We start from the raw sequence: 57,671 nt of genomic DNA, 5'->3' as shown, positions 1-57,671 counted from the left end.
CGCAGACCCAGGTCGCCCGGTTCGCCGGCCGGACCGTCGGCGACGTGCTCGCCGACTGGCACACCCACGGCGTCGGCGCCCGCCCGGTGGTCGGCACCGCCGAGGAGATCGCCGACGAGATCTGCGCCCTGGCGCAGGGCGCCGACCTGGACGGCTTCCTGCTCTCGCCGACCGTCCAGCCGGCCTCCACCACGGAGTTCGTCGAGTCGGTGCTGCCGATCCTGCGCGCCCGCGGCGTCTTCCGCGGCGAGTACGCGGACGGCGAGTCGCTGCGCGAGCGGCTCACCGGCGCGTCCGACCGGGCCCTGCCGGCCAGCCACCCGGCCGCACAGTACCGGCACTGAACCACACTCGCGACGAGAGGACGGCGACGACCATGGTCACTCCCGCCCACCACCCGAACCCGCCCGCCGCCGCGTCCGCGCAGCCGCCGACCGCGGGGCGGCCGCACACGGAGCAGCCGACCGGGGCGGAGCCCGACGCCGCGGCGCTGCGCCAGGCGTTCGGGGCCTACCCGACCGGAGTGGTCGCGCTCGGCGCGCTGCGCGACGGCGAACCGGTCGGGCTCGCGGTGAGCTCCTTCGTGTCGATCTCGCTGGAGCCGCCGATGGTCGCGGTCAGCGTGGCCCGCACCTCGACCACCTGGCCCAGGCTGACACAGGCACCGGAGCTCGGGCTGAGCGTGCTCAGCCACGGTCAGGGTGCGCTCTGCCGGCGGCTCGCCTCCCGCGAGGGCGACCGCTTCGACGGCACCGGGTGGCAGGCCACGCCGGAGGGCGCGGTGCTGATCCACGACGCGGCGCTGTGGCTGACCGCCCGGGTGAGCGCGGTGTACGACGGCGGCGACCACGAGATCGTCCTGATGGAGCTGCTCACCGTCGAACTGTTCCCCGGGGTGGAGCCGCTGGTCTTCCACACCAGCCAGTTCCGAGAGCTCACCCCCCATGGCTGACGCTCCGACGACCCCCCTGTCCGGCACCGTGGTGCACGGTGCCGGCCGGGGGCGGGGGCTGGGCTTCCCCACCGCCAACATCGCCGCCGAGCCCGGCACACCCGTCCCTCCGCCGGCTATCTACAGCGGCTGGCTGGCCCGCCGCGCGACCGGCACCGTGCACCGCGCGACGATCAGCATCGGCACCAACCCCACCTTCTGCGACACCTCCGAGATCCACACCGAGGTGTACTGCCACGACGCCCCGGGCGACCTGTACGGCGAGCGCGTCGACCTGTGGTTCGTCGCCCGCATCCGGGACACCGAGAGGTTCGCCTCCGTCGACGAGCTGCTGCTCGCCGCCCGGGAGGACGTCCGCCGCTCCGAGGCCCTGCTGGACTCCGCGCACGGACGGCACGTCCTGGCCGGCCTCTCCTGACCCACCGGCACGGCCGTTCCCCCTTCCCGATCCACCGGCATCACGCTTCCCCCTCCCGATCCACCGGCACCGCCCTCACCCGCCGGCGCGCACACCCGCTCCCCACGCGGCCGCGCGCCCTGCGCCCCGAGCCCGGTCGGCCCCGCACCCCCCGCTTCGGCGGGGCCGACCGCCCCTTCCCCCACCTCGCTCCGCACGAACAAAGGTGTGAGTCATGAGCGCGTTCCACTGGTTGAACGAGCAGTTCGACTTCTTCGGTCTCCCCGTCTACTGGTCCGACTTCCTGGGCAACATCCTGGCGCTCGCCACCGTCTGGCTGGCCCTGCGGCGGTCCCTGGTGGCCTGGCCGGTGCAGATCCTCGGCTCGGTGCTGCTGCTGATCGCCAGCCTGAACGTGCACCTCGGCGGCAACGCCGCCCGACAGATCGTGATCATCGTCTCGGCGTCCTGGGGCTGGGCGACCTGGAAGCGCAGCCGCGAGCAGGAAGGCACCATCAACGTCCGCTGGGCGTCGGGGCGGGAACGCGCCGTGCTGATCGCCGCGATGGTGGCGGGGACGGCCGCGTTCGGCGCGGTGCTGAAGGGGACGGACGCCTCGTTCTACCCCGGAGCGCCGTGGTGGATGGTCCTCGCGGACGCCTGGATCTTCGTCGGCTCGATCCTCGCCATGTACAGCCAGGCCCGCCGCTACGTGGAGTTCTGGTTCGTCTGGCTGGCCGTCGACCTGGTGGGCGTGCCGCTCGCCGTCCACTCCGAGCTGTACTTCTCCGGCATCGTCTACGGGATCTTCTTCGTGATGGTGCTGCTCGGCATCCGCGACTGGGCGTCCCGCAGCAAGCCGCAGGAGATCGCCTCGCCGCTGGAGCCCGCCGTCCTGGTGGAGAGCAGGGTCGAGGGCCGGGACGACGCCCGCCCGGGCGGCTCCGCCCCGCGGGTCGGGGCCGCCGACTGACCGTCGGACCACCGCACCACACCGCACCGCGCCGCACCCCGCCCCGTCCGCGGGCCGGCCCCACCCCGGGGCCGGCCCGCGCCGGCTTCCGGAGGCCGGCACGCCGCCCGTGGCCGGAGGCCGGAGCCGCGGCGGTGCGCGGGGCGGGAATCGCCCCGCCGAACGGAAGGCGCGGGCCGCCGGGTTCAGACCGGGCGCGGGCGGATCGAACCCCGGAGGGTGCGCCGTCCGTGCTACCGGTGAGGACGGTCGGCAGCCGGCCCGGAGCACGGACGAGGGAGGACAGCGATGGCCTGGTACCAGGGGTCGAGCCGGATCACGGTGACGGCGGTGGAGGGAAGGTTTCCGCAGCGGGCGGTGGTGACCGTCCGGGGCGTCGCTCCGGTGGAGATCCCCTGCGAGGTCGGCGCCGTCCACCACGTCGAGGCGGAGCGCTGGCAGCTCGACCTGGAGCACCGGGACCAGGGCGAGTGGTGCCCCAACATCCGTGCGGTGCAAGGGCGGTGGCAGGAGATCCGGGGCGTGCTGACGCAGGTCGTGCACAGCCGCAACCGCGACCTGGCCGGCGACCGGCAGGACCGCAACCTGGTGCTGCGGATCGAGCGGGTCGCGCCGGCCGGTGACGACCCGTCGGTCGCCCCCGCCGCCCCGGCCGCGCGCCGCACCACCGCGGCGCACCTCGCTCCGGCGGTCCCGGCCGGCTCGGCGCCGCGCACCTCGGCCGGACCGGCGAGCGGCACCACGAGCACCACCGGCGACTCGTCGCCGGGCGTGCGGACGACCACCTCGGGCGCCGGGGCGGACTTCCTGCGGCCCGCCGCCGCCCCGGGCGGCCGGGTCACCGGCACGGGAGGCGCGAGCCGGACGACCGGCACCTCCGGGACGACGACCACGGCGGGCTCCTGGAACGGCTGACCGGGCCGGTCACGGCCGCAGGGACAGGTCCGCTCGATTCTCCGAGTGGTCAGGGACGTTCCCGATGGTGCGTCAGCCGGTTCACTCGCCCTCGGTGAACGCCTCGCGCAGCCGGGCCTCCTCGTCCGCGGAGAGGTTGGTCTCCAGGAGCTCGGCGTGCAGGCCCTCGAACGCCGACCTGACCGGGTCGAGCACGGCGTCGGAGCTGAGCACGAACAGGGCCGAGGTGCCGGGGGTGACCTTCTCCCGCAGCCGTTTGACGAAGTCCTCGTCGATGCCGACGTGGGCGAGGTGGCCTCCCAGCGCGCCGCCGGCCGCGCCCAGGGCCGCGCCGAGCACGGGCACGAAGAACACCATTCCGAGGAGGAAGCCCCAGAAGGCGCCGCCCACGGCGCCCATGCCGGTCATGTCGCTCAGATGGCGGGTCTTCGGCTTCCTGGCCCCTTCCGGCCAGGTGACCACCGCTCCGTCCTGGACCTTGATCAGCTCCTGGCGCCCCAGCCTCCTCAGTGTGGCGAGCGCATCGTCGGCTCCGTTCGCGGTGGGAAAGCGCCATACCGTCAGGGTCGCCATCACGGCCTCCGATCGCGGGGGTACTGCACCGGCAGCCCCATCGTCGGCACGGGCCGCGGGCGCTGCCACACGCGGACGCCGGACGGGCGAACCGGCCGCGAGCGTCCCGGCCGGCCGCCCCGGTCGGCCGGCGCGGGTGGGCCCGCCCCGGAAGGGCACCGTCGGATTGACACGGCCGACCGGCGGCCACAGCGTGGCAGGTAGCACTCTTCCGTGCTGGTCGGTCCCGGTCCGCGCCGCGTCGAGGACGCCTGCGCGGACGGGACGCACGGCAGGCCTCCTGATGCCCGCCGGACCCGAGAGGAGCTGGTACAGGCGATGTCGGACGGACGGACGGCCAGGCGCGTTGCGAAGTTCATCAAGCCGCTGCGGGTGAAACCGGGGTCGCGGGTGGACCTCGCGGAGGACTTCGACCCCCGGTACAAGGCGGGCATGAAGAAGCGCGAGGGCGTCGAACTGCTGCGCACCGGCGTGTCGCTGCTCTCGGAGTACCAGGCCCGGCTGGCGGCCCAGGACACCTACGGCGTGCTGCTCTGCCTCCAGGCGCTCGACGCCGGCGGCAAGGACGGAACGATCCGTCACGTCATGAGCGGGGTGAACCCGCAGGGCGTCCACGTGAGCAGCTTCAAGGTGCCCTCCACGGAGGAGCTCGACCACGACTTCCTGTGGCGGTACGCGCAGCGGCTCCCGGCGCGCGGGGACATCGGGATCTTCAACCGTTCGCACTACGAGGAGGTCCTCGTGGTGCGCGTCCACCCGGAGAACCTCGACCGGCAGAAGCTGCCGGAGGAGGCGAAGGGCCCCGGGGTCTGGCACCGCCGGTACCGGGAGATCAACGACTGGGAGCGCTACCTCACCGACAACGGGTTCAAGGTGGTGAAGATCTTCCTGAACCTCTCCAAGGAGGAGCAGCGCAAGCGCTTCCTGGCGCGGATCGACCTGCCCGAGAAGAACTGGAAGTTCTCCGAGGCGGACATCCGCGAGCGCGAGCGCTGGGACGACTACCAGGAGGCGTTCTCCGACATGCTGTCGGCCACGAGCACGCCGTGGGCGCCCTGGTACGTCGTACCGGCCGACCGCAAGTGGTTCGCGCGCATCTGCGCGGCGGCGGTGCTCGCGCACACGTTGATCGGGATCGATCCGCAGTTCCCCACGGTCGACGAGCGGATCCGCAAGGACCTGCGCACGGCCAAGCGCCTGCTGGAGGCGGAGGCCCCCCGGGGCGGCCGCACGTGATCCGGCGGTGCGCGTGATCCGTTCGCGCGTGGCCCGTCCGTGTCGACGTGTCGGACCGACCGACGTCCAAGGGGGGACGTTCCCGGATCCCGAGGAGTGAGGAATGGCGGAGCAGGCTGGGCCGTCCGGCCCGCAGGAGTCCCCGGACCCGTGGTACGCGCGACCTCCCCACGAGGTCGCGTCCTCGCTCGGGGTGGACCCGGCGACCGGGCTCAGCGCCGCCCGGGCGGCCGAACTGCTCGCCGCGAACGGGCCGAACGCGTTGCCCGAGGAGAAGTCGAGGCCCGACTGGCTGCGCTTCCTCGACCAGTACTGCAGCTACATGCAGATCATCCTGCTGGCGGCGGCGGTGGTCTCCCTGGCGATCAAGGAGTGGACCACCGGGATCCTGCTGATCGTCCTGACGCTGCTCAACGCCGTGGTCGGCCTGCGGCAGGAGGGCAAGGCCGAGAGCGCGATGAACGCGCTGAGGTCGATGATGAAGGCCACCGCGCGGGTGCGGCGGGACGGGACGGAGGCGCAGATCCCGGCCGAACAGCTGGTCGTGGGCGACGTGGTGCTCGTCAGGGCGGGCGACGAGGTCCCGGCGGACGGACGGATCGTCGAGGCCAGCGCGCTGCAGATCGACGAGTCGGCGCTGACCGGCGAGAGCGTTCCCGCCGCCAAGGACACCGGCACCCTGCCGGCCGGGGCGCTGGGCCCGGGCGACCAGACCAACATGGCGTTCATGGACACCCCGGTCACCCACGGCAGCGGACTGCTCGTCATCACCGCGACGGGCTCCGGCACCGAACTGGGCAAGATCTCCGGAATGCTGTCGGCCACCGAGAAGGAGCAGTCGCCGCTCACCAGGGAGCTGAACACACTGACGCTCTGGATCGCGGCGGCGGCCGGCCTGACCATGGTCGTGATGTTCGCGCTCGGCCGCAGCCGCGACCAGGCGTGGGACGCCCTCTTCGTCAGCGCGGTCTCGCTGGCCATCGCGGCGATCCCGGAGGCGCTGCCGACGGTCAGCCAGGTCATCCTCTCCGTCGGCAGCCTCAACCTGGCCAAGCGGCACGCGATCGTCAAGGAACTGCCGTCCGTCGAGACCCTCGGTTTCCCTCGGCCATCAACTCCGACAAGACCGGCACCCTCACGATGAACCAGATGACGGTCGTCGAGGTGCTCACCCCCGCCGACCGCTACACCGTCTCCGGCACCGGCTACCGCCTCGACGGGCGGATCCACCACGCCGCGGGCTCCGCCCCGAGCATCGAGGACGCCGTCCTGCCCCACCTGGTCGCCAACGACGCGAAACTGGTCGACGGCCAGGTCGTCGGCGACCCGACCGAGGGCGCGCTGCTCGTCCTCTGCCACAAGGCCGGGCTGGACATCGAGGCCACCCGGGAGCGCTTCCCCCGGCTCGCCACACTGCCGTTCGACCCCACCTACAAGCTGATGGCCAGCTTCAACGAGGCGAAGGACGCGGACGGCCGGGCGGTGGTGCGGTGCTTCGTCAAGGGCGCGGCCCCCGCCGTCATGGCCCGGGCCTCCTCGGCCGACTCGAACGGCGTGGTCGTCCCCTGGGACGCGGAGCTCGGCGGACGCGCCCGGGCGCAGACCGAGCGGATGGGCGGCGAAGGGCTGCGGGTGATGGCCGGGGCCGTCCGCGACCTGGACCCGGCGGACTTCGACCCGGACGGCGACCTGCTGGCGTTCGTCGAGGACCTGCGGATGACCAGCCTGGTGGCCATGGTCGACCCGCCGCGCGAGGAGTCACGGGCCGCGATCGCCAGCGCGCAGGCCGCCCACATCCGGGTCCGCATGGTGACGGGCGACGACGTCACCACCGGAGCGGCCATCGCCCGTCAACTCGGCATCGACGGGGAGGCCGTCCTCGGCGCCGACTTCGCCGCCCTGCCGGAGCACGAGCGGCTGTCCCGGATCGACGGCATCGGCGTCCTCGGCCGGGTCGCACCCGAGCACAAGGTGCTGCTCGCCGCCACGCTCAAGCGGAAGGGCGACGTGGTCGCCATGACCGGCGACGGCGTCAACGACGCGCCGGCGATCAAGGCCGCCGACATCGGCATCGCCATGGGCAGCGGCACCGACGCGGCGAAGAACGCGAGCCGCATGGTCCTCGCCGACGACAACTTCGCCACCATCGTGTACGCCGTCGAGGAGGGCCGGAAGCTCTACGACAACCTCACCAAGTACATCCGGTTCGTCCTGGTGCTGCTGGTGACGTTCGTGCTGACCTTCCTCGGCGCCGCGCTCCTGAACATCGCCGCCGGCGAGCCGTTCACCCCGGCGCAGGTCCTGTGGGTCCACTTCGTGGTCAACGCCCCCTTCGGCTTCGCCCTGGGCTTCGACCAGGAGAGCCCCGGCCTGATGCGGCGCACCCCGCGCCCGCGCGGCGAGACGGTGCTGACCGGGCCCGTGATGATCACCGTCGGGCTCGCCGGGCTGGCCGTCACGGTCGCCCTGCTCGGGCTGACCAAGCTGGGCGAGGCCCACTACCACAGCGCGCGGACCGGCAACTCGATCGCGTTCACCGCCTTCGCGCTCTGCCTGATCGTGGCGGCCTACGAATGCCGCAGCGAGCGCGGCTCCGCACTGACCGTCAGCACCTTCGACAGCAAGCAGATGAACAGGGCGGCCCTCGGCGAGTTCGCCCTGGCGGTGCTGGTCACCCAGATGGACGCGTTCCACCGCCTCCTCGGAACCACCGACATCACCGCCCGGCAGTTCGGCTGGGCCCTGCTGGCCGCCCTCGCGCTCCTGCTGCTGTGGGAACTGGGCAAGTTCGTCGCCCGCAGCGTGTCCGGCGCCGGCGGCGGGGCAGCCGCCCGCGGCGCCGCGACGGCCGGCTCCCGTCCGTGACGGCGTTCCGGAGCCCCTGAGGAGATCCATGGCCGCCGGTACTCCCCCCGGGCGACGACGGCACCGCGTCGTGCCGGCCCTGCCGGGACTCACGGTGCTCCGCTCCTACCGGCGCGACTGGCTGCGCGGCGACCTGGTGGCCGGTGCCACGGTGGTGGCCTACCTGGTGCCCCAGGTCATGGCGTACGGGAGCGTGGCGGGGCTGCCGCCGGTCACCGGGCTGTGGGCGATCCTGCCCGCGATCGTGCTGTACGCCCTGGTCGGCTCGTCCCGGCTGCTGTCGGTCGGGCCCGAGTCGACCACGGCGCTGATGACCGCCACCGTGATCGGCCCGCTGGCCGGCGGCGACACCGCCCGCTACGCCGTCCTGGCCGCGAGCCTGGCCGTGGTGGTCGGCCTGCTGTGCGTGCTGGCCTGGCTGGCCAGGCTCGGCTTCGTCGCCGACCTGCTCTCCCGACCGGTGCTGATCGGCTACCTCGCGGGCGTGGCACTGATCATGATCGTGGACCAGCTGTCCAAACTCACCGGGATCGACGTGCGGGGAGAGGGGTTCTTCCCGCAGCTGACGTCGTTCGCCTCGAACCTCACCGAGGCCCACCTGCCGACGGTCGCCTTCAGCGCCGCCACCCTGCTCTTCCTCCTCCTGGCGGCCCGCTTCCTCCCGCGCCTGCCCGGCCCGCTGCTGGCCGTCGTGCTCGGCACCGCGGTCTCGGCCGCGTTCTCGCTCAAGGACCACGGCCTCGCCGTGATCGGCGAGATCCCGGCCGGGCTGCCCCGTCCCGTGCTGCCGGACCTCACCGAGCTGAACCGGCTGCTGCTGCCGGCACTGGGGATCCTCCTGGTCGGCTACACCGACTTCATCCTCACCGCGCGCGCCTTCGAAGGATCGGGGCAGGAGCGGCGGCTGGACGCCAACCAGGAACTGCTGGGCCTCGGCGCGGTCAACCTCGGCGCGGGCTTCTTCCAGGGCTTCCCGGTGAGCAGCAGCGCCAGCCGTACCGCGCTCGCCGAGTCGGCCGGAGGACGCACCCAGCTGTACGCGCTCACGGCCGGCCTCGGCGTGGTCGCCGTGCTGCTGTTCCTCAGCCCGTTGCTGCACGACACCCCGGACGCCGTACTCGGGGCCCTGGTCGTGTTCGCCGCACTCCGGATGATCGACCTCGCCGGTTTCCGCCGGCTGGCCTCCTTCCGGAGCCGTGAACTGCTGCTGGCGCTCGGATGCATGGCCGGCGTGCTGAGCCTGGACATCCTCTACGGCGTCCTGGTCGCGGTGGGACTGTCGGTGATCGAGCTGCTCAGCCGGGTCGCGCGGCCGCACGACGCGGTGCTCGGCCTGGTGCCGGGCGTGGCCGGGATGCACGACGTCGACGACTACCCCGAGGCGCGGACCGTCCCCGGCCTGCTCGTCTACCGCTACGACTCCCCGCTGTTCTTCGCCAACGCGGAGAACCTGCGGCGCCGGGCGCTCGCCGCCCTGGCCGAACAGCCGGAGACGGTGCGGTGGTTCGTCCTCAACACCGAGGCGAACGTCGAGGTGGACATCACCGCGCTGGACTCGCTGGACGCCCTGCGCCTCGAACTCGAAGCCCGCGGCATCGTGTTCGCCCTGGCCCGGGTCAAGCAGGACCTGCGCGACGAACTCGACGCCTACGGCCTGAGCACCTCCGTCGGCGCCGACCGGATCTTCCCCACCCTGCCCACGGCGGTGGCCGCCTACCGCACCTGGGCCCGGGGCGACGGCTGATCGGCCGGCGCCGTCCGCCCCGTCCGCCCCGTCGCGCCCGGAGCGGCGCCCGGAAAGCGCCGTCGGTCGCGGCCGAACTTCGCCTCCCCGTACGTCGTCGTGGTGGCCGCCGGGAGACACGGGCTCGGCGTGCGCAGTGACCGGGACTCCGAATTCGCTACGGTGAACACCGTTGCCGCGTCACCGGGTTACCGCGTGACGGAGTGGCCACGTCACCGACCGCAGGGGTTGCAAGGTGCATGAACTGATCCTCCGTCACGCAGCGGAACGCGGGGCCAGGACCGCCTTCGCCGATGCCGACGGCACGGTGGACTACGGCGAACTCGCCCGCCGCACCGCCCGGGTGGCGGGCAACCTGCGGGTCGGGCGCGGCGGCCGGGTGGCGCTGTGCCTGGCCGGCGGGGTGCCCGCCGTCACGGCCACCCTCGGGGTCGCCCGCGCGGCCGCGGTCGGCGTTCTGCTCGACCCGCGAAGCGGCGAGGACGACCTCCGGTTCCGGGTGGCGGACAGCGGCGCCGAGCTGGTGGTCACCGACCGCGCGCACCTGGCGCGGGTCCGGCGGGTGGCCGGCGCCCGCGTGGTGACCGTCGACGAGCTGCTCGGGGCCACCCGTACGCCGCCGCGGGACGACCTCGGACCGGACGAGCCCGCCTGGCTGCACTACACGTCGGGGACCGGCGGGGACCCGAAGGGCGTGCTGTCGGCGCAGCGGGCCTGGCTGCGGTCGGCCGATCTCGCCTACCGGGGACTGCTGGGCATGTCCGGCGACGACCACCTGCTCTGGCCGCTGCCGCTGTTCCACGCGTTCGGGCACTCGATGTGCGTGGTGGGCGTGCTGGCCCTGGGCGCGAGTGCCTACGTGATGGACCGTTTCACCGCGGACCTGGCGGCCGCCCTGCTGCGCCGGACGCCGTTCACGGCCCTGGGCGGCGTCCCGACGGTCTTCACCCAGCTCCTGGACGCCGGGGCGCCGCTGCCGCCGCGCTGCCTGTCCGCCGGCGCCCCGCTGCCGGAGGAGCTGCGGGCCCGGTTCCGCCGTACGTTCGGGCGCGAGCTGCACGACGGCTACGGCAGCACGGAGGCGTCCGGGAAGATCGCCGTCGACGGCGTCGTGCTGCCCGGGATCGACACCCGGTTCGTCGACGGCGAGCTCCGGTTGCGGATGCCCGGCGCCGACGGGTGGCACGCGACCGGGGACCTCGGCCACGAGGAGGGCGGCCGACTGGTGGTGACCGGGCGGGCGAGCGACGTGATCATCCGGGGCGGCGAGAACGTCCACCCGGCCGAGATCGAGCAGATCGTGGCCCGCTGCCCCGGCATCCGGGAGGTGGCCGTGGCGGGAGAGCCCGACGCGGTGCTCGGCGAGGTGCCGGTCGCCTACGTGGTGGGCGACGCGGATCCGGCGGCGCTCCTGGCCTTCTGCCGCGGCCTGCTGCCACCGCACCGGGTGCCGCAGGAGATCCGCCCCGTCAGCCGGATCCCGCAGACCTCCTCGGGCAAACCGGCGCGGCGGCGGCTGCGCCACCAGTACCTGCTCGACGTGGTCCGGCGGGCGACCGCGGGGATCACCGGCCGGTCGCCCGGGGCGGACCAGCCGTTCGCCGAAGCCGGCCTGGACTCGCTCGGCACCGTACGGCTGCGGGACCGGCTGGGCGCGGACCTGGGCGTCGCCCTGCCGCCGTCCCTGGTGTTCGACCACCCCACGCCCCGCGCGGTGGCCGACTACCTCACGGGCGCGGCCGCCGGCCCGCCACCGCCCGCCCGCGGGGCCACGGCCACCGAGCCGGTCGCGATCGTGGGCATGGCCTGCCGCTACCCCGGCGGGATCAGCAGCCCCGAGGACCTCTGGCGCGTGGTCGCCGCCGGCCAGGACACGATCACGGAGTTCCCCACCGACCGGGGCTGGCCCCTGGACGACCTGTTCCACCCCGACCCCGACCACATCGGCACCAGCTACGTCACCCGCGGCGGCTTCCTCAAGGACGCGGCCGACTTCGACGCGGCGTTCTTCCGCATGTCGCCGCGCGAGGCCCTGGCCACCGACCCGCAGCAGCGACTGCTGCTGGAGACGGCCTGGGAGGCGTTCGAACGGACGGGCATCGCGCCCGAATCGCTGCGCGGCAGCAACACCGGCGTCTTCGTCGGCCTGATGTACAACGACTACGCCGGCCGCTTCCGGGGCAGCGCCCACCAGCTCCAGGCGCAGCTCGCCCTGGGCGCGGCGGGCAGCGTGGCCTCGGGGCGGATCGCCTACAACCTGGGGCTGCACGGCCCGGCGCTCACCCTGGACACCGCCTGCTCCTCCTCGCTGGTCGCCATGCACCTCGCGGCGGACGCCCTGCGCGACGGCCGGTGCGACCTGGCCCTGGCGGGCGGCGCGACCGTCATGGCCACGCCGGACAGCTTCGTCGTGTTCAGCCGGCAGCGCGGCCTGGCCCCGGACGGACGGGTCAAGCCGTTCTCCGCCGCCGCCGACGGCACCGCCTGGTCGGAGGGGGTGGGACTGCTGGTCCTGGAGCGGGTGTCCGACGCGCTGCGCAACGGTCACCCGATCCTGGCCCTGCTGCGCGGCTCCGCGGTCAACCAGGACGGGGCGTCGAACGGCCTCACGGCGCCCAGCGGCCCCGCCCAGGCGGCCGTGATCCAGCAGGCGCTGGCCGATGCCGGGTTGACCGGCGCCGACGTGGACGTGGTCGAGGCCCACGGAACCGGCACCGCCCTGGGCGACCCGATCGAGGCGGCCGCGCTGCTCGCCACCTACGGCCAGGACCGGGACCGGTCGGCGCCGCTCCTGGTCGGTACGGTCAAGTCCAACCTCGGGCACACCCAGGCGGCCGCCGGGGTCGCCGGCGTGATCAAGACCGTGATGGCGATGCGGCACCGCACCGTGCCCGCCACGCTGCACGTCGACGAGCCCAGCCCGCACGTCGACTGGTCCGCCGGGGCCGTCCGCCTGGTCACCGGGCCGACGCCCTGGCCGACGGGCCGGCCGGCGTCCCGGCCGACGCGGAACCGTCCGCGCCGGGCCGCGGTGTCGGCCTTCGGGATCTCGGGGACCAACGCGCATGTGATCGTCGAGGAGTACGAGCAGCTGCGCGTGGCGTTCCTGTTCCCCGGGCAGGGGGCGCAGCAGCGCGGGACGACCCGGGACCTGGCGGCCGAGTACCCGGTGTTCGCCGCCGCGTTCGAGGAGGTGCGCGCCCAGCTGGATCCGGTGCTGAACACGGCACCGGACCCGGCGCACCGGACGGACCTCGCCCGGGCGGCCCTGTTCGCCCACGAGGTGGCGCTGTTCCGCCTGTTGGAGTCCTGGGGGTACCGCCCGGACGCGCTGATCGGGCACGGCGCCGGGCAGATCGCGGCGGCTCACGTGGCCGGAGTCCTGTCCCTGCCCGATGCGGCGAGGCTGCTCACCGCCGGTGGGCCGGAGGAGTTCGCGGAGACGGCACGGAGCCTGACGTACCGCCCGCCGCTCATTCCGGTCATCGGCGCCCGCCCGGACGATCCGGAGCACTGGGTGCGGCGCCGGCACGAGACGGTCGGCCTCGCCGAGCAGGTGGCCGCGGTCGACGGCGTCACCCTCGTCGACCTGGGCCCGGGCGTCGGGGACTTGGAGGGCGTGGAGGGCATCGAGGGCGTCATCCCCACCACCGACCCCGAGCGGACGGCGGCCCGGCTGCGGGGCACCCGCGCCTTCCAGCGCCGGCGCTACTGGCTCGACCGCGCCGCCGAGCACCCCCTGATCGAGTCGACCGTCGTCGTGCCCGGTTCCGGGGAGGTGGTGTGCACCGCCGACCTCACCCCCGTGTGGCTGCTCGACCACGTCGTCGACGGAACGGCGGTCGTGCCCGCCACGGCGATCCTGGAACTGGTGCTGTACGCGGGGGAACGGGCCGGCTGCGGCACCGTCGACGACCTGGTCCTGCACACGGTGATGCGCCTGCCGGAGACCCGGCGCGCCGAGATCGTCGTACGTCCCGGGACCGGCGGCGTACGGCCGTTCGAGGTGCACGCCAACGGCGTCCTCTGCGCCAGCGGCCGGCTGGACTCCCGCCCCGCGCCGCCGGTGGACATCGGCCCGTGGCCCCCGCCGGACGCCGAGGAGCTCGACGTCGACCACGCCGAGTACGGACCGGCGTTCCGCGGGCTGTCCAGGGTGTGGCGCCGCGGCGACGACCTCTTCGGCGAGGTGCGCGGGGACTTCCCGGACGCGGGGCGCTTCGCGCTCCACCCCGCCCTGCTCGACGCGGCGCTGCACCCGGCGCGGCTGCTCGGCGGGGGAGTGCCGTTCGCCCTGTGCGGGGTGCACCTGCTGGCGCGGGGGGCCACGGGGCTGCGGGTCCGCATCCGCGACGGGCGGATCGCCGTCGCCGACCACGAGGGCCGGCCGGTGGCCTGCGTCGAATCAATCACCGTGCGCGCGCTCGGACCCCGTTCGACGAGCACCCCTGCGGCCGACACCGGTCCGCTCGGTACCCGCTCGACCGGACCGCGTCCGACCGGCCACCCCGTGCCGGGGGCCGGCCGGGGCGCGCTGTTCCGCCCGGAGTGGCAGCGGACTCCGGGCCGGCCGCGCGGTCGGGTCCACGAGGTGCGGCCCGGCGACGCCCCCGCCGCCCTGGCGCTCGCACTGCGGGAACTGCAGGCCGACCACGAGCACCTCACCGTCCTGGTACGGCCGGGAGATCCGGCGGGAGCGGCGGTGGCCGGCCTGGTGCGGGTCGCGCAGACGGAGCACCCGGGCCGGTTCACCCTGGCCGAACTCGGCGACGGGCAGACCGACACGGTGGCCGAACGCGCGAACCTGGTCCCCGTGCCGGGCGGCACCTTCACCTGGCGCGGCACCGTCCTGGTCACCGGCGGCGGCGCACTGGGCCGGGAGGTCGCCGAGCACCTGCGGGGCAGGGGAGTGCGCGTCGTCGTCGCCGGCCGCAGCGGCGAGACGCGCCTGGACGTCACCGACCGGGCGGCGCTGGCCGCACTGGTCGACTCCATCGAGGACCTGCGGGCCGTCGTGCACACCGCCGGAGTGCTCGACGACGGCATCCTGACGTCGATGACCCCGGCCCGCCTGGCGACGGTGTGGCGCCCCAAGGCCGAAGCCGCCTGGCAGCTGCACGAGTTGACCGCGCACCGGGACCTGGACGCCTTCGTGCTGTTCTCCTCGGCGTCCGGTGTGCTCGGCCACGCCGGGCAGGCCAACTACGCGGCGGCCAACAGCTCTCTCGACGAACTCGCCCGACACCGGCGGCGGTTGGGACTCCCCGCGCTCTCCCTGGCCTGGGGGCCCTGGACGATCGGCATGATGGCCGACCGGACGGCCGCCGGCCTGCTGCCCCTCGCGCCCGCCGAGGGCCTGGCACTCCTGGAGGCGGCACTGGGCACCGACGAACCCGTCCTGGTACCGATCGCCTTCGACCACCCGAACCGTCCGACCGAGCCCGCCTACCCCAACCAGCCCCACCACCCGCACCGTCCGGAACCGCGGAGCACACCGGAACCGACCCCGCCGGCCGGCACGCTGGAGATGGTGCGCGCCGAGGTCGCCGCCGTCCTCAGCTACCCGGACGTGGACCCGGACACCCCGATCCCCGACCTCGGCTTCGACTCGCTGACCTCCATCGAACTGCGCAACCGACTGGAGGCACGGACCGGCCTGCGCCTTCCCGCCACGGTGGTGTTCGACGCCGCCACCCCAAGGGCCCTCGCCGAGCAGCTGCGCCCACCGCCGGCCCCGGGGACGCTCACCTTCCTGTACCGCAAACTGTGCGAGCTGGGCCGGCCCCGGGAGGCCATGCACCTGCTCGTCTCCGCCTCCTGGGCGCTGCCGTCGGCGGCGACCCTCCCGTCCGTCGCCCCGCAGCGGCTCAGCGCCGGCGAAGGCCCGGCCGTCGTCTGCTTCCCCGCCCTCACCTCTCCCCCCGGGGAGTACGCCCTCCTCGCCCGGCACCTGCCCGGCCTGTGGCTGCTCCCGCACCCGGGGTACGACGGCGGTCCCGTCCCCGAGGACGTGGAGAGCCTCGTCCGGACCCACGCCGCCTCGATCGGGCGACTCGACCGCCCGGTCGTGCTCCTGGGCCGCTCCTCCGGCGGGCTGGTCGCCCAGGCCGTCGCGGAACGCGTCGGCGCCGAGGCGGTGGTCCTGCTCGACACCCTCCCCGTCCGCGACGAGGGCCGACTCGCCGAACTGGCCGTCCGCAGCGCGACCAGGCTCGACGAGCCCGCCCTCGCCGCCATGGGCGCCTACGCCCGCATCTTCCTCGACCGCCAGGAGCCGGAGCCGACCGTCCCGACCCTGCACCTGCGCGCCGGCGACGTGCCGGGCGACCACTACTCCATCCTCGACGAACACGTGGGCACGACGGCGAAGGCCGTCCGGGAGTGGCTCGCCCGGACCCTGCCGACCGAGCCGGAATGACCGGACGCCGGTCGGCGTGCAGCCCCGGACCGAGCCGACCCGAGCAGAACCGGACCGGACCGACCCGGACCCGGCCCGGACCGGCCCGGCCCGCCGGCCGGCGCACCGCCGTGAAAAACCGGATGCCCGGGCCGCGCCCGTCGGGCACAATCGGCGCCGATGCCTCACCTGACTGCCGACCGGCTGCTCGCCGCCGTCGAACCACTGCCCCATCCGCTCCGGCTGCGCGAGGTGGCCCGTACCGCCGCCGCCCTCGCCCCCTCCGACCTGACGGCCCTGCTCGCCGAGCTGGACGGCCGCGGCCCGTACGAACGCCGACTCGCCGCGCTGGCCGCCCTCGCCGGACGGCGGGCGCACCATCTGATCGACCGGATCGACGACCCCGACCCCGTCGTGCGGCGCTACGCGCACCGGGCGATCGGCGAGCTGCCGTTCCCGGACGGCGACCTTGAGGCCGCGATGCTCACCGCCCCGAAGGCGGTCCGCGACGAGCTGGCCCGCGCCGTCCTGCGGGCCGGGCGCACAGCGGTGGCCGAGCGGCTGGTGCCGGTCGTCCGCGAGCGCTGGGGCGCCGCCGAGGCGGCCCGGCTGCTGCCGGTCTGCTCGGCCGAGGCCGTCGCCGCCGAACTGCCCGCGCTGGCCCACGCGATCGCCTTCTCCACCTCGCTCGGACACCGCCACCCGGGCGCGGTGCTGGACGAGGCCGAGCGTCAACTCGACGACCTGCCGTACGGCTTGAGGCGCACCTTCTGGCAGCGGCACGCCCTCGGCCTGGCCGCCGCCGCCGGCCGCGAACCGGCCCGGATGCTGGAGCTGCTGGAGCGCCACCCCGTGGCCGGCCTGCCCGGCCCGCTGCGCGACCGGCTCGCCGGCCTCGCCGCCGTCTCCGCCGAGCGGACCGTCCGCCTGCTGCTCGCGATCGACCGGCACCGCCATGAGCCGCCGCTGCGCGCCGGCGTGGCCCGTCGGCTGGCCGCGGCCCGGCCGGACGGACTCGCCGCGCTCGCGCACCGCCACCACGGGAGCCACCTCGCGCTGTTGCGGCAGCTGCCCCCGGCCCGGCGGGCCGCCTTCTACGACGAGGTGGCGGCGCAGCCCGGGCCGTACCACTCCTGGTACTCCGTCGACGTCCTCGCCGTGCTGCCCGCGAAGGAGCGGCACGTGCGGGCGCGGGCCCGGTTGGCGGCGGACAGCGAGGACGTCGTCCCGCTCGTCCTGCTGCCGGTCGCCGAGGCCCGGCCGAGGCTGCTGGCCGAGACCCGCGTGGCCGACGCCTGGGACCGGGGCTGGGCCTGGGCACAACTGGTCCGGCAGGCCGCACTCTGCGGCGAACCGGGCGCCCTGCCCGAGGCGCTCGAACTGCTCACCCGACTGCGCAACGAGCAGGACCCGGTCCGCGGCACGGCGCTGGAGGAGGTCGCGGACGTGCCGCCGCGGCTCTTCGACGACGCCACCGCCGGCCCGCTGGAGCGGCTCACCGACGACGCCCTGGCCGCCCGGGACTGTTCGGCGCGCACGCGTACCGCACTCGGCCGCCTCGCCGGCGCCGTCCTCGGCGAGCACGTGGGCGGGCCGGCCCGCGAACTGCTCGCCTGGGCCGTCCGCACCCTCGAACGGACCGACGGCGTCGGCCTCACCGTCCCGCCCCGGCGCGAGGCGGCGGTGGTCGACGCACTGTGGGCCGCCCTGGACCGCTCGGCCCGATCCCGCGACGCCGCACTGCTGCTCGCGCTGGCCGGGACGCTCGGCGACCGGGCACGACGTGCTCCCGCCCTCGCCGAACTCCTGGAGCGCGTCCTGCACTCGGGCGGCGACCGTGCCGTCGAACGGGCCGCCGCACCGCTGCTGCGCGACCCCGCCACCGGCGGCGAACGCGTGGCCCGGCTGCTCGCGCTCAGGCCGTCGGCCGTCACCCTGGCCCCGGTGCGGGCCGTCCTGACCCGGATCCGCACCGATCTGCTCGGGCCCCTGCTCGACACCCCCCTGACGGCGACCGACCTGGTCGACGCGGACCGCTGGCTCCCCGCACAGCAGCACGCGGCCGCCGAACAGCTCGCCCGCACGGTCGGCGACCCCACCCGGGCCCTGGCCGAGCGCGCCGCCGCCCTGCGCGCCGCGGCACGGATCCCCGTCCACGGCGAGGCCCTGCTGCGCCGGTACGCGGACTCCGCCGACACCGTCCTCGCCGAGGCCGCGCTCGCCGCGCTGCCCTGGACCGAGCGCCCCGCCGGGGCGCTGCCCGAACTGCTCTCCCACGCCGCCGACGACCGCGCCCGGGTCGCCCTCCACGCGGCCGGCCGCGCCGCCCGGTTCGCGCGGAGCTCCGAACTGGGCCCCGCGCTGCGGCGGATCGCGCTCGATCCGGCGGCGAAGGTGACCAGCCGCAAGCAGGCCGTCCGGCTCGCCGCCGCGCACCTGGTCCTGGACGAGGCGGCCGCCCTGCTGCGCGAGGTGTACACCGCGCCGGGGCAGCACCACGACGTCCGCGCCGCGGTGCTGGCGACGGTCGGTGACCGGATCGCCGACCTGCCGCTGTGGGACGTGCTCACCGAAGCGGCCGACGGGCCGGAGGGACTGCGGAAGGCACTGGTCCTGCACCTGAGCGGGGAACGGACGGCCGCGGAGCACCGCCCGGCGTTCGCCGGCCTGATGGCCCGGCTGGCGGTCGACGCCGACCTCCTCACCGCCTCACCCGCGCAAGGGCAGCTCGTCTCCTGGGGCCGGTACGCGCCGGAGGCGGTGCGGGCACTCGTCCCGCTGGTGACCGACCTCGCCGAGCAGGACCGCTGCCGGGGAGCGGCCCGCGCGCTGACCGGGATGGCCCTGTCGGACGCCCCGCACCCGCTGGGCGGCTGCGCGACGGGCAGCGTCCTGGCGGACGCCCTGACCGCCCTGATCGAGACCCTGCGCGCCGGGGAACCGGAGCTTCCCGGCCGCGACCAGCCGGCCCGGCGGCGGATCGACGCGCTCACCGGCTGGATGTGGAGCCCGAACGCCACCGCGCGGGCCGTCCGTGCCACCCGGCGGGAGGTCGCCGCGATTCTGCTCACCGAACCCGCGCTGCTGCCCGAGGCCACCCGCCGACTGGTCGAGGCGCTCGACCTCGACGCACCGGACCTGGGCGAGCGCGTCGCCGAGCTGGCCGTCCTGGTCGCCGACCGTCCGGTGCTGGCGGTGGCCGCCGCCGACGCACTGAACCGCCAGGGCAACGGACGACGGGAGGCAGCGGAGCACGCGCTGGCGGCCGCCCGCCGACTGGCCGCCGACGACGGACTCGCGCCCGGCCTGTTCGCCGTCGCACTGACGAACACGGGGGCGCAGCTCGGCTGGCCCGCCGAGTGGCGGGAGGTGCTGCACGCGCTGCGCCGCCACCCGCGGCCGGACGTCCGGGACGCCGCGCTCGCGGTGTTCACCGACCCTGCGTGAGCGGACCCGGAGTCTGAGGCCCTGCGTGAGCGGACCCCTGCGTTCGGGGCACCCTGCGGGTCGGCCCGTGGCCGTTCCCGCCCCCGATACGCAGGGTGACCCGGAACAAGGTCCGCGACGACGGTGTTCCACCGTCAACGGGCACGGCTCTGCCCGGCGTCCACGCCGCGGCGGTAGGGAGGCCGTTATGGCACTGCAGGGCACCGGATTCGGGTCGGCGGACGGCTCGCGTTATCTGCCGATCGCCGAGCACGGCCTGATCGGCGATCTCCGGTCCGCCGCGCTGGTGGGGACCGACGGCACGATCGACTGGTACTGCTGCCCGCGTTTCGACGCCCCGAGCGTCTTCGCGTCCATCCTCGACGCCGACCGGGGCGGGTCCTTCGAGCTGGCCGCCGATGTGCCGACGCGCACCCGGCAGTTCTACTTCCCCGACACCAACGTCCTGATCACCCGGTTCTTCGCCACCGACGGGGTGGCGGAGATCCAGGACTTCATGCCGGTCGTGGACGAGTCGCGCGAGGCCGGTCGGCACCGGCTGATCCGGCGGGTGGTCTGTGCCCGGGGAACGCTTCCGTTCCGGGCGCGGGTGGCTCCCCGCTTCGACTACGGGTCCGAACCGCACACCGTGAGTGTCCGGGCCCACGAGGCCGTCTTCGAGTCCCCCTCGATGGCGCTCGCGCTGACGGCCACCGTGCCGCTCGAACGCGAGGGCGTGGACGTGGGGTCGCACTTCAAGCTCCTCGAAGGCGAGTCGGCGGTGTTCGCCCTCGACCGGGTCGGCGGCGACCTGGCCCCGCGGGCGTGTCCCCGGGCCGAGGCGGAGGAGCAGTTCGAGGCGACGGTGCGGTTCTGGCGCCGCTGGCTGGCCGGGTCCCGCTACCACGGGCGGTGGCGCGAGATGGTGCACCGCTCCGCGCTGGTGCTGAAACTGCTCACCTACGCGCCGACCGGTGCGATCGTGGCCGCGCCGACGACGAGCCTGCCCGAGCGGATCGGCGGCGAGCGAAACTGGGACTACCGGTACGTGTGGGTCCGGGACGCGGCCTTCTGCGTCTACGCCATGCTCCGGCTGGGCTTCACCGCGGAGGCCGAGGCCTTCATGGGCTTCCTCTCCGACCGGGGCATCCTGCGAGGCGGCGCCGGCGCCACGGGACCGCTGCAGATCATGTACGGGATCGACGGGCGCAGCGACCTGCCCGAGCGCGAGCTCTCCCACCTGGAGGGATACCTGGGCTCCGCCCCGGTGCGGGTGGGGAACGCGGCCACCGGCCAGCTCCAGCTGGACATCTACGGAGCCCTGATCGACTCCGTCTACCTGTACGACAAGTGGGGACAGCCGATCAGCAGCGACCACTGGGACGAGGTCGGTGCCGTGGTGGACTGGCTCTGCGACCACTGGGACCAGCCCGACGAAGGCGTCTGGGAGACCAGGGGCGGCCGCAAGGACTTCCTGTACTCACGGCTGATGTGCTGGGTGGCGATCGAGCGGGCCATCCGGTTGGCGAACCGGCGCGGGCTGCCGGCGGACCTCCCGCGCTGGCAGCGGAGCCGGGACGCGATCTACCGGCAGATCATGCGACGCGGCTGGTCGGCCGACCGCAGGGCGTTCGCCCAGACCCTGGACGGCGACGTCCTCGACGCCTCCGTGCTGATGATGCCGCTGGCCAAGTTCATCTCGCCGAGCGATCCCAAGTGGCTGGCGACCCTGGACGCGCTGAGCGCGGAACTCGTCTCCGACTCGCTGGTCTACCGCTACGACCCGGAGGCCAGCCCGGACGGTCTGCGCGGGGCCGAGGGCACCTTCTCGATCTGCTCGTTCTGGTACGTCGAGGCCCTCGCCCGCGCCGGACGCGTGGAGGAGGCCCGGCTGGCCTTCGAGAAGATGCTCACCTATGCCAACCACCTCGGCCTGTACGCCGAGGAGATCGGGCCGACCGGTGAGCAGCTCGGCAACTTCCCGCAGGCCTTCACCCATCTCGCGCTGATCAGCGCCGCGTTCAACCTGGACCGCACGCTCGGTTGACGAAATGCCGCGCCCCGTCCGGAACTGCGGACATTCGGCGCGGCCGGGAAGCCCGGAATTCGGAGGAATGATTCGATCCACTTGTCGGCATTGCCGACGGGTGAGGTGGGCGAGTGCGCAGTCCTCCGAGGTCGTACAGTCGTTCAGGAATCAACACTTCCGGAAATCCCCGATTGCCCGTCACGTGCCCGCCGTCCCGTGCTGTGACCTTTGCCACAGCTTTATGCGGAGTCATGGCTTCCTTGACGGGATTCTTATGGCCGGATCGATGCATGATGGCCAGATGTCGCATGATCATTCGTCAAACGTTCATACCGAATGGCAGTGTGGGCGTGGTCGTACCCGACTCTTCTGCAACAGGTGTGCACGGATCGTGTACACGATGACGAATGGCTGAACTCTGTGCGCATGACCCGTTCGGATCGCAACGACGCGACCACGCGGCCCCGCTTCTTAGACGAAAAGCTCACCCTTGAGGAGTTCTCCGAGCTCGCCGGCCAGGTCGGCGGCTATCCCTATGTGAAGATCGTGCTCGACTGCGACGAGTCGGTGCTTCACTTCATCGACAGTGCCGACGGCACTCTCCATGTCCGCTACATCGCGTGCGAGATCCTCGGCATGTCGATCGACGAACTCGCCGGCAGGCTCGATTCGTTCAACGACGACGTCTACCGGAATCCCGACCGCCGCTTCTATCTCGGCACGCTCGCCCGCCATACCGGCCGCGCCGGCCGGTCCACGGAAAGCGGCCACGAGGCCGAGGATTTCCTGTCCCTGGAAACGGTCGACGTCGACACCATGTCCCAGGACATGCTGCGCTTCTTCTATCACCGGGTGCGCGAGCACGTCGATCCTTCGCTGCGGCTGGTCCTGAAGCCGGCCGGCCACCAGCAGGAGGGCTACCTCGCCGGAATTCCGGAGAGCGAGATTCCGCGCGTCCTGTCCCATGAGCTCTATTCCGTGGCCTCGTTCGTGCCGCTGAACCCCGGGGAGGCCCACGGGCGGCTGCGGGTGTTCCGCTCGGAGGAGGAGTACCGGGCCGAGGCCGAACCGCTGGAGTGGCACGACATCGTGGTGATGCCCCGGGTGCCGGAGGACATTCCCCGGGTGTCCGGCATCATCCACACCGAGCACACCACGCCGCTCTCCCACATCAACGTGATGGCCGCCGGGTGGCGGATCCCCAACGCCGTCGGCATCGGCGCCGTCGAACGGATCGACCGCGCCGGGCTGGACGGCCGGTGGGTGCGCTACCGGGTCGAGGCCGAGGGCGGGGACCTCCTCCTCGAAGCCGCCCAGCCGGGGGACCGCGGTGGCGACGGCAGCCGCGAGGGCCACGAGGGCCACGGGGGAGTCCGGCCGACTCCGCCGGCCGATCACATCGTCGTCGACCGGCCCGACCTCACGCCCACGCCGATCACCCCGCTGTCCGAACTGCGCGCGGGGGACCACGTCCGGTTCGGCACCAAGGCAGCCAACCTCGGTGAACTCACCCACCTGCTGCAGCACGGCTCTGCCCGCTGGCTCGGCTTCTACCAGGTGCCCCGGCCGCCCCGGGCCGACCTGCTGCGCTACCTGGCCCGGCAGCTCGGCCTCCCGGAGGACGCGGACGGGGCCGAGCTGAACGCCGCCGCGCAGCTCCTGGTGAAGGAGTACGCCGAGGTGCCGCGCGGGATCGTGCTGCCGTTCTCCCTCCAGCAGCGCTTCCTCGACTCCTCGGCGGAGCTCCGGGACGCCGTCGACCGGCTGGACTCCCTTCTCCAGGAGGGGACTTCGCACCGGGCGTCGCTCCACGCGGAGACGTCGCGGATCGAGGAACTCTGCCTCGACGTGCAGCGGCTGATCCGCGGCACCCCGCTGCCCGACCCGATCCGCGACGAGGTCGACCGGGCGATCGACCGCCACCTGTACGGCGCCACCGTCCAGGTCGTCCGCAGCTCCTCCAACGCCGAGGACCTGTCCGGCTTCTCCGCCGCCGGACTCTACGAATCGGTGGCGCACGTCAGCGGCACGGACGCGGTCCTCGACGCCGTCCGGGAGGTCTGGGCCTCGCTGTTCTCGCCGCGCGCGGTGCTGCTGCGGCGCCAGGCGGGCATCGCCCTGGACCACTGCCGGATGGGCGTGGTCGTCCAGGAGCAGGTCGGATCCACCGTCGGCGGCGTCCTGGTCACCTGCAATCCGCTGAGCCCGCAGGACTTCCGCGACGTCTACCTCAACATCTCGCCGCGCTCGGTGGCCGACGTGGTGACCGGCCGGGGCGCCCCGCTCCAGTACCTGTGCAACACCATGGAGGGCGGAAGCCGGACGGTCTCACTGGGCACCGCCGCCACCGACCTGGATGCCGCGACCAAGGACCTCGTGCGCCGACTGGCCCTGATCAGCAGGCTGTTGCAGTCGCACTTCTCGCCCGACGAGACGTACGGGGCCCCTGTCGACATCGAGTGGGCGATCGAGGGCGACCGGATCAGCCTGCTGCAGCTGCGCCCCTTCCGCACCGCCGGCTGACGCTGCCGGAGCGCCGCACCGGCCCGGCGTGCCGCGGCCCGGCGTGTCATGAGTCGACGCGCCGCGGGCCGACGCGCCGCCGCGAGCCGACACGCCGCGGGCAGACCTGCCGCGGGCCGGTGCGGCGTGGCTCCGGCACGCCCGCGAACGATTGAACTTCCTTCAGGAGTAAGTACGTTGAACAAGATCTTGTACGTCTACGTCAAGGGCGGCGCCCCGCTGGAGTACGCCTTCCCGCGGATCGCCGCCTGCGGCGAGCTGCACGTCCTCGCGCTGGCGCCGCTGCCCACGTCCGGGGAGGACGTGTGGCGGCCCAGCTGTACCAGCATCGAGCTGGTGCCCGAGGCGCCGCGCGGCGACGAACTGGTCGAGCTGATCGTGGAGTACGCGAAGGCCATCGGGGCCGACGCGCTGCTGACCCTCTCGGAGTTCGCGGTCCTGGCCGTCGCGCACGCCGCGAGCCGTCTCCACCTGGCCGGTCCGGGGGAGGGGATCGTCCGCGCCAGGGACAAGCGGCTGATGCGGGAGGCCTGGGCCGCCGCCGGGGTGCCGATACCCGCGTTCCGCCGGGTCGACAGCCTCGGGGACCTGACCTCCGCACTGGCCGAACTCGAAGCCCCGCTGCTGCTCAAGCCGGCCTGGGGCGCCGGGTCGGTCGCCCAGATCGTGCTGGACTCGGTCGAGGAGGCCGCCCCGGCCTGGGCCGGGATCGAGAGCGGACTGCGGGCGGGCAGCCAGGTCGGCATGAACGAGCTGTACGCCGAGGACACCGACCGGGACCGCCTGGTCGAGACGATCGCCCAGGGATCCACCGAGGGCTGGTACCAGGAGCCCGGCTACGGCGACTACGTGAGCGTGGAGGGGATCGTCGCGGACGGCGTCTACCGTCCGCTGGCCATGACCGCCAAGCTGCCGACCGTGCCGTCCTTCGTCGAGGTGGCCAGCACCTCGCCCTCCGTCCTGCCGGTGCCGCTGCAACGCCGGATCGAGGAGGTGTCGCGGCAGGCCGTCGACGCGCTCGGGCTGGAGAACTGCGGCACCCACACCGAGCTGAAGCTGATGAAGGACGGCGAGCTGGTGGTCATCGAGACCGCGGCCAGGTTCGGCGGCCTGCTGACGACCAGGCAGGTCCACGAGGTCTTCGGGCTCGACCCGATCGGCATGCTGGTCCGGCAGCTGCTCGGCGAGCGGGTGGACTACCCGGCGGCCATGCTCACCGACGGGGTCAGGGCCGCCGCGTCGCTGGCCGTCGTCCCGGCCGACGCGTCGGGAGTGCCCTGGCGGAGCAGCCCGGTCTGGAACCCGCAGGCCGTGGACTGGCAGAGCCTGCTCTCCCCGGGCAGCACCATCGAGGCCGTACCCGCCTTCGCGATGCCCGCGGGCCGGACGGTCCCCGCCTTCGACCCGTCCGCGGGGTCGCGCAACTGGCTCGGGGTCTACCTGCTGAGCGCCGTCGACGCGGCCACCCTGCAGCGCGACTGCAACGCCGTGCTGAACGGCATGGAAGCCGCCCTGCACCGGGCCGCCTCCTGAACCCCGCCAACCCCCTCGTCCCCAACTCCCATCCCTCCGAGCGAGGTTCCTCCATGCGTGTACTGTTCGCCGGCGTACCCGGCATCGGCCACCTCTTCCCGCTGGTCCCGCTGGCCAGGGCGATGCACGAGCTCGGCCACGAGGTCGCGACGGCCTCGATGGACGGTGGCGAAGACGTCGCCGGGGCCGGTCTGCCGTACCTGCCCATCGCGCCGGGGCTCGACTGGCGCAAGGTCATCAGGGAGGCCGGCCGCACCCAGCGGCCCGACCTGATGCAGCGGGTGGTCGAGAGCAATTCGGCCGATCGCGAGGCGTTCGTCCCACTGGCCGCCCTCGTCAACAACCGGGTGGCCGACGACGTGGTCGAACTCGCCGAGCGGTGGCGGCCGGACCTGGTGGTGTACGACTACCAGTTCCCGGTGGCCCTGCTCGCGGCGACCCGCCTCGGCGTGCCTGCGGTCCAGCACGACCTCGGGTTCGTCCGCACCCCGAAGCTGCGCGCGCTGATGCTCGCGGAGATGGCGGACACCTTCGCCCGGCACGGAATCGACCGGCTGCCCGAGCCGGCGGAGGTCATCGACCTCGCGCCACCGAGCATGGCCGGGGACGAGCGGTACGGCTGCTCGATGCGGCCCGTCGCCTACAACGGCGAAGGCGATCTGCCCGCCGACCTGGCCGTGCCCGCCCACCGCCCGCGCGTGGCGGTGACGCTGGGCACCGTTCCGCCCAAGACGGACGGCCTGACCAGGATCGAGAGGGTGATCGAGGCGGCCGCCGACATCGACGCGGAGTTCGTGCTGGCGACCGGGGACCTCGACCTCAGCACGCTCGACACCCTGCCGGACAACGTCCGCGCCTACGGCTGGGTCCCGTGGCGGGCGCTGCTGGAGACCTGCGCGGCCGCCATCCACCACGGCGGCAGCAGCACCGCCCTCGGCGCACTGGACGCGGGCATCCCGCAACTCGTCCTCCCCGACGGCTCCGACCGCTTCATCAACGCGGACGCGGTACGGGACCGGGGCGCCGGCCTCCGTGCCGCCGCCGAGGACATCGGCCCCGCCCTGCTCACCCGGCTGCTCACCGACACCGAGCTCACCCGGGCCGCGCGAGAGGTCAGCGCCGAGATCGCGGCCATGCCGAGCCCGCGGACAGTCGCGGAACGCCTCACCGGTCTCGCCGGCACCGCGAGCCTCACCGGCACCCCGAGTCTCGCCGGCACCGCGGGCTGAGGCAGCCGCCGGCCCGTACGGGATCCACCGTGGAAAGGAAGGAGCCCCGCAGGATCTTCCGGCGGGGCTCCTCGGCAGGGGCCGCACCGGTGCATGCGTCATCGCGGTGACCGGTCCCCTCACCGGTCGTGTCCTCATCGACCCGAAGGCGCGGGGGAGCTACGACGGAACGGAGCTCAGCGCGGTGACGAGTTCCCGTCTGCCGGAGATGGAGAGCTTCCGGTACACGCTGGACAGGTGGAACTCGACGGTCCGGACCGTCAGGCACGTCATGTGCGCGATGTGCCGGTTGCTGTGTCCGGCGCGGGCCAGGTAGGCGATCTTCTCCTCCTGCCGGGTGAGCTTCAAGGTGTTGGCAGGCGCCTGGAGGCGCTCCAGGGCGAAGCGGATGCGCTCCTGCCAGAAGCCGTTGCGACACTCGTACGCCACCATGGCCGCCTCGACGAGCCGCCTGCGTCCCTCCGTCACGTCCTGCCGCCGGATCTGCATCGTGCCGAGGTCGTAGAGGGCCTGCATGTACTCGGTGCGCGCGTGCCCCTGGGCCAGCAGTGCCACGGCCTCCTCCAGCACGGCGACCGAGGTGTGGTCCCGGCGTGCCACGCCCACGGCATGCAGGGCGATGCCGATGCCGCGCGGCGATCCCCAGGTCCTCGCCGCGATGAGCTCCTCCTCGGCGAGGGCGAGCGCCAGGTCGTACCGGCGGATGCCCAGCGCTGCGAACACGGCCCTCGAACGCCACGGGATCACTGCCGGATTGACCACGAAGCAGGTGTCGAGGACCCAACCGCAGGCCATGTAGTCGTCGATGGCGTGCCGGAACTGCCCGCTGGCCACGTGGAGGGCCCCACGGGCGGCCAGGATGTGCGCACGGTCCGGCAGGTCGGGGTCCAGCGGGCCGGCCAGCTTGCTGTCGAGCAGCACCTGGTGCGCTCGGTCGAGTTCGCCGAGGTGGACCAGCGCCTCGATCAGCCAGGCGACCGCGAGGCAGGCCGACTGCGTCGACGTACCGCGATCGAGCATGCTCTGGAGCATGTCAGCGGCCCGGCCGGCCCTTCCCGCGAGCAGGCTGCTCCGGGCCTGCAGCAGCGTGAGCAGTTCCTGACGCGGGGCCGAGCCCGCCCACGCGGGATCGTCCCGGAGCCGCCGGCACTGCGCGTCGGCGGAGTCGAGGTCTCCGGCGTAGAGCAGGGCCAGGATCGCGAGCCATGTGCGGTGCGGGTTTCGGTGCGGCTCCGCCGCGTCGAGCAGCCATTTGGCCTGCTCGTTGACCATCACGCGGTCGACTCCGCGGTTCGCGAACTCGATGGTGCTCAGGGCGAGACTCAACTCGTCGGGCGGCAGGAGTGCGCGGTCCTCGGTGAGGGAGATTCCCGGCACGTAGGGGTTCGCCGCGTTCCCGGCCGTCAGGAACGCGGGGACCTTGTCGGTTCTCGTGCCGGTCTTTGTGGTTGGGCACTGACTATCGTCTCCGGCCACTTTGCTACCCCCATAGCTGACGAATGGTGCCACTTCACAACACGACACGGACAGGGCCGCGTCGGACGGAACGAAGGCTTCCGACCTCGTCGGGTGAGACGGCCGCACGGCGGCGAAGGTGCGGTCGCTCCGCACGGTCACGACGGGCATCGCCATTGATGACCGTCGGTGGAGGTCGGGCTGGGAACTGCCCGGCGAAACGGGGAAGTCACGACCTGAGTCCGTAACTCCCGGTGCCGGGAGGAGACTTGACAGTGGAGTCGATCAACGGTGTCGCGAGGCTGTCGCCCCGCCCTGCAGATCCTGGACCGATCGGTCCACATCACACTGTTGGGATCATGTCACAAGCCCAAGCTCCTGTCAAAGACGAAAGAAGGAGCAAGGCGTCGGGCGAACCCGACCCCCGCGGGACGCCCGCGGGAGGTGCGGGGGAATCTGGTGGAGACCCGTAGCGACAACACGGCGGGTCCGGGTCCAAGGTCACGTGACGGGCCGACCCCGGACGCCCGGGACCAGGGAGGAAACGTGGAGCAGTCACAGCGGGTGGTGCTGATCAGCGGCGCGAGTCGCGGGATCGGAGCGGCTACCGCGCGGGAGATGGGCAGGCGCGGCTACCACGTGGTCGTGAACTACCGTCAGAACAGCGACGCGGCGGCGGAGGTGGTGAGCTCGATCGAGGCCGCGGGCGGATCGGCCCAGGCCGTCCGGGCCGATGTCTGCGACCCCGGGCAGGTGTCCGGGATGCTCGACCGCATCCGCGCCGACCGCGGCCGCATCGACGCCCTGGTCTGCAACGCCAACACGGTGAATCCGCCGTTCCAGCCTCTGCTCACGCTCTCCTGGGACGACTTCATCGGGAAGGTGCAGGGGGAGTTGGCGGGAGCGTACTTCCTCACCCAGGGCGTGCTGCGCGGCATGACGGAGGAACGGAAGGGCCGGATCGTCTACGTGTCGAGCACCGCGGCGGATTCGATCGGCACCGTCGCGGCCCACTCCACGGCCAAGGCCGCGCTCAACACCTTCAGCCGGCACGTCGCGGGAGTCGCCGCACAGTACGGGGTCGTCGTCAACACGGTCGCGCTCGGCGCGGTGCGGACCGACGCCACCGCGGGTGTCATGACGGACGACCTCCGCACGTTCATGGAGAGCCGATCGACGTCCGGCCGGCTGCTGGAGCCCGACGAGGCGGCCCGCAGCATCGCGATGCTGGCCGACGAGGACTTCACCGCGTCGGTGGGCCAAGTGCTGCGCGTGGACGGCGGGTTCGAGGTTCTGGACCGGCAACTCAACCCGATGGTGAGGCACTTCGAGTAGACCGGCGGGCGCCCGCTCGCACCGGGCGTCCCGTGGGCCGGCTGCCGACGGCCCGCCCTTCGGGACGCCCTCAGCGGAGACTTTGCGCCAGCGGATGCAACTGCTGGTCGAGGACCTCGAATCCGCCGTCGACCCGGATCACCTGGCCGGAGGTGAAGCCGAAGCCGTCGTCGGCGACGAGGGCCACGGCGCGCGCGGCGTCCGCCGGTTCCACCCTGCGCGCCGCCACCGAGCGGGCGGTGGTGTACTTCCAGAACTCCTCGCTGAACTCCGATGTGGCGTCGGTGTGCACGGCGCCGAGGGCGACGGTGTTCACGGTCACCCCGTGCTCGGCGGCGATGCCGGCGATGTGGCGGCCGAACGTGTTCAGCGCCGCCTTGGCGACGGAATGGGGCAGGGCCATGCCGATGGTGTCCGACGCCGTGCTGGAGATGTAGATGATCCTGCCCGACCGCTGTTCGCGCATGACGGCGAGCGTGCGCTGGGTGAGGAAGAAGGAGCCGGCGAGTTCCCCGTTGATCTTTGCGGCGAACGCGTCCCAGTCCAGCTCGGCGAAGGACGCGAAGGGCGGTGTCACGGTGTTCGCGTTGCAGATCAGCAGGTCGATGCGCCCGTGGTCGGCCCGAACCCGCTCGACGAGGGCGCCGACCTGGCCGGCGTCGCAGACGTCGGCCTGCGCCGCCTCGGCCGTGCCGCCGCGCGACTCGATCTCGGTGACCACGTCCGCCGCCGCGTCGGCGTCGCTCCGGTAGTTCACGATCACGTGGTAGCCGCGGCCGGCCAGCTCCTTGGCCGTCGCGGCGCCGATGTTGCGGCCCGCACCACTGATCAGGGCGATGCGCTTCGACTGGTTCACGGTGTCTCCCGTTGGGTGTCGCCGGCGTTCCTGCGGCTCGACCCTAAGCGCCCGAGGGAGTTCGAGGATTGCGGGCCGACCACAGGAAAGGCGCGCGGGCCTTGTGGCTCGTGTCGTGCGGCTGCGACTCTCGGTCCGGTTTCGGCACGAGGCGGAACGGGATCCGGTGGCGCAGGAGAGGATGCACGATGGCGGACGAGGTTGACCTGGCGGCCCGGATCGACGAACTGTCGGCCAGAGTGCGGGAACTCGAAGCGATCCGTGAGCTCACGAGGCTGCGCAACGCCTTCCACCACTGCCTCAACGCGCAGGACTGGGAGGGCCTCGGCGCCCTGTTCACCAGGGATGCGCACCTGGCCTACGGAAGTTTCGGCGATGCCCGTGGGCGTGCGGCGATCCGGGAGTACTACAGTGCGCTGCTGCCGAAGATGGTCGAGCTCCAGGGTGCCTCCGAGGTGGCCCTGAGGAACTTCAACCAGGTCCATCAGGTGGAGGTCGACGGCGACCGCGCATCCGGGGCCTGCTTCTTCGTGGAGCACGTCAGGTTCGACAAGGCGGACCTCGTGCACCAGAGCGTCGGCCGGTTCTCCGACACCTATGTGATCGAGGACGGGCGATGGCTGTTCGAGCGCGTCGAACTGGACCACTACTGGGTGGTTCCGCAGAACAAGGAATGGCGCTGGCCCTGGTGATGTCGCACGCGGTCCCGGACGGTCCCCACGGCCGGTGTGCCGGATTGACACCTGGATCCAACTGCTACTAGCGTTGTTGCAGTTGGATCGGCGAGGCGATCGTCGCGAAGGGGTCACGGTGAGCATCAGCAGCAGGAGCGCGGTCGCGATTCACGCGCTCACCATGCTGGGGCGCTGGGACCGCTCGCTGACCTCCGCGGAGATCGCGGAGAGCCTGGCCAGCAATCCGGTCCTGGTGCGGCGGATCCTCGGCAGTCTGCGGGACGCCGGCCTGGTCTGGTCCACCGAGGGGCGCAACGGCGGCTGGTCGCTCGCCCGGCCCGCCCGCGAGATCACGCTCTACGACGCGTACGCCGCCGTGGAGGCGGGGCCGATCCTTTCGCGGCACCCGCATCCGCCGAGCGCCGAGTGCGAGGTGGGGCGGAACATGCAGAAGCTGCTCGAAGCGGAGTTCCAGGACGCGGAGCGGGCCATGAAGGAACGGCTCGGGCGGACCACGATCGCCCACCTCGTCCGACAAGTGCTGGCCAGCGAGCGCGAGGTCGCGCAACGCGTCACCAGCTGACCGATGGCGGAGGCAATGTCCTCCGCCGTCCTTTTGCCCTAACTGTAACTACCATGGTGGCGGAAAGTCACCCGAAGGGCCTCGCATGACTTCCACGTCGACCACGACCGGGCGGACCCGCTCAGAACTGGGCTTACTGGCCGTGCTGATGCCGGCGATCCTCGCCACGGTCACGGCCAGTGACATGGTCAACCTGATGCTTCCGACGATCGGGTCCGAGTTCGGGGCCTCCGAGGCGGAACTCGCCTGGGTCGTCACCGGCTTCCTGCTGATGTTCTCGGTCGGGATTCCCCTGTACGGCCGCATCTCGGACCGCGTGAGCCTGCGCCGTCTCTTCGCCTTCGCGCTCCTCACCTACGCCGTCGGGAGCCTGATCTGCGCGATCTCCCCGAACCTGGGCGTGCTCGTGACCGGGAGAATCGTGACGGGCATCGGCGCGGCCGCGATCCCCGTGCTCTCGATCATCGCGGTCACGACGCTGCTGCCGCCGGAGCGGCGCAGTGTCGGGATCGGCGTCGTCTCCGCCGGTGCGGGCGTCGGCACCGCGGCCGGACCGGCGCTGGGCGGCGGCATCGGGGAAGCGCTCGGCTGGCCCGCGCTGTTCTGGATCATGCTCGTGGTCGCACTGCTGCTGCTCTTCCCCGCCCTGCGGGTGCTCCCGGACGAGACTCCGCAGGGCTCGGGCCGGCTCGACCTCCCCGGCGGCGTGCTCCTCGGCCTCGGAGCCGGTCTCGTCCTGTTCGGCATGACCCGGGCGCAGGTCTCCGGCTTCACCGACCCCCTGTCCTGGGGCAGCCTCCTGGTCGCGGTCGCGGCGCTCGTGCTCTTCGGGGTGCGCACCGTCCGTGTCGACCAGCCGTTCGTTCCGCCGGCGCTGTTCACCAATCGCGTCTACCGGACCGGCATCCTCGTCGCGTTCCTGGCCATGGTCGTCAACCTCGGCGGTCTGGTGTTCGTCCCGCTGCTGCTGGTGGATGTCAACGAACTCACCCCGGGAAAGGGCGCCTTGGTGATGATCCCGGCCGGAGTCGTGACCGCGCTTCTCTCGCCGTGGATCGGACGCCTCGCCGGCCGTGTCGACGCGCGGGTCCTGGTGCTCTCCGGGCTCGGCCTCATCGGGCTGTTCTCGCTGTTCCTCTCGTCCTTCACCGGCGGCTCCTCGGTGGTCTTCGCCGGTATCGGGATCCTCGGGCTGAGCATCGGCTTCATGTTCGTGATGACCACCATCATCGGCGCCGCGGCGAGCGAACTGCCCCCCGAGCAGGTCGGTGTCGGCCTCGGGATCCTCCAGGGGGCCCAGTTCCTCGGGGCCGGTACCGGCCCCGCCGTGTTCGGTGTGCTGGTGTCCGCGCGGCAGCAGGGCGGCAGTGACGCCATCAACCCGCTCTACTCCGGTCACAACGGCTCGGCCTACTCCGACGTCTTCCTGGCCATGGCCGCGGTCGTCGTCCTCACACTCGTCGTCGCGTCACGGATGCGTCCCACGGCCGGGGCCGGGGCCGGGCCGAAGGTCGAGGCGGCCCCGGCGGCCGCGCCGACGCAGGAAGCGAACAACGTCCACTAGGGCGTGTCTGACAATTCGCATCAGATCCAGCACGTGTTGGGTGACGAGCTTGCGAGCGACAAGGGGACCGGCATGACCACGCAGCGGACTTTCTCCCAAGAGGACAAGGAATACGAAGCGTTGTACGCGGGGCGCGCGTCCTTCGACGGCGCCGCCCCCGGTGAGGTGCTGATTCCCTGGGACATCGGCGAGCCCCAGCGAGCCGTGGTGGAGCTGGCGCGCGCGGGAGGCTTCAGCGGCAAGGTGCTCGACGCGGGCTGCGGACTGGGTGAGAACGCCATTCTGCTGGCGGGCCAAGGGTACGAGGTGACCGGCGTGGACGGTTCGCCCAGCGCGATCGAGCAGGCGGCGCGACGGGCCGGGGCCCATGGCGTGCAGGTGCGGTTCCTGACCTCGGACGCCACCGAACTGGACGGTCTCGGAAACGATTTCGACACCGTGCTCGACAGCGGCCTCTACCACTGCCTGAACGACGAGCAGAGGTCGGCGTACGCTGCCGCGCTCCACCGGGTGTGCCGGCCGGGTGCCACGCTCCACCTGTTCTGCTTCGCGCAATCCGTGCCGTCGGGGACGCCGATCGTGGAGGAGGCCCTGATCAGCGAGGCCAATCTGCATGCGAACCTCGGCCGGTACTGGGAGATCCAGGACATCTCCGAAGCCGTCTTCGCCACGAGCTTCACCCGCGAACTCCTGGCCAGGCTGGGCACGGCGGGTGCCCCGGACACCGGTGCCAGGCCGGGCCCGGACGCGATCCAGGTGGACGAACGCGGGCGCGTGCTGACACCGATGTCCTACGTGCGTGCGCAGCGCCGGTGAGGCCCCGCCGTCCTGGGCCGCGTGGGTGGCGCGGCCCGGGACGCAGGGCCCGGACCCGGTGGCCGGAGTGCGTCCACGCGCCGTCGTGACGATCGGAATTCGAGCCAGGACGGGACCGATTGGTCTGCTAGCCTCGGCCCATGGCCCGGAAACCTGCTGCCGGTACCCGCGAGCGCATCCTGGACGCCGCTGCCCACCTCTTCGACCAGCGGGGCGTGCACGCGGTCGGCATGCAGCAGATCATCGACGAAGCCGGCTGCGGCAAGCAGTTGCTCTACCGGGAGTTCCCCGGCAAGGACCAGCTGGTGGTGGCGTACCTGGAGCGGTCCGCCGAGGCCTGGGACCGGATCGTGGCCGGTGTGTGCACCGCGGTGGACGCACCCGAGGAACGGCTCGTCGAGTTGGTCCGGGCGGTCCAGGGCATGGCGCCGAACGCCAGGGGCTGCCCCCTCCGCAACACGCATGCGGAGTTTCCCGACCCGGACCATCCGGCGCATCAGGTTTCCCTGAAGCACTTCCGGCGCGTGCGCGAGCAACTGCGGGACCTCGCACGCAGGACTCCGGCCGCGGACCCGGACCGGCTGGGCGACCGGATCATGCTGATCATCGACGGCGTCTACGTGAACGGGTCGACCCTGGGTTCCACCGGTGCCGCGGAAGCGGCCGTCGGACTCGCCGGTGACGTGGTCCGGGCGGAAATCGCCGCTGCGGCCGGCTGAGTTCCCTTCTCCGCCTTCCTTTCCCGATTTCTCTCTTTCCCGCCACCCCGTCCAGGGGTGAAGTCTGCCCGCGGGCGGGAGCTTTCCGCCGCGCGGAATCTCACGACTCAGTGTTCCGAGGAGGACCACGGTGAAGACCATTGTTGTCACGGGGGGCACGTCCGGTATCGGGCAGGCGCTCGCGAACACCTATCTCGGCCGGGGGGACCGGGTGGTCGTCATCGCCCCGGACCCGGTGAAGGGAAGTCAGTTCCTCGACACGGCACGGATGTTGGGCGCGGCCGACCGTGCCGTCTTCGTCGAGGCCGACCTCAGCCTCGTCAGCGAGAACCGGCGCGTCGTCGCGGAGATCACGGACCGGTTCGCGGCGGTGGACGTACTCGTGCTGTGCGCGCGGTACTTCCGCAGCCATCGGATGGTGACCTCCGAAGGGATCGAGCACAATTTCGCGCTGTACTACCTCAGCCGGTATCTGCTCGGATACGGGCTGGCCGACGTGATGAACAAGGCCGAAAGGCCGGTCGTGATGAACATCGCCGGTCCTGGGGTGGGGGCGCCGGGCATCCACTGGAACGACCTCGGCTTCGAACGCGGCTACGACGGCTGGTCGGCCATGTTCCAGGGCGGCCGGCTCAACGACCTCCTCGGTGTCTCGTTCGCCGAGGGAGGGAGCACGCGTCGCGCCCGGTACGTGCTGCTGTTCCCCGGCGGGACACGCACCGGCTTCGCGGGCGAGTTCGACGCCGCCACCGCGGCGCACATCGACCAGATGAAGCGGGCCGCGCAGCCGGTCGAGTTCACCGTCCCGCCGATCGTCGAGATCATCGACGCTCCGCCCCGGGAACCGCTGAGCGCCTTCGTGGAGGGCACACCTCTCAGTCTCCTCCGCCCGGCGTTCGACAAGGGCGCCGCGGCGCGGCTCGACGGCATCACACGGGAACTCCTGCGCGACACGGCAAGCGCCTCATGACGCCCGGCCCGCAGCCGGTGCCCACGTTCCGCCGAATCGCCCCCGTGCCGTCAGGAAGGCAGTGAACGCCATGACCGAACCGGTGTCGATGCCCCACAACCACCGTCGGGCCGAGTGTCCGTTCCGGCCCGGGGCCGCGCTCGTGGAGCTTCACGAGGACCCGTCGCTGCACCGGGTTCCGGTGCCGAACTCCCAGCTCGGTGAAGTCGGAGCCGTACTCGTCACCCGTGAGGACGACGCCCGCACCGTGCTGTCCGACGCCCGCCACGAGGTCGGGTTCGCCTTCGATCCGCAATGGACCGGCCCGCGCTCGGTGATGAACCAGCCGGGCGTCCTGCTCAATTACGACGGGGACGAGCACACCCGGTACCGCCGGATGCAGGCCGGCGCCTTCACGATGAAGCGGATCCGGGCGCTCAGCGGCGTGATCGAGCAGATCGTCGAGGAGCACCTCGACGCCGTGGAGAAGGCCGGTCCGGGCGTCGACCTGATCAGGACCTTCGCCGAACCGCTGCCGCTGATCGTGATCTGCGAGTTGCTGGGGGCACCGCTGGAGGACCGGGCGGGCATCCTGGAGCGCAGTTCGATCGCGAGCAGCGTCGACACCACGCTGGAGGTCCAGCAGGACAACTTCGCGGCCATGATCGACTACATGGCCGAACTGGTCACCGCACACCGTCGGGAAGCGGGCGACAACATCCTCGGGGACCTGGTGCGCAAGCACGGTGCGGAGCTCAGCGACGACGAGCTGGTCGGCATGGGCCTGGACGTCCTCGTGGCCGGACACGGAACCCTCTCCGGCATGATCGGGCTCAGTGTCCTCGCCTTGCTGTCGCACCCGGAGCAGCTGGCGGTCCTGCGCGACGACGACGAGCTGTCCGGCGGCGCCGTCGAGGAGCTGCTGCGGTTCCTCGCGGTGGCGCCCCCGCTGGTCAGGAGGGCGAGCACCGACCTGGCGGTCAACGGCCAGACGGTACGCGCCGGGGAGTACGTCGTCGTCTCGACGCTCATGGCCAACCACGGCGCCGACCTGCCCTCGCCGGCGGACGAGCTCGACCTGCGTCGCAAGCCGGTGCCGCACCTGGCCTTCGGCCACGGCCGGCACCAGTGCGTCGGTCAGCAACTCGCCCGCCTCGAACTCGGCATCGCGCTGCGCGCCTTGTTCCGTCGCTTCCCCGGCCTGCGGCTCGCGGTCCCGTTCGAGGAGATCGAGTACCGCACGGAATCGCTGGTGTACGGGGTCAGGAGCCTTCCCGCCGCGTGGTGATCCGCCCGGGGGACGCCCCGGGCGGAACGTCACACGCGGGTGAGCCGCCCTCCTGGCCGGAGGGCGGCTCCGGGCCGCTCGCGGCAGCGCGGTCGGGGGTCAGCCGCGCGGCCGCCGCCCCTGCGCGACGCGGATGGCGGCGGCCGGGCAGAGAGCCACCGCCGCGTGCACCCCGTCATGGGCCGCGGCGGGCGGCCGGGCGTCGAGCAGGACGACGACACCGTCCTCGTCGCGCTGGTCGAAGACCTCCGGCGCGGTCATCACGCACTGCCCCGAGGCCGCGCACCTGTCCTCCTCGACGGTGATCTCCAGGTAAGCGGTCATGGCGAGTTCCTCTCCTTGCGGGCCCCGGGGCCCACGCGGTCGATCCCCGGCGGGCCGGAGCGTGTTCCGGTGACCGCGATGCCGACCCCGGCCGCACCGGCGAGCGTGACGGCCAGGAGCGCCGGCCGGTAGCCGCCGGCGTGGGCGAGCAGGGCGGCGGTCAGGGGCAGCATCAGGACACCGCCGAGCTGCACGCCCGTCTGGAACAGCGGCACCGCCGCCGCGCGCAGGCCCGCTTCGACGGCCTGGGTGGCCTGCATGTTCAGGGCGGCGAAGGACAGCGCCAGGGCGGCGCCGACGAGAAGGAGCGTCGGCAGCACACCGCTGACGTACGAGGCGGGTTCGGGGTCCAGCAGCAGGAGCAGCTGGCCCGCGAACGCGGCCGCCGCCCCGGCGGCGATCTGCCGCCGGGTACCGAACCGGGCGACCAGACGGCCTGCGAACGGCACGGACGCCGCGAGCGGCACGCACGCGGGGAGCAGCGCGAGCGCCACCTGCCAGGGCCGCCATCCGAAGCGGTCGTACGCCTGGAAGGTGACCAGGAGGAGCAGCGCCGCGTAGGTGCCGTTGAGGGTGGCCGCGCCGAGCGTCGAGCGGATCAGCGGGCCGTTGCGGGCGAGCTCCGCCGTCGGGCGCGGCGGCGTCCGGCGTCCCGTGTCCGGGATCACCCGCAGGCCCCACACCAGGAGCACGAGGGCGAGCGGCGCGGGGAACAGGAACGTCCAGCGCCAGCTCGCCGCGGTGAGCACCCCGGAGAGCAGCAGGCCGAGGGTGAACCCGGCCGCGCCGAACAGGGAGTACACCGAGACGGCCCGCTGCTGCCGCGGGCCGTCGGGGAACGTGGTGGTGATCAGGGCCAGCCCGGCGGGCGCGGTGAGCGCGGCGCAGCCGCCCTTGAGGACGCGCGAGGCGATCAGGAGGGCGGTCGAGTCGGCCAGGCCGCCCGCCACGGAGGTCGCGGCGAACACCAGCATGGCCACGAGGTAGCAGCGGCGCAGGCCCCACCGGGCGGTGGCGCGGGGGCCGAGGAGCAGCACGGCGGCGAATCCGGCGGCGAAGCCGCTCATCAGCCACTGCACCGTCCACACGGACAGGCCGAGGTCGGCGCCGATCCAGGGCAGGGCGACGAGGACCACCGACACCTCGATGGCGTCGAGGACCATGTTGCCCGACAGGACGAACAGGAGCCGCCACGTGCCGCGTCGGGCCGGCGCGGAGAAGGGTTCCGCGGCGGGCGCCTCAGTCACCTGCGGGCACCCCGGCCGGGCGGGATCCGGCGGCGCCGGACGCGGCGGCCTCGGCGAGCAGCGCGGGCAGGCGCTCGCTGACCAACTCGATGTGCCGGACGACGAGGTCGTCCGGCATCCCGGCGATGCTCACCCAGAAGATGAGGTGTTTCACCGGCAGGCCCTTGGTCCGCTCGTGGATGCGGACCGCGGCGTCCTCGGGCGTGAGGATCTCCAGCGTCGACCAGGAGCCGTCGGCCTTCGGGGTCTCGGGGAAGTCGCCGGGGCCGAGCAGCGGTGGCCTGGGGTGGTCCGTGCCCTCCACCGAGCCTTGCCGGTAGGTGTTCATCTGGTGGGCGACATGCGGGGCGACGCGGGGCCACGCCGCTTCGGGGTCGTCGGCGAGTATCACGGGGAGCAGGTCGGAGACCCGGGCGAGCTCGGGGTCGTGGCCGCCCTCGATCAGGCCCTCGCGGTAGTGCCCGTACGTCTCGTGCGAGATGTGCAGGAGGCCGATGCCGAGCCGTCCCGCGATGCGGGCGCCGCGCGGACCGTAGAAGCCGCCCCACAGCGGAACCGGCGTCTGGAGCGGTCCCGGAGTGATGCCGCCCTCCTCCCAGAGCCGCCTGACCTCGGCGATGTTGTGCTCGATCCGGGTGAAGCGGCTCTTGAAGTCGGCGCCGAACAGGTCGTACTCGGGCACCCGGTATCCGGCGCCGAAGCCGACTTCCAGACGGCCGCCGCTGATCAGGTCGACGACCGCGGCGTCCTCGGCGAGCTGGGCGGGCTTGTGGAGGTTGGGGAGCACGACCGCGGTGCCGATGCGGGCGTTGCGGGTGCGGGCCGCGGCGGCCGCGGCGAACGTCAGGGGCCGCGGCAGGTAGCCGTCCTCGAAGAGGTGGTGCTCGGTGAACCAGAGGCCGCCCACGCCGCGCCGGTCGGCCTCCTCGCAGAGTTCGAGGGAACGGGCGTAGTGACCGGCCCAGGGCCGGTGCCACTGGTCCGGGTTGCGCAGATCGAAGAGAAGTCCGACATCCATGCTCTGGTCTCCATGTCTTGGGGGTGCGGGTGCTCAACCGGGGCCGTGCTGCCAGGTCCTCGGGCCCCGGAAGCCGGGCGCGCGTTCCGGGCGGCGCCAGCGCGCCGGCGGGCGCTCGGAGTCCGGCGGCTGCTCCCGGGCGGCGGCCAGCCGGGCGTAGAGGACGGCGGTGAGCGCGCTCAGCTCGACCGTGTCCGGGCTGCCCTTCTCCACGCGCAGGAACAAGGACCCGTCGGAGCCGGTCGACCGGCCGCTCACTGCGGGGGGTTGCCGTGCTTGCGATGGGGCAGGTCGACGTCCTTGCGGCGCAGCATCGCGAACGCGCGGATCAGGACGGAGCGGGTGTCGCCGGGGTGGATGACGTCGTCGACCAGGCCGCGTTCGGCCGCGTAGTAGGGGTGAACGAGCTCCCGCCTGTACTCCTTGATCTTCTGCTCACGGGTCGTGGCCGGGTCCCGGGACGCGGCGATCTCACGGCGGAAGACGACATCGGCCGCAGCCTCCGCGCCCATCACCGCTATCTCGTTGGTGGGCCAGGCGAAGGACAGGTCGGCGCCGATCGAGCGGGAGTCCATCACGATGTACGCGCCGCCGTACGCCTTGCGCAGGATCACCGAGATGCGGGGCACGGTCGCGTTGCAGTACGCGTACAGGAGCTTCGCACCGCGCCGGATGATGCCCTCGTGCTCCTGGTCGACACCGGGCAGGAAGCCCGGCACGTCGACGAGGGTGAGCAGCGGGATGTTGAAGGCGTCGCAGAACTGCACGAACCGCGCGCCCTTCTCGCTGGCCTTGATGTCCAGGACGCCGGCGAGCGACGACGGCTGGCTCGCGACGACGCCGATCACCTGGCCGTCGAGCCGCGCCAGGGCGCACACGAGGTTGGCGCCCCACTGGGCGTGCACTTCCAGCACGTCGTCGTCGTCGACGAGTTCGGTGATCACGTCGCGGATGTCGTACGACCGGTTCCCGTCCGCGGGCACCAGGTCGAGCAGGCGGTCCACGCGCCGGTCGGCCGGGTCGCCGTTCGGTGCCGCGGGCGGCAGCTCCCGGTTGTTGGACGGCAGCATCGACAGCAGGAGGCGTACGTCCGCGAGGCAGCTCTCCTCGTCGTCGTGCACGAAGTGTGCGACGCCCGACACGCCGCCGTGCACATCGGCGCCGCCGAGCCCGTCCTGGGTGACCTTCTCGCCCGTCACCGAACGCACCACGTCCGGGCCCGTGATGAACATCTGCGAGATGCCGCGGACCGCGAACACGAAGTCGGTGAGCGCGGGGGAGTAGGCAGCGCCGCCCGCGCAGGGCCCGAGCATCACGCTGATCTGCGGGATGACGCCGGAGGCCTTGGTGTTGCGCTGGAAGATGCCGCCGTACCCGGCGAGCGCCGAGACGCCCTCCTGGATGCGGGCGCCCGCTCCGTCGTTCAGCGAGACCAGCGGGGCGCCGGCCGCGAGGGCCATGTCCATGATCTTCTGGATCTTCTGGGCGTGCGCCTCGCCGAGCGCGCCGCCGAAGATGCGGAAGTCGTGCGCGTAGACGAAGACCGTCCGGCCCTCGACGGTGCCCCAGCCCGTGACCACGCCGTCGGTGTGCGGGCGCTTCGCCTCCAGACCGAAGCCGGTCGCGCGGTGCCGCCGCAGCTGCTCCACCTCGGTGAAGGTGCCCGGGTCGAGCAGCAGGTCGATGCGCTCGTACGCGGTGAGCTTGCCCTTGGCGTGTTGGCGCTCGGTGGCCTTCGGGTCGGCTCCGAGCCGCGCCAGTTCCTTGAGTTCGTTGAGTTCGCCGAGCCGGTCGGTGGCGGTGGGCACAGGTGCCTGCGCGGTGGTCATCGTCGCTCCTGGTGGTCCGGTCGGGCTAACCGAGCAGGGTGCCGCCGCTCGCGTCGACGAACGACCCGGTGATCCAGCGGGCCTCGTCGCTGGCCAGGAACGTCACGACGTCCGCGACGTCCACGGCCTCGCCGACCCGCTTGAACGCGGACAGCTGGGACATCTGCTCCACTGCCTCGGGGATGTCGAAGACCGCGCTGCCGTTGTTGGTGATGCCGGGCGCCACGCTGTTCACGGTGATGCCGCGCGGGGCGAGGTGCCGGGCGAAGTGCAGCGAGAGCTGCTCGATGGCGCCCTTCGTCATGGCGTACGCCACCTGGTCGGGGCTGGCGAAACGGGTGAGCCCCGACGAGATGTTGATGATGCGGCCGCCGTCGGAGAGCAGCGGGAGCGCCCGCTGCACGATGAAGAACGGGGCCTTGGCGTTCACGGCGAAGAGCCGGTCGAACTCCTCGGCCGTGACGTCCTCGGGGGCGAGCCCGGCCGGAGTGGTGGCGCCCGCGTTGTTGACCAGGATGTCGAGCCCGGTCTCCCCGGTCCGCTCCTTCAGGCCCCGCTCCACACCGAGGAACAGCTCGTGCACGTCGCCGGGGACGCCGAGCCGCGCGCGGACCGGGAAGGCACGGCCGCCGTCCCGCTCGATCAGCTCCACGGTCTCGTCGGCGGAGGCCTGGTCGGAGGCGTAGTGCACGATGACGAGGGCGCCCTCCCGGGCGAGGCGTTGTGCGGTGGCGCGGCCGATGCCCCGGCTGGAACCGGTGACCAGCGCCGTTTTGTCGGCGAGCCTGCCCATCTTCGAACTCCTGTCACTCGATGCGGTCGGGTCGTGCGGGATCCCCTCGGTGGGGGATGCGTTCGGTGCCATGGAGGCGGGGGAGCGGCCGAGGCCGCTGATCATGCGGGCCAGGTGGCGGCGGACCGGGCCGAAGCCGAGGAGTTCGCCGAACACGTCCCGCAGCTGCTCCACTTCGGGTCCGCCGAGGAGCAGCAGCGACTGCGCCCGGATGTTGTCGAGGGTGTGCGCGCCGATGGGCCTGCGCACCAGGTCGTAGCCGTCGAGCAGGTCGTCGCGGTCCGGTGACCCGACCCGCCCCGCGAGGCGTCCGCCGAGTTCGGCGGCGTCCTGCAGGCCGAGGTTGAGTGCCTGCCCGCCGACGGGCATCTGCACATGGGCGGCGTCGCCGGCGAGCAGGACCCGGCCCTTGCGGTACCGGGTCGCCTGGCGGCTCGTGTTGTCGAAGGCGTTCAGCCACAGGGCCGTCCCGTGGCCGATGTCCTCGCCGGTGACCTCCGCCCACGCGGTGACGACCTCGTCGAACGCGGGGGGCCCGGTGCGCTCCTTCGGGGACGTGCCGAAGACATGGACCATCACACGGGTGCTGCCGTCCGGCCAACGGTGCGCCACGGCAAGGCCGTTCGGGTGCCGCTCGAAGCGCCGGGCCGGCACGTCGATGCCCGCCACGTCGGCCCGCAGCATCTCGCGCGTCGCGGCGTGGCCCGCGAAGTCGAAGCCCGCGAGCCGCCGCACGGTGCTGTCGCCGCCGTCGCACCCCACCACGAACGAGCCGGTGACACGGGCGCGCTCGCCGTCGTCCCCGACGGCCTCGACCAGGACGTGCCCCTCCCGGTCGGCCAGGGACACCAGGCGCAGACCGCGCCGCAGCCGCGCCCCGAGTTCCAGGGCCCGCTCCTGGAGGACCGACTCGATGCGGGTCTGCGGGCACTTCCACTGGCCGGCGTACCGGTGGCCGGGGTCGGCGGCGGTCAGATCGAGCCGTATGCCCCCGAAGTGGCCGGGGCCGCCGTCCGGCAGCTCACCGAGCCGGTCGAGGATGCCGCGCTCGTCGAACACCGCCATGGTGCGGGCGTGCAACGTGGACGCCCGTGACTCGGTCATCGGCTCGGCGAGCTGCTCCAGGACGGTGGTGCGCACGCCGTGCGTGCGCAGGTCCCCGGCGAGCAGCAGCCCGACGGGCCCCGCGCCGACGATCACGACATCGGTGTCCGTCGGGGGAGTCGGGATGAGCGGCATCGGTCAACGCCGCGCTTCCGCGTACCGTTTGGCGTGGTCCAGGGTGGCCCGGCTGTTGGCACCGAGCGCGCCGCGCAGGAAGTCCCTGGCCTGCTCGACGCCCGCGTCCGGGCCCAGGATCCCGGTGATGTTCTCCGCGTTGACGACGACGGTGTGCTGCGACGTGGCCGTGACGACCCCGTCATCGCCCTCCTCGAAGTGCCAGTTCCCGGTGTGCAGCGTCATGAGCGCCGGCAGCGTGGTCTGCTTGTACGCGATCCGCTGGTGCGGGAAGCACACCCGCACCGATGCGGTGGTGTGCGTGGAGCCGTCCTTGGCGACGGTGTCCATCCGCAGGACCTGCAGACCGGGGGTGTCCTCGGTGAGATCGACGGAACGGACGTGCGGCAGGCGCTCGACCCACCGGTCGGCCTCGTTGATGAAGTCGTACAGGTCCTTCGCTGACCCCTCGACCCGCACCGAGTCCGTGAACGACAGTGTCAACTCCGCGGTCCGCGCGGCCTCTTCGAGTCCGGCCTTCAGCGAGGGCAGCTCGGCGCGGCTGTTGCTGTCCACCGCCTCGTCGATCCAGGCCAGCGACTCGGGGTCGTCGTCGACGGCCCGGTAGGAGTGCAGGAGCCGCAGCCGGGTCTCCTCCGGGCCCAGCGGCTCGATGATCCACGTGCCGCTCATCTCGGCGATCGGCGGCGACGACACCTCCTGCCGGAAGGTGATGCGCAGCCCCTCCGGGTCGAGGTCGCGGCGCGAGGTCCAGTTCTTGGCCTCGCCGTTGGCGGTGGCCCAGATCCGTATGCGCTCCCGGTCGCCCTCCCGTTCCAGGTACTCGACGTACACGTTCGGCGGGAAGAGGCGAGGCCAGTTCTCCACCTCGGCGAGCAGCCGGTAGACCTCCTTCGCCGCCGCCGCGACGGTGATCTCGTGCTCGACCTCACGGGTCGTCATGATGGGTGCTCCTCAGTCGGGTCGGGCGGGATCAGAAGTTGCCGAGGCCGCCGCAGACGTTCAGGGCCTGGGCGGTGATGGAACCGGCCAGGTCGGAGGCGAGATAGCCGACCAGGCCCGCGACCTCCTCGGGCGTCGAGTACCTGCCGAGCGGGATCTTCGACCGGAACTTCTCCAGGATCGCGTCCTCGGTGGTGCCGTACGCGTCCGCGTAGCCCTGGCGGACCCGCTGCGCCATGGGGGTCTCCACATAGCCGGGGCACACCGCGTTCACCGTGACGCCGGTCGGCGCGAGCTCGTTGCCGAGGGCCTTGGTGAAGCCGACCACGCCGTGCTTGGACGCCGAGTAGGGGGCGCCGAGCACCACGCCCTGCTTGCCGGCCGTGGAGGCGATGTTGATGATGCGGCCGCGCGCCTTGGCGCGCATCCCGCCCGCGTTCAGGACCTCTCGGGTCACCAGGAAGACGCTGGTGAGATTGGTCGCGATGACGTCCTCCCACAGCTCGTCGGCCAGGTCGGCGGTCACCCCGCCGCCCGAGCGTCCGGCGTTGTTGACCAGGACGTCGATGGGCCCGAACCGGGCGAGCGCGGCCCGTACCACACCGGCCACCTGCTCCTTGGAACGCACGTCGCCGGTGGTGCCGTCCACGTCGAGACCCTCGTCCTGCAAGGACTTGACGGTTTCCGCGACGGCCTTCTCGTCGCGGGCGCACAGGAACACCCGGTGCCCCTGCTCGGCGAGCAGCCGGGCCGATGCCAGGCCTATCCCGCTGGTCGCACCGGTGACCAGGGCGACCTTGTGTGCTGTGGTGTCGGTCATGCTCGGCTCCTGCTCAGGCGGCGTGGGTGGCGGGCAGATGGGCGGTGACGAGGTCGATCAGGGCGCGCGGGGTGCGGGCCTCGCCGAAGGCGTCCTCGTCGAGGCTGATCCCGTACTCGCGCTCGATGCGCCCCGCCGTCTCCAGGAGGGCGAGCGACTCGTAGCCGAGGTCACCGAAGTCGGTGTCGAGGATGTCCCCGTCCAGGTCGGCCTCCTCGTCGGTGCCCGCGGCCTCCAGGAGGATCCGCTTGAGTTCGGACAGGGTGAATGCGGTGGTGGACACGGTGTTCCTTTCGTCAGCGGTGGGCGGCCCGCACGACCATCGCTGAGTTGAATCCGCCCTGGCCGCGGGCGAGTACGAGAGCGGCGCGCACCGCGTGGGGACGCGGGGCGCCGGTCACCAGGTCGATGTCGTAGTCCAGGGACAGCGTGGAGCCGGTGGTCGGCGGGATCACGTCGTCGCGCATCGACAGGAACGCGGCCGCCAGGTCCAGCGGTGCCGCGCCCGAGTAGAGGCGGCCCGTCATCGTCTTCGGTGCGGTCACCGGCACCGAGCGCACCCCGAACACCTTGGTGATCGCCTCCGCCTCGGACCGGTCCAGGTCGGGCACGGCCGCGGCGTCGGCGAACACCACGTCGATGTCGTCCGGCGCCAGGCCGGCGTCGGCCAGGGCGAGTTCCATGGCGCGCTGCAGGGTCGGCGCGCGGTCGCCGCCGGGCCGGGGGTCGACCGTGGAGGCGTGCCCGGCGATCTCCCCGTACACCTGCGGAGCACCGCGTTCCAGGGCGTGCTCGGCGTTCTCCAGGACGAGCAGCGCGCCACCCTCGCCCGGCACGTGGCCCGCGGCCCGGTCGTCGAAGGGCAGATAGGCGCGCTCCGGGTCGTCGCTGGTGGTCAGGCGCCCGCTGGTCAGCTGGGCCACCCAGCCCCACGGGCAGATGGAGGCGTCGACCGCCCCGGAGATCACCATGCGGGTGCCCTTGCGGATCTGCCGGCGGGCCTGTGCCACCGCGTCGAGCCCGCCGGCCTGGTCGCTGACCACCACGCTGCTCGGGCCGCGCAGCCCGCCGCGGATGGAGATCTGGCCGCTGTTGACCGCGTAGAACCAGGCGAACGACTGATAGGCGCTGACGTACTGGCCGCCTTTGCTCCACAGCGCGCGCAGCTCGTTCTGCCCGAACTCGAAACCGCCGGAGTGGCTTGCCGTGATGACGCCGACGTCGTAGTCGGGCAGCTCGGACGGGACGACGCCCGCGTCCGCGAACGCCCAGTCGGCGCCGACCAGGGCGAGGCGGGTCATCCGGTCCGTCTGCGGAAGCAGCCTGCCGGGAAGGTGCTCCTTGGCATCGAACCCGCGGATCTCGCCCGCGAGCCGGGAGGCGTACGGCGACGGGTCGAACCGTGTGACCCGGCCGATCGCGCCCCGTCCGGCGAGCGTCGCCGCCCAGTAGTCCGCCAGGCCGAGACCGGTGGGAGCGACGACGCCGAGCCCCGTGACCACCGTGCGGGAGCTCATCGGGCGGCCGCCCGATCGGGGGCGGCGAGCACGATCGCGCTCTGGAAGCCGCCGAATCCACTGCCCACCGAGAGCACCGCGTCGGTCTTCCACTCCCGGGCCGTCAGCGGTACGTAGTCCAAGTCGCACTCCGGGTCGGGGGTGTGGAGGTTCGCGGTCGGGGGCACGACGTCATGGGCCATGGCGAGGACCGAGGCGGCCACCTCGATCGAACCGATCGCACCGAGCGAGTGCCCCACCATCGACTTGATGGAGCTGACCGGCGTGCGGTAGGCGTGGTCGCCGAGGCTCCGCTTGAACGCGGCCGTCTCGTGCCGGTCGTTCTGCTTGGTGCCCGAGCCGTGCGCGTTGATGTAGTCGATGTCCTGCGGGGCGAGCCGTGCCTCGTCGAGGGCGACCCGGATCGCCTCGGCCATCTCCTTGCCGTCGGGCCGGAGCCCCGTCATGTGGAAGGCGTTCGACCGGGTCGCGAAGCCGGCGACCTCGGCGTAGATCCGCGCTCTGCGGGCGCGGGCGCTCTCCAGCTCCTCCAGGACGAAGACCGCCGAGCCCTCACCCAGGACGAAGCCGTTGCGGCTGCCGTCGAAGGGGCGCGAGGCGTGCTGCGGATCGTCGTTGCGCGGGGTGGTCGCCTTGATCGCGTCGAAGCAGGCCACCGTGATGGGCGAGATGGGCGCGTCGGCGGCGCCTGCGATCATCACGTCCGCGGAGCCCTCCCGGATGACGTCGGCGGCGTACCCCACCGCGTCGAGACCGGAGGTGCATCCGGTGGAGACGACCGTGCTCGGGCCCTCGGCGCCCACCGCCCAGGCGACTTCCGTCGCGAAGGAGCTGGGCACCATGTAGTTGTAGAGGTGCGGCACGGCGTAGGCGGGGTCGACCAGTTCGAGGCGGCCGCCGTCGCTGACGGTCCGGTACTCCTGGTCGAGGCCCATCGTGGCGCCGACCGCGCTTCCGATCGTCACTCCCGTCCGGTGCGGGGCGAGCGCCTCGAACTCCAGGCCGCTGTCGGCGACCGCCTCGCGCGCCGTGACCACCGCGAACTGCGCGGCCCGGTCCATGCGCCGGATCTCCTGCGGGGTGAGTCCGGACAGCTCCGCGTCGAAGTCGACCTCGGCGGCCACCTGCGAACGGAACGGCGACGGGTCGAAGAACGAGATGCGGCGTGTGGCCGTGCGGCCGTCGGTGAGCAGCTTCCAGAAGCCCTTGGTCCCCTGCCCGCCCGGCGCGGTCACCCCGACACCGGTGATCACGACCCGTCGGCCGTGGGCGCCGCCCATCAGGCGCTCCATTCGTAGAAGCGGCGGGCCATGGCGTCCGCGGGGGAACGCCAGGTCGCCGGGTCGTACGCCGCGATGTACGGCTTGAGGTCGTCGCTGATCGCGGTGAACAGCGGATCGGTCTTGGCCTCCTCGATGCGGCTCGCGCCGTTGTCGTCGTCGAAGTCCTGGAGGTGGAAGTACAGGCCCCGGTAGGCGAAGAGCTGACGGCGACGCGTGCCCATGCGGTCGGGCATGCCGGTCCGGTCGAAGGCCCCGAAGAGTCCGGCGACGTTCTCGGCCGAGGCGGGTGCCATCCTGGCCACGATCAGAGTGCTGTGCATGGTTTTCCCTTCTTCCTTGTCTGTCGAGCGGGTCCGAACCAGCGGTCCAGGGCCATCGGCAGGTCGTGGTGGCTGCCGGGAGCGGCCCAGGCGACGTGTCCGTCCGGGCGCACCAGCACCGCCGAAATCCCCTTCGAGTCACTGCCGGCGGGTACGCCGACGGGGGTTGCCGTCACGATGTCGACCCGGTCCCGCCAGGCGTCGGCACGCCCGCGCAGCGTCGCGTTGTCGTCGAGGTCGAGCAGCACGCCGCGCCCCGCGCGCAGGAGCGCGGTGCTCGTGGTGCGCCCTCGTGCCCAGGTCAGGTCGAGCTGCGGAAGACGCGCACCGAGCAGCGGACTGCGCCCGCTCCCGACGTCGTAACGGATGTCGAGGCCGCTGACCCGCGCCGCGAGATGGCGGACCACCTCGGGGTGGTCGAGGAGTTCGCCGAGCACGTCCCGCACGGGGGAGACCTCCTCGCCGCCGAGGAGGAGCAGGCTCTGCGCCCGGGTGTTGGCCAGGAGCCTGCGGCCGACCTCGTGCCGCTCCTCGTGGTAGCTGTCGAGCAGAGCCTCGTCCGCCGTGCCCCGCACCACTGCGGCGAGCTTCCAGCCCAGGTTGACCGAGTCCTGTACGGAGGTGTTCATGCCCTGGCCGCCCGCGGGGAGATGGACGTGCGCGGCGTCCCCGGCGAGCAGCACCCGGCCACGCCGGTACTCGGTGGCCTGCCGGGCCGCGTCGCTGAACGCGCTCACCCAGACCGGCTCGGCACCGGAGATGTCGAGGTCCGTGAGCCGCTTCCACACATCGGCGACCTCGCCGAACTCCGGCGGCCCCGAACGGCGCCGTGGAGGAGTGCCCCGCTCTCCGACGATGATCCGGTGGATGCCGCCGGGCAGCTTGGCCACCATCACCAGGCCGCCGGTGGGCTGCCCGGTCATCCGGGGCTCCAGGTCCACGCCCTTGAGGTCGGCGAGGAACAGCTCGGTGGTCGCGGGCGTGCCGGGGAAGTCGAACCCGGCGAGCTTGCGGACGGTGCTGCGACCGCCGTCGCAGCCCACCACGTAGCGGGCCCGCAGCGCGCGGGCCGAGTCCCGTACGATCACGGTCACGCCCTCGCCGTCCTCGGCGAGGCCGGTGACCTCCGTGCCGCGCCGGATGTCGGCGCCCAACTCCCGCGCCCAGGACTCCAGTACAGACTCGGTGGTGGACTGGGGGACGGCGCGCGCCGATGCGTGGGCGGCGTCCAGGACCGCCAGGTCGAGCGGAAGGCCGCCGAAGTGCCCCGCCTCGCTCGTCCCGATCTCGCCGAACCGGGGCAGCAGGCCGCGCTGGTCGAAGACCTCCATCGTGCGGATCGTGAAACCGATCCCGCGGGACTCGCCGGTCCGTTCCGGCAACCGGTCGAGCACGATCGTGTCGACGCCCGCCAGACGCAGTTCTCCGGCCAGCATGAGCCCGGCCGGCCCGGCGCCGACGACAATGACTGAAGCGTCCATGTGAATCTCCAGAGCGTCCGGGGAGCCGATCCCGGTGGGTGGCGGGTGTCGGAAATCCCTATTCGGTCTCGATGTTGGCGGCTATGCGGGCCAGTACGTCATTGGCGGCGAGGAATTCTTCCTCGGAGATTCCGGCGAGCGAGCGGGCCGCGTGCGCGTTCACCAGGACCTCGGCCCGCACGTGCGCCGCACTGCCGGATTCGGTGAGCGTCACCGTGCCGTCCTGGCTCGACACCCAGCCGCGGTCCACGAATCCATCGACCACCGACCGGTAGGAGTCGGAACGGTCCACGGCCAGGAACGGAGAGAATGCCGCGTCGATGTCCGCGACGGTCCGCACGCCAATACTGATGGCATGCAGAACCTGCCATTGCCGCCGGTTCAGATTCTCTCCGGCAAGGGCCTTCGCGGTGGCTTCGTCGAAGAGCCGGTGCAAATGCAGAAGCCAGTATCCGATGCGCTTGGTGGTGTTCTGCTGGAGCATGAAGCGCCTACTTCCTCGCGTACGGGGAGAGATTCTCGGCCCGCATGTTCAGACTCGCGGTCGAATGTCCAACCACTAGACACTCGCATGATCGGCTGCCGCGCAACAAGGTTCCACGGGCAAGCCTGTGGGCGACCCGCAGGGTCCCTTGCGGGTCGCCCGTAGGGCCCTTTGTTCGATGCTGTGCAAGGAGCCGCTCGCCTCGGGAGGCGATATGTGTTCGTTCTCGACGGAGTCGAAGCGTCCCGGTACGTAGATGTCCTGGCCATCCCGGAGGACCCCGGTTCTCGTCCTCGTCGCGGTGGCCGCCCGAGCTGCGGCGAGGTGTCTCTGTCGAGGCATGCTCCTGCGGTCGTGCTCGATCATCCTTATTTCCCCCTTGCTGCTCATCCGGTCGCCGGCTTCGATCTGCTGTCGGGGTACGGCTGCGGGTGGTCCTCGGGCCGTATTCCGCTTCGTGGAAGCCTCGTCCGGGCCTACGCTACAGGGCGTCCATTGCATACGCATCAACAAACTCGGCCGCCCGAAAGTGTGCCGGTCGGCGCGTATCAGCGGTACTTCGACGCGACGCCCGGTGTGCAGTCCCGGCGTGCTGACCTGGTGATTTCCGGGAGGGTTCGGGCGTGTCGCCGAGTGGACTCCTTGCGAGTTCCTGACGCGGGCGAGATGCCGAAACGTGACTGTCGCCACAATCCGTCGGCCGCTGCCCGATAGCGCTTCCGGTGGAAGTGCGCGGCGCGGTGCGAGAAATTGGAAGAGGCGGCTCCATTTGCCTCGCCGTCGGCGCCGGTGACACCTATTCGGGGTTCCCGGGGGTTTGTCATTCGCGGATGCGGCATCGGTCCCCCGGGAGCCGAGCACGCCGACTCGCCGTCCATGGCGCCATGGTGGCGCTTTCGTGAAGAATTCGGCGCCGCAAGAATGAAAACTCCGCCGAATCTCAGTCCTTGAAACGAAACGTTGGCGTTTTTGAGATCGACTCCGTACGGTGCGCCCGGCGCTGGGGCCCGGGAGAGCGGGAGGGTTCTGTACGGGGACCTCGGGGGCGTCCTCGGCGAAGGCGCTCAGGGGCGGCCGGCGGTCTCCCGGTGTGCCTCGACGGTGACGGCGAGCCGGACGGCCGCGTCCGACCAGGTGCGGGCGGCGGCGTCCGGGTCGCCGGCGCGCACGGCGTGGGCGAGGGCGCGCAGAAGCTCGGCGGTGGTGGCCAGGCCGCCGCGGTCCAGCCGGGCGGCGGTGCGGTCCAGGCGGGTCAGGGTGGGGCCGTCCGGGTGGCGCAGGCCCCGGTGGGCGGTGTCGGCGAGGGCGGCGAGTGCCTCGGCGAGGTCGGCGGCGACGGGGTCGGCCGACGGCGGTGCGGCGGGGCCGAGGGTGGTGGACGCGGTGCCGGGAGCGAGGTCGGGGACGACGACGGTGTCGCCCGCGAGGAGCGCGGCGGGCTCCAGGACGGTGCGGCCCGCCGCCCGTCGGAGGGTGGCGCTGACGTGGGTGACGGCGCCGGACCCGAGCGCCGCGGCGAGCGCGTCGAGGGAGCCGGGGCAGGCCGGGTCGTAGGTGGCGGCGAGGGTGGCCGGGTTGCCGGCGGCGTCGCGGACCGCGGCCTCCAGGCGCTGCTCGGCGGCGTCGTACCGGACCCCCTCGACGGCGGAGAGCCGCACCACGTGCAGGGACTCGGCGGCGATGCGGGGCCGGATCAGCCGCGGCGGCCGGCCCTCCAGGGTGCGCAGGTGGGCGTCGAGGTCGGTGAGCAGCAGCGGGGCGGGCAGGTCGGTCCAGGAGCCGCCGACCGGGGTGACGGTGGTGGCGGCGGTCCGACCGCGGCCGAGGCGGAGTTCACGGGCGGCGCTGCGGACGGCGCTTTCGCTGACCACGTTGCCGGCGGCGAGGGCGTCGAGGCGGTGGCCGGCGATCCGGCGGGCGGCCAGCGCGTGCCCGGTCGGCGGACGGCCGTCGGCCGGGACGTCCCAGCCGCGGCGGAGCACCAGGACGGTGCCGGCGGCGGGGTGGGCGAGGTAGACCTCGGCGGACCGGGTCGTTGCGGTGCCGCGGATCCGGCAGCCCAGCGCGGTCAGGCGGATCCGGCGCAGCGGGGTCTCGGCGGTCTCCCGGACACCGAGTACCTCCGACCGGGACGCGCCGGGGCGGGCGGCGGCGCGGTGACGGGCGTGGAGTTCGGCCAGGAGCAGGGCCAGCTCCTCGGGCCGGTGGTCGGCGGACCGGGCGGCGTACGCGTCGAGCTGGCCGATCAGGTCGGCGACCAGGCCGGCCGGCCAGTGCAGGGAACGGTCGGCGAGTTCGTCGCGCACCCGGTGGAGATCGGCGGTGAGGACCGGCCCGGCGTGCACGGCGCCGTCGAGCAGCAGCTCGCGGGCGAGACCGAGGGCGGCGTCCAGGACCGGCGGGATGCCCGCATCGGGCTCGGGACGGCCGCCGAGGGTGACGGCCGGGCGGCCGTCGGCGGCCCGGAAGGCCCAGACCGCGAGGGCGATCATCTCGCCGCGGCGGTCCTGCGCGGCGTCGGTCACCGCGAAGCCCAGCTCGCCGGGGACGGGGAACCGGACGGTGCAGGCGGCCAGTTCGGCGACCGGCTGCGGATCGTCCGGGCGCGCATGGTGCAGCCGCGCGGCATAACCGCGCTCCAGGGTCCTGCGGGCGGCGGCCACGGCGCGGGCGCCGACGGCGGCGGTCAGCGCCTCGTCGTCCAGCGCGCCGGGGGACCACGCGGGGGCGGGCGCGGGGGTGTCGGGCGTACCGGGGGTGCCGGAAGCGGCGGGGCCGGGGGCAGGACCCGGCGGGGCGTCGGCGGCGGCGTGCTGGTGGGCGAGGACCAGGGCGATCCGGTGGCGGCACACGCCCGGGGCGCCGCAGGTGCAGCTGCCACCGTCCAGCCCGGTGCCGGGCGGCAGGACGACGGAGTTGCCGTCCGGGCAGGTGCCGCGAAGCGTGCCGTCCGGGTCGAGGTCGGGCACCGGCCCGTCGCCCGCGGCGACTTCGCGGGCGGCGCGCTTCACCAGGCCGCGATTGGCGAGTGCGGCGAGCGTGTCGGTGTCCAGGGCGAGCAGATCGGCCCGCGTCGCGGCGGTCATCGGCCGAGCCGCTCGGCGACGAACTCGGCGAGCATCCCCGGCGTCATCGCGCCCACGTGCGCGCCGGCGTCCGCGAGCTGCCCGGCCAGCTCGCGGTCGTACGCGGGGGCGGCCTCCTCGTCCAGCGCGGCGAGTCCGAGCACGGTGGCGCCCTGCCCGGTCAGCGAGCGGACGGTGCGCAGCAGCCGGTACCGGTCGCCGCCCTCGTAGAAGTCGCTGACCACCGCGAGGACGGTGCGCCGCGGGTTCTCCACCAGACCGGCCGCGTAGTCGACGGCACGGGCGATGTCGGTGCCGCCGCCGAGCTGGACCCGCATCAGCAGCTCCACCGGGTCGGTGACGTCGGAGGTGAGGTCCACCACCTGGGTGTCGAAGGCGACCAGATGGGTCTTCAGGCCGGGAAGGCTCCACAGGCAGGCCGCGGTGACCGCGGAGTGGATCACCGAGCCGACCATGGAACCGGACTGGTCGACGAGCAGGATCAGCTGCCACTGCTCCAGGTGCCGGCGGGTGCGGGAGTGGAAGTGCGGGCGTTCGATCAGGATCCGCCGCTCGGCGGGCCGGTAGCGGCCGAGGTTGGCCCGGACGGTGCGGCGGAAGTCGAAGTCGCGGGCGAGCGGGCGGCGGCTCGGGCGGGCGGACCGGGCGCCGGTGAACGCCTGGCGCAGCTCCGGGGTGAGGCGTTCCATCAGCTGCCGGACCACCGCGGCCACGATGCGGCGGGCCTGGCCGAGCAACTGCTCGTTCATCAGGTGCTTGGTGCGGAGCACGGCGCGCAGCAGGGCGGCGCTCGGCTCGACCCGCTCCAGGACGGTCGGGTCGGTGACGATCTCGTCGATGCCGTAGTGCTCGACGGCGTCGCGCTCCAGGCGTTCGATCGTCTCGCGGGGGAAGAGCCGGTGGATGTCGTCCAGCCAGTCGACCGCGGTGACCCGGGACGGTTCCGCGCCGGCGCCGCGGATGCCGCGGCGGTCGAGGTCCTCGTCGCGGCCGTACAGCCACTCCAGGGCGGCGTCGCGGGCGGCGCCGTCGGCGCCCGGGCTGCCGGTCCAGGGCTCGGCGGGGGAACCGAGGACCAGGCGCCAGCGCTCCAGGGCGGGGTCGGGTGCCGTTGCGGGGGTGGGCTCGGGCGCGGTCACCGGGCACTCCGCAGGCCGTGGCGGTCGAGCAGGGCGGTCACGTTCTCCTCCAGGGCGCGGGCGGCGGCCAGGTGCACGGGGTCGGCGGTGGTGCGGAGCAGGGCGCGGGCGGAGCCGCGCAGGCCGCGACGCTCGATCAGACGGCGGGCGATCCGCTCGCGCTCGCGCGGCGGGAACCAGGCGAAGGCCTGACGCAGGGCGGGGAGGGCGATGAGGAACTCGGCGTCGGTGAGCTCGGCGAGGACGGAGTCCACGGCGGCCAGCAGGGAGCCGTCGCCCGCGTCGGCGGTGACCTCCTCCCGGGCGAGTGCGAACAGGCCGGCCAGCCAGTCGCCGAGCGCGCCGGGGTCGCCCGCGGCGTGCAGGGCGGCGGAGGCGAGGTCGGGATCGGCCGTGGGGGTGAGGGCGAGGTGGAGGCCGTGGGCGCCGCCGCGAAGGTCGGCGGGGGCGTGCGGGTCGCGGGCGATGCGGAGGGCGAGGGCGGCGGCGTCCTCGGGGGTGACCGTGAGCAGGTCGGGGGCGTGGCACAGCGCGTCGCGGACGGCGGCGAGGGCCGCGAGGCGCGCCGGGTCGGTGCCGGAGCGGCCGTGCGCGCCCTCGACCAGCCACAGGACGCGGGTGACGGCGCCGTCGACGACGGCGGCCAGCAGCGGGCTGCGGGCGGTGCCGTACACCCGGTCGTGCCGCCACAGGCCGAGCGCGGTGGCGAGGACGGAGCCGAGGGCACCCGGGTCGGGGTGGCGGGCGAGGACGGCGGTGAGCGCGGTCAGGAGCCGGTCGGTGAGGGCGGTGGCGCCGCACAGCACGGTGTCGAGGAGCAGGGCGGCGAGTTCGGTGTCCGTGGGCCCGGTGGTACGGGCCCGCTCGGCGAGGACGGTGGCGGCGGCCTCGTCGAGGGTGGCGCCGTACGCGCCCGCCTCGATCAGGGCGGCGTCGCGGCCGGTGTCCGGTCCGGCTTCCCAGCGTTCGGTGGTGACCGGGTCGGCGCCGTGGGCGGGTCCGGCGGTGCGGTGGCGGCCGGGCACGCCGAGGACGCGCAGCCGGTGCAGGGTCCGGCTGGCCGTCAGACCGTCCTCGGTGGTCAGGTCGCAGGTCAGCGGGCGGGTGCCGGTGGCCCCGATCGCGGCGAGCCGGGCGGCGGTGTCGTGGACCAGCGGCGGGGCCGGAGTGTCCGGGTGCAGCCGCCCGGTGCGGGAGCCGCTGCACGCGGCGACCATCTCGACCACCACCGGGTGGCTGCCGGGCGCCAACGGGGTGCGCTCCGACCAGGGCAGCGGCCGGGTCAGGTCGTCCTTGACGAGCGCGCCGGCCAGGCCGTCGAGCACGTCGGTACGGGCCGGCACCGGGTGGCCGCGCAGCGCGGCCAGGCCGCCGGTGAGCGCGGCGGCGGCGACCAGGTCGGCCGTGGAGACGGGGTGGCGGCGCCCGCGCAGCCGCGACACCACGGACTGCCGCAGATGGTCGGCGGCGGCCTCGGGGCCGTCCTCCCACAGCCGCTGGTAGTAGGCGGGCGAGGGCATGCCCGACTGGTAGCCGGCGAAGGCGTCCAGCTGCCGGAACGAGTAGGGCACCAGGTAACTGCCGGACACCGCGCCGGGTCGCGGCGCCGGCAGCGCGGGCCGGCCGGGCACCTCCGCGGGCCGCTCGGCGAGGGTGCGGAGCGCGGGGGTGTGGAAGCCGCCGGTGACCACCAGCACGGTCGCTGGTCCCGCCTCGGCCAGGACGGCGCGGATCCAGGCAGCCATGTACGCCTCGCGGGCCCGGTCGCCCTCGTCCGCCTCGGCGTCCCCGCGGACCAGGTCGAAGTAGGCGTCCAGACGCCCGGCGAGCCCGTCCGCCGGTGCCACCTCGAACAGGCCGTCCCACAGGGCGTCCACCGAGCCGGTGCCGAAGCGCGAGCACAGCCGGGCGGTGGCCTCGGCGTACCGGGCCTCCGCGTCGGCGTACCGGTTGGCGCGCAGCTCGAACGCCGGGTGCCAGGACGGCAGGTCGACGAAGAGCACCTCCGCGCCGGCCGCCCGGCCCTCCCGCAGTGCCACCCACTCGGGCGAGTAGTCGCACAGCGGCGTCCAGGTGGTGGCGGTGCGCTCGGCGTCGCGGTAGTGGCTGAACACGGCGATCGGCAGTTCGTGCCCGAGGGCCAGCTCGTCCAGGCGGCCGTTGAGGTCGGCCGGCCCCTCGACGAGCACGTACGCGGGCCGCAGCCGTCGGACGGTGTCCGCCACCAGACGGGCGCAGGCGGGGGAGTGGTGGCGGACCCCGAGGAAGACCGCGGGCATCAGCCGGCCAGCAGGTGGCGGGCTTCGTGCACGGCGTGCCAGTGCGGGCCGCGCCGCCGCGGGACCCGCTGCTCCAGGTAGCGGCGCAGCCGGGCCAGGTCCTCCGGGCTGTCCTTGGCGGCGGTGCCGGCCAGGCTGGCGACCAGGTCGGCCGCGTTGCCGGACTCGCCGCGCAGGTACCAGCCGCGCAGTCCGACCGCGTGGGCGACCGAGACCGCCTCCGCGGTGCTCATCACCGCGGACAGGCGGTCACCGCCCTCACCGGCCCGCAGCTCGCGGAACGTGGTGACGAGGACCCCCAGCAGGTCCCGGTCGGGCGCGGCGGCCACCCCGGAGCGGCGCAGCAGATGCGCGGACTCGGCCTCCACCAGGGCGAGTTCGGTGTCCAGGTCGGGGATCGGGAAGACCGTCTCGAAGTTGAACCGGCGCTTGAGCGCCGCGCTCATCTCGTTCACCCCGCGGTCGCGGGTGTTGGCGGTGGCGATCACGTTGAAGCCCTGCTTGGCGAAGACCATCCCCTCCGGCCCGTCCAGTTCGGGGATCGCCACCACGCGCTCGGAGAGCAGGGACAGCAGCGAGTCCTGCACCTCCAGCGGGCAGCGGGTGATCTCCTCGAACCGGACCAGCCGGCCGTCGGCCATGCCGCGCAGCATCGGCGCGGGCACCAGCGAGCGGGTGGAGGGGCCCTCGGAGACCAGCAGGGCGTAGTTCCACGAGTACTTGATCTGGTCCTCGGTGGTCGCCGCGCCGCGTGGCCCGCTCCGGATACCGGCCGGACAGCGGCGCCACCCCCTTCCGTCAGGAGCAGGCCGACTTCGCGGTGCGTGGCACCTGGGAGT

General features: G+C 73.1%; 44 protein-coding genes and 1 pseudogene (1 of these 45 running past the window's edge). 24 read left to right on the top strand and 21 right to left on the bottom strand.

Annotation, left to right across the window (positions count from 1 at the left end):
* The 5 genes from ACFWJ4_RS19380 to ACFWJ4_RS19360 all read left to right on the top strand — a co-directional run.
* Positions 1-344 carry the final stretch of an NtaA/DmoA family FMN-dependent monooxygenase gene (locus ACFWJ4_RS19380; RefSeq protein WP_380545461.1) on the top strand. The gene continues 1,003 nt to the left of window position 1, outside the view, so the window shows 344 of its 1,347 coding nt (coding positions 1,004-1,347); the start codon falls outside the window, past its left edge; it ends in the stop codon at positions 342-344.
* Between the two features lie 32 nt (positions 345-376).
* On the top strand, positions 377-952 hold the full coding sequence (locus ACFWJ4_RS19375; RefSeq protein WP_380545459.1) for a flavin reductase family protein: 576 nt from the start codon (positions 377-379) through the stop codon (positions 950-952).
* Positions 945-1,370 carry a riboflavin kinase gene (locus ACFWJ4_RS19370; RefSeq protein ID WP_380545458.1) on the top strand — a complete coding sequence of 142 codons (426 nt, stop codon included), beginning with the start codon at positions 945-947 and terminating at the stop codon, positions 1,368-1,370. The genes ACFWJ4_RS19375 and ACFWJ4_RS19370 overlap by 8 nt, the downstream gene beginning before the upstream one ends.
* A 214-nt stretch (positions 1,371-1,584) precedes the next feature.
* Positions 1,585-2,322, top strand: coding sequence for a nicotinamide riboside transporter PnuC (locus ACFWJ4_RS19365; RefSeq protein WP_380545456.1), 738 nt, complete (start codon positions 1,585-1,587; stop codon positions 2,320-2,322).
* Between the two features lie 288 nt (positions 2,323-2,610).
* Entirely contained in the window at positions 2,611-3,237 is a 627-nt protein-coding gene (locus ACFWJ4_RS19360; protein ID WP_380545454.1) for a hypothetical protein, read from the top strand.
* Between the two features lie 81 nt (positions 3,238-3,318).
* Here the strand turns inward: ACFWJ4_RS19360 and ACFWJ4_RS19355 are convergent, their stop codons facing one another.
* A complete protein-coding gene (locus ACFWJ4_RS19355) occupies positions 3,319-3,810 on the bottom strand; it encodes a DUF1269 domain-containing protein (RefSeq protein ID WP_380545452.1) in 492 nt (163 codons plus the stop codon).
* Positions 3,811-4,128: 318 nt separating this feature from the next.
* Here ACFWJ4_RS19355 and ACFWJ4_RS19350 point away from each other — a divergent pair, with 318 nt between their 5' ends.
* The 10 genes from ACFWJ4_RS19350 to ACFWJ4_RS19305 all read left to right on the top strand — a co-directional run bounded on the left by ACFWJ4_RS19350 (position 4,129) and on the right by ACFWJ4_RS19305 (position 26,792).
* Positions 4,129-5,046, top strand: coding sequence for a polyphosphate kinase 2 family protein (locus ACFWJ4_RS19350; RefSeq protein ID WP_380545450.1), 918 nt, complete (start codon positions 4,129-4,131; stop codon positions 5,044-5,046).
* 103 nt (positions 5,047-5,149) lie between these two features.
* Entirely contained in the window at positions 5,150-6,190 is a 1,041-nt protein-coding gene (locus ACFWJ4_RS19345; RefSeq protein WP_380545448.1) for an HAD-IC family P-type ATPase, read from the top strand.
* 5 nt (positions 6,191-6,195) lie between these two features.
* Complete coding sequence (locus tag ACFWJ4_RS19340; RefSeq protein WP_380545446.1) at positions 6,196-7,911, top strand: HAD-IC family P-type ATPase; 1,716 nt, start codon at positions 6,196-6,198, stop codon at positions 7,909-7,911.
* Between the two features lie 28 nt (positions 7,912-7,939).
* The gene (locus ACFWJ4_RS19335; protein WP_380545444.1) at positions 7,940-9,655 is read left to right on the top strand and encodes a SulP family inorganic anion transporter; all 1,716 of its coding nucleotides are present in this window, start codon (positions 7,940-7,942) and stop codon (positions 9,653-9,655) included.
* A 235-nt stretch (positions 9,656-9,890) separates the two neighbouring features.
* Complete coding sequence (locus ACFWJ4_RS19330) at positions 9,891-16,073, top strand: beta-ketoacyl synthase N-terminal-like domain-containing protein (RefSeq protein ID WP_380545442.1); 6,183 nt, start codon at positions 9,891-9,893, stop codon at positions 16,071-16,073.
* Between the two features lie 159 nt (positions 16,074-16,232).
* Positions 16,233-19,499 carry a hypothetical protein gene (locus ACFWJ4_RS19325; RefSeq protein WP_380545440.1) on the top strand — a complete coding sequence of 1,089 codons (3,267 nt, stop codon included), beginning with the start codon at positions 16,233-16,235 and terminating at the stop codon, positions 19,497-19,499.
* A gap of 187 nt (positions 19,500-19,686) precedes the next feature.
* Entirely contained in the window at positions 19,687-21,525 is a 1,839-nt protein-coding gene (locus tag ACFWJ4_RS19320) for a glycoside hydrolase family 15 protein (protein ID WP_380545438.1), read from the top strand.
* A gap of 408 nt (positions 21,526-21,933) precedes the next feature.
* Positions 21,934-24,030 (top strand): PEP/pyruvate-binding domain-containing protein, encoded by a 2,097-nt coding sequence (locus tag ACFWJ4_RS19315; RefSeq protein ID WP_380545436.1) that lies wholly within the window; start codon positions 21,934-21,936, stop codon positions 24,028-24,030.
* 177 nt (positions 24,031-24,207) lie between these two features.
* Positions 24,208-25,563 (top strand): acetyl-CoA carboxylase biotin carboxylase subunit family protein, encoded by a 1,356-nt coding sequence (locus ACFWJ4_RS19310; protein WP_380545434.1) that lies wholly within the window; start codon positions 24,208-24,210, stop codon positions 25,561-25,563.
* A gap of 53 nt (positions 25,564-25,616) precedes the next feature.
* Entirely contained in the window at positions 25,617-26,792 is a 1,176-nt protein-coding gene (locus tag ACFWJ4_RS19305; RefSeq protein WP_380545432.1) for a nucleotide disphospho-sugar-binding domain-containing protein, read from the top strand.
* 159 nt (positions 26,793-26,951) lie between these two features.
* Here ACFWJ4_RS19305 and ACFWJ4_RS19300 read toward each other — a convergent pair whose 3' ends face one another.
* Complete coding sequence (locus ACFWJ4_RS19300; protein WP_380545430.1) at positions 26,952-28,169, bottom strand: LuxR C-terminal-related transcriptional regulator; 1,218 nt, start codon at positions 28,167-28,169, stop codon at positions 26,952-26,954.
* 624 nt (positions 28,170-28,793) lie between these two features.
* On the opposite strand from ACFWJ4_RS19300, the gene ACFWJ4_RS19295 reads away from it, so the two are divergent.
* Positions 28,794-29,582, top strand: a complete 789-nt coding sequence (locus ACFWJ4_RS19295) for an SDR family oxidoreductase (protein WP_380545428.1) — start codon at positions 28,794-28,796, stop codon at positions 29,580-29,582.
* 70 nt (positions 29,583-29,652) lie between these two features.
* On the opposite strand, the gene ACFWJ4_RS19290 is transcribed toward ACFWJ4_RS19295, so the two are convergent.
* Entirely contained in the window at positions 29,653-30,438 is a 786-nt protein-coding gene (locus tag ACFWJ4_RS19290) for an SDR family oxidoreductase (protein ID WP_380545426.1), read from the bottom strand.
* A gap of 188 nt (positions 30,439-30,626) precedes the next feature.
* Here ACFWJ4_RS19290 and ACFWJ4_RS19285 point away from each other — a divergent pair, with 188 nt between their 5' ends.
* The 7 genes from ACFWJ4_RS19285 to ACFWJ4_RS19255 all read left to right on the top strand — a co-directional run bounded on the left by ACFWJ4_RS19285 (position 30,627) and on the right by ACFWJ4_RS19255 (position 37,031).
* Complete coding sequence (locus ACFWJ4_RS19285; protein WP_380545424.1) at positions 30,627-31,130, top strand: nuclear transport factor 2 family protein; 504 nt, start codon at positions 30,627-30,629, stop codon at positions 31,128-31,130.
* A 118-nt stretch (positions 31,131-31,248) separates the two neighbouring features.
* Complete coding sequence (locus tag ACFWJ4_RS19280) at positions 31,249-31,695, top strand: Rrf2 family transcriptional regulator (protein ID WP_359899685.1); 447 nt, start codon at positions 31,249-31,251, stop codon at positions 31,693-31,695.
* Positions 31,696-31,780: 85 nt separating this feature from the next.
* Positions 31,781-33,259 carry an MFS transporter gene (locus tag ACFWJ4_RS19275; RefSeq protein ID WP_380545422.1) on the top strand — a complete coding sequence of 493 codons (1,479 nt, stop codon included), beginning with the start codon at positions 31,781-31,783 and terminating at the stop codon, positions 33,257-33,259.
* Between the two features lie 3 nt (positions 33,260-33,262).
* Positions 33,263-34,075 (top strand): class I SAM-dependent methyltransferase, encoded by an 813-nt coding sequence (locus tag ACFWJ4_RS19270; protein WP_380545420.1) that lies wholly within the window; start codon positions 33,263-33,265, stop codon positions 34,073-34,075.
* A gap of 140 nt (positions 34,076-34,215) precedes the next feature.
* Positions 34,216-34,794 (top strand): TetR/AcrR family transcriptional regulator, encoded by a 579-nt coding sequence (locus ACFWJ4_RS19265; protein ID WP_380545418.1) that lies wholly within the window; start codon positions 34,216-34,218, stop codon positions 34,792-34,794.
* A 130-nt stretch (positions 34,795-34,924) separates the two neighbouring features.
* Positions 34,925-35,764, top strand: coding sequence for an SDR family NAD(P)-dependent oxidoreductase (locus ACFWJ4_RS19260; RefSeq protein WP_380545416.1), 840 nt, complete (start codon positions 34,925-34,927; stop codon positions 35,762-35,764).
* Positions 35,765-35,834: 70 nt separating this feature from the next.
* A complete protein-coding gene (locus tag ACFWJ4_RS19255) occupies positions 35,835-37,031 on the top strand; it encodes a cytochrome P450 (protein ID WP_380545414.1) in 1,197 nt (398 codons plus the stop codon).
* Between the two features lie 99 nt (positions 37,032-37,130).
* Here the strand turns inward: ACFWJ4_RS19255 and ACFWJ4_RS19250 are convergent, their stop codons facing one another.
* From ACFWJ4_RS19250 to ACFWJ4_RS19165, 18 genes are all read right to left on the bottom strand, one after another.
* Positions 37,131-37,343: a ferredoxin gene (locus tag ACFWJ4_RS19250; protein ID WP_380545467.1), complete on the bottom strand. Its 213-nt coding sequence runs from the start codon at positions 37,341-37,343 to the stop codon at positions 37,131-37,133.
* Between the two features lie 8 nt (positions 37,344-37,351).
* A complete protein-coding gene (locus ACFWJ4_RS19245) occupies positions 37,352-38,602 on the bottom strand; it encodes an MFS transporter (protein ID WP_380545412.1) in 1,251 nt (416 codons plus the stop codon).
* Positions 38,595-39,620 (bottom strand): LLM class flavin-dependent oxidoreductase, encoded by a 1,026-nt coding sequence (locus ACFWJ4_RS19240; protein WP_380545410.1) that lies wholly within the window; start codon positions 39,618-39,620, stop codon positions 38,595-38,597. Before ACFWJ4_RS19240 ends, ACFWJ4_RS19245 begins: the two co-directional genes overlap by 8 nt.
* A 33-nt stretch (positions 39,621-39,653) precedes the next feature.
* Positions 39,654-39,845, bottom strand: a complete 192-nt coding sequence (locus ACFWJ4_RS19235; RefSeq protein WP_380545408.1) for an acyl-CoA carboxylase subunit epsilon — start codon at positions 39,843-39,845, stop codon at positions 39,654-39,656.
* 29 nt (positions 39,846-39,874) lie between these two features.
* Positions 39,875-41,449: an acyl-CoA carboxylase subunit beta gene (locus tag ACFWJ4_RS19230; protein WP_380545406.1), complete on the bottom strand. Its 1,575-nt coding sequence runs from the start codon at positions 41,447-41,449 to the stop codon at positions 39,875-39,877.
* 25 nt (positions 41,450-41,474) lie between these two features.
* Positions 41,475-43,481: an SDR family oxidoreductase gene (locus tag ACFWJ4_RS19225; protein ID WP_380545404.1), complete on the bottom strand. Its 2,007-nt coding sequence runs from the start codon at positions 43,479-43,481 to the stop codon at positions 41,475-41,477.
* A 3-nt stretch (positions 43,482-43,484) separates the two neighbouring features.
* Entirely contained in the window at positions 43,485-44,423 is a 939-nt protein-coding gene (locus ACFWJ4_RS19220) for an aromatase/cyclase (protein ID WP_380545402.1), read from the bottom strand.
* 31 nt (positions 44,424-44,454) lie between these two features.
* Entirely contained in the window at positions 44,455-45,243 is a 789-nt protein-coding gene (locus ACFWJ4_RS19215) for an SDR family NAD(P)-dependent oxidoreductase (protein ID WP_380545400.1), read from the bottom strand.
* Positions 45,244-45,256: 13 nt separating this feature from the next.
* Positions 45,257-45,526, bottom strand: a complete 270-nt coding sequence (locus ACFWJ4_RS19210; protein WP_380545398.1) for an acyl carrier protein — start codon at positions 45,524-45,526, stop codon at positions 45,257-45,259.
* A gap of 13 nt (positions 45,527-45,539) precedes the next feature.
* On the bottom strand, positions 45,540-46,760 hold the full coding sequence (locus tag ACFWJ4_RS19205; protein WP_380545396.1) for a ketosynthase chain-length factor: 1,221 nt from the start codon (positions 46,758-46,760) through the stop codon (positions 45,540-45,542).
* Positions 46,757-48,040 carry a beta-ketoacyl-[acyl-carrier-protein] synthase family protein gene (locus tag ACFWJ4_RS19200; protein WP_380545394.1) on the bottom strand — a complete coding sequence of 428 codons (1,284 nt, stop codon included), beginning with the start codon at positions 48,038-48,040 and terminating at the stop codon, positions 46,757-46,759. The genes ACFWJ4_RS19205 and ACFWJ4_RS19200 overlap by 4 nt, the downstream gene beginning before the upstream one ends.
* On the bottom strand, positions 48,040-48,363 hold the full coding sequence (locus ACFWJ4_RS19195; RefSeq protein ID WP_380545392.1) for a TcmI family type II polyketide cyclase: 324 nt from the start codon (positions 48,361-48,363) through the stop codon (positions 48,040-48,042). The genes ACFWJ4_RS19200 and ACFWJ4_RS19195 overlap by 1 nt, the downstream gene beginning before the upstream one ends.
* A complete protein-coding gene (locus ACFWJ4_RS19190; RefSeq protein WP_380545390.1) occupies positions 48,348-49,844 on the bottom strand; it encodes an FAD-dependent monooxygenase in 1,497 nt (498 codons plus the stop codon). Before ACFWJ4_RS19190 ends, ACFWJ4_RS19195 begins: the two co-directional genes overlap by 16 nt.
* A gap of 58 nt (positions 49,845-49,902) precedes the next feature.
* Entirely contained in the window at positions 49,903-50,328 is a 426-nt protein-coding gene (locus ACFWJ4_RS19185; RefSeq protein WP_380545388.1) for a MarR family winged helix-turn-helix transcriptional regulator, read from the bottom strand.
* A gap of 1,064 nt (positions 50,329-51,392) precedes the next feature.
* Entirely contained in the window at positions 51,393-53,414 is a 2,022-nt protein-coding gene (locus ACFWJ4_RS19180) for a hypothetical protein (RefSeq protein ID WP_380545386.1), read from the bottom strand.
* A complete protein-coding gene (locus ACFWJ4_RS19175; protein ID WP_380545384.1) occupies positions 53,411-54,553 on the bottom strand; it encodes a VWA domain-containing protein in 1,143 nt (380 codons plus the stop codon). The genes ACFWJ4_RS19180 and ACFWJ4_RS19175 overlap by 4 nt, the downstream gene beginning before the upstream one ends.
* On the bottom strand, positions 54,550-56,832 hold the full coding sequence (locus ACFWJ4_RS19170) for a DUF5682 family protein (RefSeq protein WP_380545382.1): 2,283 nt from the start codon (positions 56,830-56,832) through the stop codon (positions 54,550-54,552). The genes ACFWJ4_RS19175 and ACFWJ4_RS19170 overlap by 4 nt, the downstream gene beginning before the upstream one ends.
* Entirely contained in the window at positions 56,832-57,530 is a 699-nt protein-coding gene (locus ACFWJ4_RS19165) for an AAA family ATPase (protein ID WP_380545465.1), read from the bottom strand. Before ACFWJ4_RS19165 ends, ACFWJ4_RS19170 begins: the two co-directional genes overlap by 1 nt.
* A 44-nt stretch (positions 57,531-57,574) precedes the next feature.
* Here ACFWJ4_RS19165 and ACFWJ4_RS19160 point away from each other — a divergent pair.
* A pseudogene (locus ACFWJ4_RS19160) lies at positions 57,575-57,671 on the top strand (GntR family transcriptional regulator); the annotation flags it as partial.

The organism is Kitasatospora sp. NPDC127067 (assembly GCF_042724755.1).
Lineage (GTDB): Bacteria > Actinomycetota > Actinomycetes > Streptomycetales > Streptomycetaceae > Kitasatospora > Kitasatospora lactacystinica.
Note: the sequence above shows the minus strand (reverse complement) of the source record. Positions and strands in the feature narration are given on the sequence as shown.

Bases quoted from the DNA above. Each gene is read 5' to 3' on its own strand.
- ACFWJ4_RS19340 (WP_380545446.1), top strand. From the start codon at position 6,196: ATGACGGTCGTCGAGGTGCTCACCCCCGCCGACCGCTACACCGTCTCC.
- ACFWJ4_RS19315 (WP_380545436.1), top strand. From the start codon at position 21,934: ATGACCCGTTCGGATCGCAACGACGCGACCACGCGGCCCCGCTTCTTA.
- ACFWJ4_RS19205 (WP_380545396.1), bottom strand. From the start codon at position 46,760: ATGAGCTCCCGCACGGTGGTCACGGGGCTCGGCGTCGTCGCTCCCACC.
- ACFWJ4_RS19365 (WP_380545456.1), top strand. From the start codon at position 1,585: ATGAGCGCGTTCCACTGGTTGAACGAGCAGTTCGACTTCTTCGGTCTC.
- ACFWJ4_RS19190 (WP_380545390.1), bottom strand. From the start codon at position 49,844: ATGGACGCTTCAGTCATTGTCGTCGGCGCCGGGCCGGCCGGGCTCATG.
- ACFWJ4_RS19195 (WP_380545392.1), bottom strand. From the start codon at position 48,363: ATGCACAGCACTCTGATCGTGGCCAGGATGGCACCCGCCTCGGCCGAG.
- ACFWJ4_RS19345 (WP_380545448.1), top strand. From the start codon at position 5,150: ATGGCGGAGCAGGCTGGGCCGTCCGGCCCGCAGGAGTCCCCGGACCCG.
- ACFWJ4_RS19355 (WP_380545452.1), bottom strand. From the start codon at position 3,810: ATGGCGACCCTGACGGTATGGCGCTTTCCCACCGCGAACGGAGCCGAC.
- ACFWJ4_RS19225 (WP_380545404.1), bottom strand. From the start codon at position 43,481: ATGCCGCTCATCCCGACTCCCCCGACGGACACCGATGTCGTGATCGTC.
- ACFWJ4_RS19275 (WP_380545422.1), top strand. From the start codon at position 31,781: ATGACTTCCACGTCGACCACGACCGGGCGGACCCGCTCAGAACTGGGC.
- ACFWJ4_RS19180 (WP_380545386.1), bottom strand. From the start codon at position 53,414: ATGACCGCCGCGACGCGGGCCGATCTGCTCGCCCTGGACACCGACACG.
- ACFWJ4_RS19230 (WP_380545406.1), bottom strand. From the start codon at position 41,449: ATGACCACCGCGCAGGCACCTGTGCCCACCGCCACCGACCGGCTCGGC.
- ACFWJ4_RS19220 (WP_380545402.1), bottom strand. From the start codon at position 44,423: ATGACGACCCGTGAGGTCGAGCACGAGATCACCGTCGCGGCGGCGGCG.
- ACFWJ4_RS19185 (WP_380545388.1), bottom strand. From the start codon at position 50,328: ATGCTCCAGCAGAACACCACCAAGCGCATCGGATACTGGCTTCTGCAT.
- ACFWJ4_RS19370 (WP_380545458.1), top strand. From the start codon at position 945: ATGGCTGACGCTCCGACGACCCCCCTGTCCGGCACCGTGGTGCACGGT.
- ACFWJ4_RS19285 (WP_380545424.1), top strand. From the start codon at position 30,627: ATGGCGGACGAGGTTGACCTGGCGGCCCGGATCGACGAACTGTCGGCC.
- ACFWJ4_RS19335 (WP_380545444.1), top strand. From the start codon at position 7,940: ATGGCCGCCGGTACTCCCCCCGGGCGACGACGGCACCGCGTCGTGCCG.
- ACFWJ4_RS19255 (WP_380545414.1), top strand. From the start codon at position 35,835: ATGACCGAACCGGTGTCGATGCCCCACAACCACCGTCGGGCCGAGTGT.
- ACFWJ4_RS19265 (WP_380545418.1), top strand. From the start codon at position 34,216: ATGGCCCGGAAACCTGCTGCCGGTACCCGCGAGCGCATCCTGGACGCC.
- ACFWJ4_RS19305 (WP_380545432.1), top strand. From the start codon at position 25,617: ATGCGTGTACTGTTCGCCGGCGTACCCGGCATCGGCCACCTCTTCCCG.
- ACFWJ4_RS19320 (WP_380545438.1), top strand. From the start codon at position 19,687: ATGGCACTGCAGGGCACCGGATTCGGGTCGGCGGACGGCTCGCGTTAT.
- ACFWJ4_RS19375 (WP_380545459.1), top strand. From the start codon at position 377: ATGGTCACTCCCGCCCACCACCCGAACCCGCCCGCCGCCGCGTCCGCG.
- ACFWJ4_RS19240 (WP_380545410.1), bottom strand. From the start codon at position 39,620: ATGGATGTCGGACTTCTCTTCGATCTGCGCAACCCGGACCAGTGGCAC.
- ACFWJ4_RS19200 (WP_380545394.1), bottom strand. From the start codon at position 48,040: ATGGGCGGCGCCCACGGCCGACGGGTCGTGATCACCGGTGTCGGGGTG.
- ACFWJ4_RS19215 (WP_380545400.1), bottom strand. From the start codon at position 45,243: ATGACCGACACCACAGCACACAAGGTCGCCCTGGTCACCGGTGCGACC.
- ACFWJ4_RS19325 (WP_380545440.1), top strand. From the start codon at position 16,233: ATGCCTCACCTGACTGCCGACCGGCTGCTCGCCGCCGTCGAACCACTG.
- ACFWJ4_RS19360 (WP_380545454.1), top strand. From the start codon at position 2,611: ATGGCCTGGTACCAGGGGTCGAGCCGGATCACGGTGACGGCGGTGGAG.
- ACFWJ4_RS19170 (WP_380545382.1), bottom strand. From the start codon at position 56,832: ATGCCCGCGGTCTTCCTCGGGGTCCGCCACCACTCCCCCGCCTGCGCC.
- ACFWJ4_RS19350 (WP_380545450.1), top strand. From the start codon at position 4,129: ATGTCGGACGGACGGACGGCCAGGCGCGTTGCGAAGTTCATCAAGCCG.